56 protein-coding genes and 1 pseudogene (1 of these 57 cut by a window edge) are annotated in these 56191 nt (G+C 66.0%); 26 read left to right on the forward strand and 31 right to left on the reverse strand.

Features of this window, described 5'->3' with window-relative positions:
- Positions 1–216 precede the first annotated feature (216 nt).
- Both DW297_RS09605 and DW297_RS09610 read left to right on the forward strand, forming a co-directional pair.
- A complete protein-coding gene (locus DW297_RS09605) occupies positions 217–786 on the forward strand; it encodes a TlpA family protein disulfide reductase (protein WP_036271563.1) in 570 nt (189 codons plus the stop codon).
- A complete protein-coding gene (locus DW297_RS09610; RefSeq protein ID WP_029259124.1) occupies positions 783–1544 on the forward strand; it encodes a cytochrome c biogenesis CcdA family protein in 762 nt (253 codons plus the stop codon). The genes DW297_RS09605 and DW297_RS09610 overlap by 4 nt, the downstream gene beginning before the upstream one ends.
- Positions 1545–1641: 97 nt before the next feature.
- Here DW297_RS09610 and DW297_RS09615 read toward each other — a convergent pair whose 3' ends face one another.
- The 20 genes from DW297_RS09615 to DW297_RS09710 all read right to left on the reverse strand — a co-directional run bounded on the left by DW297_RS09615 (position 1642) and on the right by DW297_RS09710 (position 19002).
- Positions 1642–3000: a M23 family metallopeptidase gene (locus DW297_RS09615; protein WP_127481845.1), complete on the reverse strand. Its 1359-nt coding sequence runs from the start codon at positions 2998–3000 to the stop codon at positions 1642–1644.
- A gap of 193 nt (positions 3001–3193) precedes the next feature.
- Positions 3194–3811, reverse strand: coding sequence for a copper resistance CopC family protein (locus tag DW297_RS09620; RefSeq protein WP_168442833.1), 618 nt, complete (start codon positions 3809–3811; stop codon positions 3194–3196).
- A 62-nt stretch (positions 3812–3873) separates the two neighbouring features.
- A complete protein-coding gene (locus DW297_RS09625; protein WP_168442834.1) occupies positions 3874–5772 on the reverse strand; it encodes a cytochrome c oxidase assembly protein in 1899 nt (632 codons plus the stop codon).
- Positions 5769–6284: a DUF3515 family protein gene (locus DW297_RS09630; RefSeq protein WP_136031764.1), complete on the reverse strand. Its 516-nt coding sequence runs from the start codon at positions 6282–6284 to the stop codon at positions 5769–5771. The genes DW297_RS09625 and DW297_RS09630 overlap by 4 nt, the downstream gene beginning before the upstream one ends.
- Positions 6269–7873 carry an apolipoprotein N-acyltransferase gene (lnt, locus tag DW297_RS09635; protein WP_205814446.1) on the reverse strand — a complete coding sequence of 535 codons (1605 nt, stop codon included), beginning with the start codon at positions 7871–7873 and terminating at the stop codon, positions 6269–6271. The genes DW297_RS09630 and lnt overlap by 16 nt, the downstream gene beginning before the upstream one ends.
- Positions 7857–8807: a cytochrome c oxidase assembly protein gene (locus DW297_RS09640; protein WP_136031766.1), complete on the reverse strand. Its 951-nt coding sequence runs from the start codon at positions 8805–8807 to the stop codon at positions 7857–7859. Before DW297_RS09640 ends, lnt begins: the two co-directional genes overlap by 17 nt.
- Before the next feature lie 25 nt (positions 8808–8832).
- On the reverse strand, positions 8833–9168 hold the full coding sequence (locus DW297_RS09645) for a DUF6804 family protein (protein ID WP_136031769.1): 336 nt from the start codon (positions 9166–9168) through the stop codon (positions 8833–8835).
- A complete protein-coding gene (gene lspA / locus DW297_RS09650; RefSeq protein WP_240744577.1) occupies positions 9165–9674 on the reverse strand; it encodes a signal peptidase II in 510 nt (169 codons plus the stop codon). The genes DW297_RS09645 and lspA overlap by 4 nt, the downstream gene beginning before the upstream one ends.
- Before the next feature lie 22 nt (positions 9675–9696).
- Complete coding sequence (locus DW297_RS09655) at positions 9697–10365, reverse strand: copper resistance CopC family protein (protein WP_136031774.1); 669 nt, start codon at positions 10363–10365, stop codon at positions 9697–9699.
- Positions 10358–11272 (reverse strand): cation diffusion facilitator family transporter, encoded by a 915-nt coding sequence (locus tag DW297_RS09660; RefSeq protein WP_029259133.1) that lies wholly within the window; start codon positions 11270–11272, stop codon positions 10358–10360. Before DW297_RS09660 ends, DW297_RS09655 begins: the two co-directional genes overlap by 8 nt.
- 9 nt (positions 11273–11281) lie before the next feature.
- Positions 11282–12271, reverse strand: coding sequence for an NAD(P)-binding domain-containing protein (locus tag DW297_RS09665; protein WP_342589026.1), 990 nt, complete (start codon positions 12269–12271; stop codon positions 11282–11284).
- Positions 12268–12933: a DsbA family protein gene (locus DW297_RS09670; protein WP_136031776.1), complete on the reverse strand. Its 666-nt coding sequence runs from the start codon at positions 12931–12933 to the stop codon at positions 12268–12270. Before DW297_RS09670 ends, DW297_RS09665 begins: the two co-directional genes overlap by 4 nt.
- 71 nt (positions 12934–13004) lie before the next feature.
- On the reverse strand, positions 13005–13478 hold the full coding sequence (locus DW297_RS09675; protein ID WP_136031778.1) for a hypothetical protein: 474 nt from the start codon (positions 13476–13478) through the stop codon (positions 13005–13007).
- 66 nt (positions 13479–13544) lie between these two features.
- Positions 13545–13880 carry a hypothetical protein gene (locus DW297_RS18920; protein WP_168442832.1) on the reverse strand — a complete coding sequence of 112 codons (336 nt, stop codon included), beginning with the start codon at positions 13878–13880 and terminating at the stop codon, positions 13545–13547.
- 210 nt (positions 13881–14090) lie between these two features.
- On the reverse strand, positions 14091–14957 hold the full coding sequence (locus DW297_RS09685; protein WP_045278977.1) for a F510_1955 family glycosylhydrolase: 867 nt from the start codon (positions 14955–14957) through the stop codon (positions 14091–14093).
- Between the two features lie 60 nt (positions 14958–15017).
- Complete coding sequence (locus DW297_RS09690) at positions 15018–15617, reverse strand: DUF305 domain-containing protein (RefSeq protein ID WP_029259139.1); 600 nt, start codon at positions 15615–15617, stop codon at positions 15018–15020.
- An 85-nt stretch (positions 15618–15702) separates the two neighbouring features.
- Positions 15703–16164 carry a DUF6153 family protein gene (locus DW297_RS09695; RefSeq protein ID WP_136031781.1) on the reverse strand — a complete coding sequence of 154 codons (462 nt, stop codon included), beginning with the start codon at positions 16162–16164 and terminating at the stop codon, positions 15703–15705.
- 51 nt (positions 16165–16215) lie between these two features.
- The gene (locus tag DW297_RS09700; protein ID WP_205828265.1) at positions 16216–18309 is read right to left on the reverse strand and encodes a heavy metal translocating P-type ATPase; all 2094 of its coding nucleotides are present in this window, start codon (positions 18307–18309) and stop codon (positions 16216–16218) included.
- Positions 18310–18365: 56 nt separating this feature from the next.
- The gene (locus DW297_RS09705; protein ID WP_029259143.1) at positions 18366–18689 is read right to left on the reverse strand and encodes a heavy-metal-associated domain-containing protein; all 324 of its coding nucleotides are present in this window, start codon (positions 18687–18689) and stop codon (positions 18366–18368) included.
- A gap of 31 nt (positions 18690–18720) precedes the next feature.
- Complete coding sequence (locus DW297_RS09710; protein WP_029259144.1) at positions 18721–19002, reverse strand: metal-sensitive transcriptional regulator; 282 nt, start codon at positions 19000–19002, stop codon at positions 18721–18723.
- A gap of 234 nt (positions 19003–19236) precedes the next feature.
- Here DW297_RS09710 and cmtR point away from each other — a divergent pair, with 234 nt between their 5' ends.
- From cmtR to DW297_RS09735, 5 genes are read left to right on the forward strand one after another with little or no spacing between them, the layout of a single operon-like run.
- Entirely contained in the window at positions 19237–19596 is a 360-nt protein-coding gene (cmtR, locus tag DW297_RS09715) for a Cd(II)/Pb(II)-sensing metalloregulatory transcriptional regulator CmtR (RefSeq protein WP_029259145.1), read from the forward strand.
- On the forward strand, positions 19593–21509 hold the full coding sequence (locus tag DW297_RS09720) for a heavy metal translocating P-type ATPase (protein ID WP_036271584.1): 1917 nt from the start codon (positions 19593–19595) through the stop codon (positions 21507–21509). The genes cmtR and DW297_RS09720 overlap by 4 nt, the downstream gene beginning before the upstream one ends.
- Positions 21509–22117, forward strand: a complete 609-nt coding sequence (locus tag DW297_RS09725; RefSeq protein WP_029259147.1) for a cadmium resistance transporter — start codon at positions 21509–21511, stop codon at positions 22115–22117. Before DW297_RS09720 ends, DW297_RS09725 begins: the two co-directional genes overlap by 1 nt.
- Positions 22114–22647: a signal peptidase II gene (locus DW297_RS09730; RefSeq protein WP_231494440.1), complete on the forward strand. Its 534-nt coding sequence runs from the start codon at positions 22114–22116 to the stop codon at positions 22645–22647. The genes DW297_RS09725 and DW297_RS09730 overlap by 4 nt, the downstream gene beginning before the upstream one ends.
- A gap of 54 nt (positions 22648–22701) precedes the next feature.
- On the forward strand, positions 22702–22911 hold the full coding sequence (locus DW297_RS09735; RefSeq protein WP_029259149.1) for a hypothetical protein: 210 nt from the start codon (positions 22702–22704) through the stop codon (positions 22909–22911).
- Positions 22912–23086: 175 nt separating this feature from the next.
- Here the strand turns inward: DW297_RS09735 and DW297_RS09740 are convergent, their stop codons facing one another.
- Positions 23087–23398, reverse strand: coding sequence for a thioredoxin family protein (locus tag DW297_RS09740; protein ID WP_081860107.1), 312 nt, complete (start codon positions 23396–23398; stop codon positions 23087–23089).
- A gap of 386 nt (positions 23399–23784) precedes the next feature.
- Positions 23785–25083: an SAVED domain-containing protein gene (locus DW297_RS09745; protein ID WP_136031783.1), complete on the reverse strand. Its 1299-nt coding sequence runs from the start codon at positions 25081–25083 to the stop codon at positions 23785–23787.
- A 171-nt stretch (positions 25084–25254) separates the two neighbouring features.
- Between DW297_RS09745 and DW297_RS09750 the strand changes: the two genes are divergently transcribed.
- The 3 genes from DW297_RS09750 to DW297_RS19460 all read left to right on the forward strand — a co-directional run bounded on the left by DW297_RS09750 (position 25255) and on the right by DW297_RS19460 (position 28455).
- Positions 25255–26208 carry an SMODS domain-containing nucleotidyltransferase gene (locus tag DW297_RS09750; protein WP_136031785.1) on the forward strand — a complete coding sequence of 318 codons (954 nt, stop codon included), beginning with the start codon at positions 25255–25257 and terminating at the stop codon, positions 26206–26208.
- A 502-nt stretch (positions 26209–26710) separates the two neighbouring features.
- On the forward strand, positions 26711–28000 hold the full coding sequence (locus DW297_RS09755) for a HesA/MoeB/ThiF family protein (protein ID WP_136031787.1): 1290 nt from the start codon (positions 26711–26713) through the stop codon (positions 27998–28000).
- Positions 27985–28455 carry a Mov34/MPN/PAD-1 family protein gene (locus tag DW297_RS19460; RefSeq protein ID WP_081860108.1) on the forward strand — a complete coding sequence of 157 codons (471 nt, stop codon included), beginning with the start codon at positions 27985–27987 and terminating at the stop codon, positions 28453–28455. The genes DW297_RS09755 and DW297_RS19460 overlap by 16 nt, the downstream gene beginning before the upstream one ends.
- 84 nt (positions 28456–28539) lie before the next feature.
- Here DW297_RS19460 and DW297_RS19330 read toward each other — a convergent pair whose 3' ends face one another.
- Positions 28540–28824 carry a helix-turn-helix transcriptional regulator gene (locus tag DW297_RS19330; protein ID WP_081860109.1) on the reverse strand — a complete coding sequence of 95 codons (285 nt, stop codon included), beginning with the start codon at positions 28822–28824 and terminating at the stop codon, positions 28540–28542.
- Positions 28825–29424: 600 nt separating this feature from the next.
- Between DW297_RS19330 and DW297_RS09770 the strand changes: the two genes are divergently transcribed.
- Positions 29425–29790 carry a hypothetical protein gene (locus DW297_RS09770; protein WP_029259156.1) on the forward strand — a complete coding sequence of 122 codons (366 nt, stop codon included), beginning with the start codon at positions 29425–29427 and terminating at the stop codon, positions 29788–29790.
- 841 nt (positions 29791–30631) lie between these two features.
- On the opposite strand, the gene DW297_RS09775 is transcribed toward DW297_RS09770, so the two are convergent.
- From DW297_RS09775 to DW297_RS09785, 3 genes are all read right to left on the reverse strand, one after another.
- Complete coding sequence (locus tag DW297_RS09775) at positions 30632–32725, reverse strand: hypothetical protein (RefSeq protein WP_136031789.1); 2094 nt, start codon at positions 32723–32725, stop codon at positions 30632–30634.
- Positions 32725–34170: a hypothetical protein gene (locus tag DW297_RS09780; protein ID WP_136031800.1), complete on the reverse strand. Its 1446-nt coding sequence runs from the start codon at positions 34168–34170 to the stop codon at positions 32725–32727. The genes DW297_RS09775 and DW297_RS09780 overlap by 1 nt, the downstream gene beginning before the upstream one ends.
- 389 nt (positions 34171–34559) lie before the next feature.
- Positions 34560–36035 carry a tyrosine-type recombinase/integrase gene (locus DW297_RS09785; RefSeq protein ID WP_136031802.1) on the reverse strand — a complete coding sequence of 492 codons (1476 nt, stop codon included), beginning with the start codon at positions 36033–36035 and terminating at the stop codon, positions 34560–34562.
- Here DW297_RS09785 and DW297_RS19230 point away from each other — a divergent pair.
- From DW297_RS19230 to DW297_RS09800, 4 genes and pseudogenes are all read left to right on the forward strand, one after another.
- Positions 36034–36240 (forward strand): annotated as a pseudogene (locus DW297_RS19230) (ATP-binding protein); the annotation flags it as partial. The gene DW297_RS09785 and the pseudogene DW297_RS19230 overlap by 2 nt on opposite strands.
- Positions 36241–36282: 42 nt before the next feature.
- Positions 36283–36591, forward strand: coding sequence for a magnesium chelatase subunit ChlI family protein (locus DW297_RS19235; RefSeq protein ID WP_240744579.1), 309 nt, complete (start codon positions 36283–36285; stop codon positions 36589–36591).
- On the forward strand, positions 36588–37766 hold the full coding sequence (gene dprA, locus DW297_RS09795) for a DNA-processing protein DprA (protein ID WP_136031806.1): 1179 nt from the start codon (positions 36588–36590) through the stop codon (positions 37764–37766). The genes DW297_RS19235 and dprA overlap by 4 nt, the downstream gene beginning before the upstream one ends.
- 76 nt (positions 37767–37842) lie before the next feature.
- Positions 37843–38745 (forward strand): tyrosine recombinase, encoded by a 903-nt coding sequence (locus tag DW297_RS09800; RefSeq protein ID WP_136031809.1) that lies wholly within the window; start codon positions 37843–37845, stop codon positions 38743–38745.
- A 95-nt stretch (positions 38746–38840) separates the two neighbouring features.
- On the opposite strand, the gene DW297_RS09805 is transcribed toward DW297_RS09800, so the two are convergent.
- Positions 38841–39488, reverse strand: a complete 648-nt coding sequence (locus DW297_RS09805) for a murein hydrolase activator EnvC family protein (RefSeq protein WP_240744575.1) — start codon at positions 39486–39488, stop codon at positions 38841–38843.
- 304 nt (positions 39489–39792) lie between these two features.
- Here DW297_RS09805 and rpsB point away from each other — a divergent pair, with 304 nt between their 5' ends.
- The 9 genes from rpsB to DW297_RS09850 all read left to right on the forward strand — a co-directional run bounded on the left by rpsB (position 39793) and on the right by DW297_RS09850 (position 46519).
- A complete protein-coding gene (gene rpsB / locus DW297_RS09810; RefSeq protein WP_136031920.1) occupies positions 39793–40734 on the forward strand; it encodes a 30S ribosomal protein S2 in 942 nt (313 codons plus the stop codon).
- Between the two features lie 43 nt (positions 40735–40777).
- Complete coding sequence (gene tsf / locus DW297_RS09815) at positions 40778–41605, forward strand: translation elongation factor Ts (RefSeq protein ID WP_136031810.1); 828 nt, start codon at positions 40778–40780, stop codon at positions 41603–41605.
- 90 nt (positions 41606–41695) lie between these two features.
- The gene (pyrH, locus tag DW297_RS09820) at positions 41696–42412 is read left to right on the forward strand and encodes a UMP kinase (RefSeq protein WP_136031812.1); all 717 of its coding nucleotides are present in this window, start codon (positions 41696–41698) and stop codon (positions 42410–42412) included.
- A 66-nt stretch (positions 42413–42478) separates the two neighbouring features.
- Positions 42479–43033: a ribosome recycling factor gene (gene frr / locus DW297_RS09825; protein WP_136031814.1), complete on the forward strand. Its 555-nt coding sequence runs from the start codon at positions 42479–42481 to the stop codon at positions 43031–43033.
- Positions 43034–43039: 6 nt separating this feature from the next.
- Positions 43040–44182 (forward strand): phosphatidate cytidylyltransferase, encoded by a 1143-nt coding sequence (locus tag DW297_RS09830; RefSeq protein WP_205814445.1) that lies wholly within the window; start codon positions 43040–43042, stop codon positions 44180–44182.
- Positions 44182–44763, forward strand: coding sequence for a DivIVA domain-containing protein (locus tag DW297_RS09835; protein WP_136031817.1), 582 nt, complete (start codon positions 44182–44184; stop codon positions 44761–44763). The genes DW297_RS09830 and DW297_RS09835 overlap by 1 nt, the downstream gene beginning before the upstream one ends.
- A 65-nt stretch (positions 44764–44828) precedes the next feature.
- Positions 44829–45503 (forward strand): aggregation-promoting factor C-terminal-like domain-containing protein, encoded by a 675-nt coding sequence (locus tag DW297_RS09840; RefSeq protein ID WP_136031819.1) that lies wholly within the window; start codon positions 44829–44831, stop codon positions 45501–45503.
- Positions 45504–45512: 9 nt separating this feature from the next.
- Complete coding sequence (locus DW297_RS09845) at positions 45513–45800, forward strand: hypothetical protein (protein WP_136031821.1); 288 nt, start codon at positions 45513–45515, stop codon at positions 45798–45800.
- Positions 45797–46519, forward strand: a complete 723-nt coding sequence (locus DW297_RS09850; RefSeq protein WP_168442836.1) for an alpha/beta hydrolase — start codon at positions 45797–45799, stop codon at positions 46517–46519. Before DW297_RS09845 ends, DW297_RS09850 begins: the two co-directional genes overlap by 4 nt.
- 27 nt (positions 46520–46546) lie before the next feature.
- On the opposite strand, the gene DW297_RS09855 is transcribed toward DW297_RS09850, so the two are convergent.
- Positions 46547–47608, reverse strand: coding sequence for an AI-2E family transporter (locus DW297_RS09855; RefSeq protein WP_136031823.1), 1062 nt, complete (start codon positions 47606–47608; stop codon positions 46547–46549).
- A gap of 177 nt (positions 47609–47785) precedes the next feature.
- Here DW297_RS09855 and DW297_RS09860 point away from each other — a divergent pair, with 177 nt between their 5' ends.
- Positions 47786–49747 carry a glycosyl transferase gene (locus tag DW297_RS09860; protein ID WP_136031825.1) on the forward strand — a complete coding sequence of 654 codons (1962 nt, stop codon included), beginning with the start codon at positions 47786–47788 and terminating at the stop codon, positions 49745–49747.
- Entirely contained in the window at positions 49744–50679 is a 936-nt protein-coding gene (locus DW297_RS09865; protein WP_136031828.1) for a tetratricopeptide repeat protein, read from the forward strand. The genes DW297_RS09860 and DW297_RS09865 overlap by 4 nt, the downstream gene beginning before the upstream one ends.
- A 51-nt stretch (positions 50680–50730) precedes the next feature.
- On the opposite strand, the gene glgB is transcribed toward DW297_RS09865, so the two are convergent.
- From glgB to glgX, 3 genes are all read right to left on the reverse strand, one after another.
- Complete coding sequence (glgB, locus tag DW297_RS09870; RefSeq protein ID WP_136031830.1) at positions 50731–52938, reverse strand: 1,4-alpha-glucan branching protein GlgB; 2208 nt, start codon at positions 52936–52938, stop codon at positions 50731–50733.
- Positions 52935–55007, reverse strand: coding sequence for an alpha-1,4-glucan--maltose-1-phosphate maltosyltransferase (locus DW297_RS09875; protein WP_205828266.1), 2073 nt, complete (start codon positions 55005–55007; stop codon positions 52935–52937). The genes glgB and DW297_RS09875 overlap by 4 nt, the downstream gene beginning before the upstream one ends.
- Positions 55008–55071: 64 nt before the next feature.
- On the reverse strand, positions 55072–56191 hold the 3' portion of the coding sequence (glgX, locus tag DW297_RS09880; RefSeq protein WP_136031832.1) for a glycogen debranching protein GlgX. It continues 953 nt past the right edge of the window; only the last 1120 of its 2073 coding nucleotides appear in the window; its start codon lies beyond the right edge, outside the window — the gene reads right to left on this strand; it ends in the stop codon at positions 55072–55074.

A 56191-nucleotide genomic window follows, 5' to 3' on the forward strand; every position in this document is an offset into this window, starting at 1 on the left:
CTCGGCTCCCCCTGGGATGCCGTGCAGGTCGCAACACAAGCATGGGAGCGCGAAACGCGCCTAGCGGCGGCGTTCAAAGTGTCCTAGCGGCGCTTGGATTGCGGTCTCGAGATCGCGACATAGTTGGGGCTCGGCGGAGGCATAGGTGATCTGCATAGAGTGCGAAATGTGTCCCGAAACTCGCAATTCCGTACCGTTCGTGGTGCGGTCGGAGTCATGCTCGCCGCAGTGTTCGCGATCGGTCTGAGCGGTTGTGCGCCGGATCCGGTCAGCGATTCCTTCCTCAAGGGTGAGAACACCGGCTATGTGGCCGCCGACGGCGCGATCGTCGAGATCCCGATCACCGAGCGGAGCGAACCGGTCGCCTTCAGCGGTACCACTGAAACTGGTGATGATTTCGACAGCGCGGACAACGCCGGCAAGGTCACGGTGGTGAACTTCTGGTACGCCGGGTGCGCGCCATGCCGCATCGAGGCGAAGGATCTCGAAAGCGTCTGGCAGGAATACGGCGGCGAGGATGTAGCTTTCATCGGCATCAACACCCGCGATCAGGCCGACACTGCCCAGGCTTTCGCTGACGAGTTTGGCATCACCTACCCAAGCCTGATCGACGTGACCACGGCCGAGGCGAAACTCGCATTCTCCGAGGCCGTGCCGATCCAGGCGACGCCGACGACTCTCGTGCTCGACAGACAGGGCCGTGTCGCCGCCCGCATCATCGGACCCATCGACGGCACCTCGATCCTCTCGACGCTCGTCAAAGACGCTCTAGCAGAAACACCATGAACACCGACATCATCATCGGGTCCGGCGCGCTCTGGCTCGCAGTCCCCATCGCGATGCTCGCCGGCCTCGTGTCGTTCCTGTCGCCCTGCGTGCTCCCGCTGGTCCCCGGCTACCTCGGCTTCCTCGGCGGAGCGGTCGCGCCGCGCTCGAAGGGTGACGCGACGAACGCAGTCGCGCCTGAGCGCCGTCAGCTCGTGGTCGGCGTGCTTCTGTTCATCCTCGGCTTCAGTGTCGTCTTCGTTCTCATCACTGCGCTAGGCGGCACGGCCGGCGTGTTCTTCCTACGCTGGGGAGACCTGGTCACACGCATCCTCGGCGTCGTCGTCATCCTGATGGGGCTCGTCTTCCTCGGGTTGTTCAGTTTCGCCCAGCGAGAGGTCCGCTTCCACGTCGGCTCCCGGGCCGGGGTCGTCGGGGCTCCGCTCCTCGGAGTAGCACTCGGCATCGGCTGGGCGCCGTGCATGGGTCCGACGCTTGCCGCGATCATCGCGCTTTCGTTCAACGCCGGCAACCCTGTCCGGGCCGGCTTCCTTGGCCTCGCGTATTCGCTTGGCCTCGGCATCCCGTTCCTGCTGGTCGCACTCGGGTTCGGTTGGGCGGCGAAGACGGTCGAGTTTCTCCGTCGTCACATCCGGGTGGTGAACGTCTGCGGCGGCATCCTGCTTATCGTCCTCGGCCTCCTGATGGTGACGGGGCTGTGGACCGACATCATGTCGCGGCTGACGGCGGTGATGGGCAGCGTCATCCTTCCTCTCTGAGATCCCTAGCAGGGACGTCGCGAGTGCCGACTGGAGCAGTCCTCTCTACCCAACTGCTCATGTCGACGGCGCCAGTTCGTGATCCCGTGTCGGAGCCTTAGATGTAGACGCCGCGATCTTCCATGAATCGGACGGGGTTGGTGTAACCACCGTTGATATAGACCTCGAAATGCAGATGGCACCCGAAGGATCGGCCGGTGTCACCCGCGTAGGCGATGACCTGGCCGGAATTGACCCACTGCCCCCGGCCAACGGCGATGCCACCGGGTTTGATGTGGGCGTAACCGGTGCTGACGCCCCCGCCGTGTTGGATGCGGACGTAATTGCCGTAGTTGCCGTTGGCGCCGGCGTAGTCCACTGTTCCGGAGTTGGCGGCGTAGATCGCCGCTCCGCAGCCGTTGGCCATGTCCGCGCCGTAGTGGTAGCTCGAGGAGCAGCCCTGCGATCCGCAGATGGGGGTCCGCGGGCCGTAGCTTGAACTCCGGCCGCCCCCGTGGGGACGAACCCAACCGCCGCTCCCGGCGGAGCCTCCGCCGCCACCGTTGCCGCCTCCGTTGGCTGCGGCTTCGGCGGCTTCGCGTTCGCGACGGGCTCGCTCTTCGGCCTCGCGTGCGGCTACACCCGCCTGGTAGCCAGCGACAGTCTGCGTGGTGGTGTCTTTCAGCGCGGCGAGCTGCGCCTGCATCGTCTCGAGGTTCGCGGCTTGCTCGTCGAGAGCGGCTTGCGCGGCGTCGGCCGCTTCTTGTGCGGCAATCATCTTCTGCTCTGCGACCTGCTGTAGTCGGTCCCGTTCGTCGCGGGCGACCTTCGCCTGATCGGTCAGCGATTGGGCGGTGTTGCGCGCCGAGATTGCGTCATCGTAGACCGATCGGTTGTACTCGAGTAGCTTGTCCATGGTGCCCAGCCGGGACAGGAGCTCATCGGCGTTGGCCGCGGAACCGGAGAAGAACAGTTGCAGTGCTGAATCGTCTCCACCGTTGCGGTACAGCTGTGCCGCAACTTGACCGGCCCTTCGCGCAGAGGTTTCGGCAATCGCTGATTGTTCGTCGGCCTGCGCCTGCAGGCTCTCGGCTTCCGTGATCGCAGCGAAGTATTCCTGTTGTGCTGCGTAGAACTCGTCGGAGGCTGTATCGGCGGCCGCCTGAGTCTCAGCGACCTTCTGCGTCAAGGACTGGATCAGCCCTTCGATCCGGGTGATCTCGGCAGCCTTGGCAGCTTCGTTGTTCTTGGCGCGTTGGACATCGTCCCAGCTCGGGTACGACGCAGCGTACGCGGCTGAGACGCCGGAGCCGATACCGAAGGCAGCGAATGCAGCGACGCCGAGGGCGCCGAGTCCGAAAGCGCCACGTCGAGTAATACTCAGCTTCCAGAATGAGTCGCGTTCGGCGGGCGTGGGTGCACACCCGCATTCTTCAGCCGCCTCCGTAGCAGCCGCGGAGACGCTTCGTCCGTTCACTGTGCCCTCTCCTCGAGCTCGGCTTCGTGGATTCTGCTGCCAGGGGCGCATAGATTGGCGATGCTCGCGTTGCCCGCTGTCTGGTCTATCGTCCGTTCGTGGGGGCCGAAGTCGCGCCGACTCGCCCGTGATCTCTGATCTGTGCCCCATATCTGACGCACCGGGCTTGAGTTCGACTGCTCTGACACGAAGCTCACTCTTTCGGGTCCGTGTGGGCGTCGGCGCTCAACCCGTTGCGTTTCTTCTTCTTTACTTGCCGTACGACAACGGTGGCGGTGATCACCGCGGCACCTATGACAGCAACGGCGATGATGAGCGGGATCGCGATCGAAGCCACCTCGTTATCGCCTGCGGATACCACCGGGGCAGGGGTGTCCGCTGCTGGCGGTTCGGTGGTTGGCGCGGCGGAGGGCGACGCCTTTGCCGGTTGGATCCGTGATTGTTCGTTCCCGCATGCTGGTTTGTCCCATCCCAGCCCTGGCTCGATGCCGGTGGGAGCGTACGTGAACGTGAAGCTCTCGGATATGGGGTGACCGTCGCTGGAGACGGCGTTCCACAGCACGGTGTAGACGCCCGGTTCTCCGAGTGCGACCGGGGTGGTGAGGATATTGCGGTCGATGGTGGAGCAGCTGGATTCATAGAAGAGGCCGTCGGGCCCTTGCACTTGGGCGAAGCTGGCCTGGCTGAAGTCAATGAGTTCCCCGCTGAACGTGAGAGCGACGTCGTCAAGTTGGGCGACGGTTTCGTCTGCCCCGGGCACCGTGTCCAGGAGGTTGTCGTGCGCGAGAGCTGCGGGGGCAGGTGCGGCCACGATTCCCAGTGTGATGAGGGCTAGAAGTGTGCTGGCGAGCCAGCGAGTGCGGTGGGTGGAGGTCACAGGTGCGGGTCCTTTCGTACGGCGGGCGCGGGGGTGCTACCGGTAGGTCGGTTGTTGCTTTTCGTGTGGAGGACGGAGATGCCGGTGAGGATTGCGAGCGTTCCCGCGATCATCAAGGTGGCGCCTCCGGCGAGGGCCTGGTCCTGGAGGGGGGTGGGTCCCCATGTCCGCCCCATGGCGCCAAACCACTCCGCGACGATGAGGTCGGCGCGGGTGATCGTGGCGATGCCGAAGAAGGCGGCCACGCCCGTGAGCGCAATGAGTGAGGCGAAACGCCACCGCCCCTCGGGGGTCGTGGACGCATCTAGGGCGATCGATCGTGCGAAGAGGCACCCGGTGACGAGGAGCTGGCTGATCATCCATTCCGCTCCGAGCTGGTCGTAGAGCGACCATCGGAACAGGTCGGAGTAGTGGATCAACCACAGCGATGTGGCGAAAAGAGACGCCGCGACGACGGGGCGCAGAGTAAACCGTGCCAGCGGGCTGTGGGCGGCCCAGAGAAGCCATTCCCGCGGTCCTCGGCTTCCATCCTCCCGTGGATGGGTGACCAAGGTTGCGAGGGTGACGGGCGCCGCGAAGACAAGGAGCAGGGGGATTGCGAGACTGAGGAGAGCGAAGGAGAGGAATCGCAGACTGATGAGCGCGTCGTCGTAGGCGGCGAGCGGTCCACTGGTCGTCCACAGAAGCACCCCCATCCCCGCAATCCAGCTGATCGTCCGCCTGGCTGGCCACGGATACCCGCGGCGCCGTGCGCGTTGGACGCCGACGAGGTAGAAGAAGATTCCGAAACCCGCGACGAGCACCCAGAGGAGGTCGGGGCTCCACGCCGTGAACCATCTCTGCAGGGTGAGTGCGACCGGGACAGGTGCGTCGGTGAGGATCTCCGCGGCGGTGGTCTGCGGGAGTGTGACCGTATCGGCGGGGGCGGCGGTGCGGGCGAGAGCTGCGGCGGCCCCGCTCGCGATACCCATGAAACCGAGTTCGACGCTCACGATCATCCAGAAGGCGCCACGGCCCTCGTTGGCCTTTGCGATGAGTCGACGGCGGTAGGCGGCACCCAGGATGCCCATGATCAGAAGCGCGCCGATCTTTGTGCAGAGGATGAGGCCGTACGGTGAGGCCAGGTCCTCCCACCGTCCGAGGGCAGTGAGCGTCCGCGCGTATCCCGAGATGGCGACGCCGAGGAACGCGATGAGCGCCACCGTCGAGTACCGGCGGAGCAGGTTCTCGAGTTCGTGCGGAGAGCTAATCGGTCGCACGACGACGAGCAGGATGAGACCCCCGAGCCATATTGCCGCTGAAATGACATGCAGGACGAGGGACATGACCGCGGGATCGTGGTTGGCGAGCTCACCCGAATGGCCCTGGGTGGCCATGGGTATCAGGCTGATGACCGCAAGCACGGTCGTGAACAGCACCGCCCCATAGCTGCGCACAGCGAATGCGAGGACTGTCACGACTGAGGCGAGGATCGCGGTGATAAGCCATGATCGTCCCAGCTCCGTGTCGAGGAGAAAGCGGCCGAGCTGCGCACCGAACTCGGCGCCCAAGCTCACTTGCGGATTGAATGAGGACAGGAAGGTGAGAAAAGCCACCACCCCGCTGGTGATGGTGAGGGTTGCGGCGCCGGCAGAGGCAATATTTAGCGCGACGGTGAAGGGTTTCCCCCCCGAGGGGAGAGCGAACACCGCCAGCACCAGGGGCCCGAGCATCGCCGCACCGGAAAGATTGACGAACAGCTTCGCGGCTGGGAGTCCCCATCGCACGAGCGCTCCAGGGTCACTGGTGAGTCTCGGTGCAGCTCCTCCACCGATTGCGAGCCCGACCACCACAGCGATGAGTGCGGCGACAACGAGAATCGTTGGTCCAACGATCCGGAGAACGACGGGATTCATGGAGTGGTATCTCCCGTCCCACTGCCAGGAGCGTCCGGGTCTTCCGTCACAGGTGCCGTGCATTCACCGGTCTTGGGGAGCTGCTGGATCGCCCCGGCGAGAGATTCAAGAACCGCGTCCGCCGACAGGGTGGTCGTGTCTACGTACACCTGGGCAGCCGGCTCCCGGCCGTAGGTTGTGAGCCGCAGATTCGGGGTCTCCTCCTCGTCGACGATCCAGTCGACGCCCCCCAAGCTGACACATTGCAGCGTGGTGGGGGCCGGGGGTTCCAACCCGCAGGTGAGGAGCACGCTACTGGGGGTGCCCCATGCTGCGGTGGCCTGAGCGTCCGTCCACACGCGAGCCTGGTCGCCAATCGAGTCCGGTAGTCGCACGGTGACCTCTGCGCACAGCGGGTCATTCGCGTTTGCTGCGGGCTCGAGGTGGACGGTGGGTGCGCAGCTGCTGAGTAGAAGCAGTGCGCACAGTGCCGCGACAGAGGTCAGAATCTTGAGCTTCACAACTTCATCCATCCGTCTTCTTGGGCGTCAGCATCCGCCGGCCGCTGTCGGATCGACATGATGAGCAGCGCTAGTACGGTTCCGATACTGAGTGTCCAGTCGAGCCACGGCATCAGCACGACGGCGAGGGTCGTGCCGGTGCGGAGAGGGACCTCGGTGATCTTCGCCGCGGTCGTGTCCACCGCAACCTGAGCCAACACCTGCCCGTCGCGGCCGATGACTTGACTGGTCCCGGTGGTGGAGACGTTCACGGCAGTTCTCCCTGTTTCGATCGCGCGCATGCGGGCGATGGCCAGCTGTTGGAGGTTCTCGTCGGTGCCTCTGAAGTCCGCGTTGTTGGTTTGAAACACGAACATCTGCGCGCCAGAGGCCGCGCTTTGGTGGATGACGTCGTCGTAGATGACGTCGAAACAGATCGCCAGACCGATGGGCACATCGCCAACGTTCACGAGGGGTGTGTTGGAGCCGGGCGTGTACTCGCGTTGTATCAATCCGATGAGGTCGGGGGCGATCGCTTCGTAAAACCAACGGTCCGGAACGTATTCGCCGAAAGGGACGGGGTTGGCCTTGTCGTGGAGCTGCTGCGGCCCGGCGCTGGTCCACAGCATCGAGGTGTTGAACGTATCGGCTCCACGAGTGGTCGCCGCATTCACCAGTGCCGGAGCACCAGCACCCTGCACGAGTCGATCAAGGCGGCCTGCGACGGCGACATCGCGCAGGGGATCTGCGTCAACGGCCCCTTCTGGCCAGACGAGAAGGTCCATCTCACGGTCCAGAAGAGGAGCGGTCGCTTCTTCCTGCGCGCGCATGATGTCACCTGTTGTCCTGGTGTCGAAGTAGCCGCTAGGGCCGTTGCCCTGCACCCATCCGACGCGCATCATTCCCGCTTGCTCGGTGGGGAACAGAGGGACGACTGTCGCGGCAACGACGATGACCGCCGCTGCTGCTGCTGGCTCCCATCGGCGGAGGATGAGGGCCTCCACGACGCTCGCGCAGACGAGAACCGTCAGGAAGGACAGCCCGGTGGTCCCCACCCATGAAGCGGCCTCCGCGAGCGGGCTCTCGGCGAGGCTGAAACCGACGCGCGCCCACGGGAAACCGGTGTACGGCGTACTCCCCATCAGCGTTTCTCGCAGCACCCACACCCCGGCGACGAGCACGGGAGTGATCGCGCGATACCCGTGTCGCGCCCGGGTGGTGGCGACACGATAGGCGAGTGCGATCAGCGCGCCGCCGGCACCGAACAGCAGGGATTCCAAGCCAGCCAGCGCGACCCACGGGATGGGGCCCAGAAACCGTGACACCCATACCAAGTGGGTGAAGTAGAAGGCCGCGCCGTAGACGAGGGAGATCAGGAACGCCCTGGGGAGAGAACGTCCGCGGAGCGTCCACAGCCCGATGGTTACGCTCACGAACGTTGCAGGCCACCACCCGTATGCGGGGTAGGCAAGATCCAGCATTCCTCCTGCGATGGCGGACGCGACAATCGCTACGGGGAAGGGCACCGCGGCTGGCAGGCGCGCGTTGTGCTTTCTGGGGTTGCCGCGCCTTGTTCGGCCGGAGAGGGCGTTTCTCACTAACGGGTCAGCGGTCACGGTCATGAGAGCTCAGTTTTTTGAGGTAGGCGTTGTACGTGTCGAGGTCGGTGTTCCCGTGCACGTCGGCGTACCGGTCGTCCGCGGCAGCACGAGCGGTGTCGCTGCGGAACCAACGATGCATCACGTAGATCAGCATCAGCACGGTCGGGGCTTCACCGTAGGACCATGCCAGAGCGCCGGCTAGCTGCTGGTCGGCGAGGGGATCGATGCCCAGCGCCTCTGTGGGGGCGACGAATGAGCCGACCAGGATCGTACTGGCCATCATGAGGAACACCCCGAAGAACGCGTGCAGCGCGGCTTCAGCAAACACGTCCAGTGCACGCGCACCATGACCCAACCTGACCGGCAGAGGATCGGAGGACAAGATGGGGATGGTGAACAGCATGCCGGCGAGGAGGAATCCGACCTCGAGCGCGACGTGACCTCCGGGCGCGGTGAGGATGACATCGGCAGCACCCGCAAGGTAGATGCCGTAGAACGCGAACAGGTAGAGCGGGACAGCGGCCCACGGGCTGAGTACCCATCTCGCGGCCGGGCTTCGAAGAGCACTGTGGGCTGCTGTGAGGACTACCCGTCCCGCTCCGTGATGCGGTGTTGCTCGCAGAAGAAGGGTTCCGGGTGAGCCGAGGACCAGTAGCGGCGGCACCATCATCATCAGAGTGAGCTGCTGGAACATGAAAACGGACACCAGCGCCTGGCCGTAGGTTTCAACGCCCAGACCGGTGACCGCCGCGAGGAGAATGCACCCGAGCAGGAAGCTGACCGTCCGCCACACGGGCCAACGACGCCCGTGCGTCCACAATCGGATCGCTCCGACGAGATACAGCGCAGCGAGGATCCCCGCGACGATGGGTAGCACCGGAAGCGGAATGTCGGCCGGTGCGAGGAATGTCTGCAGAGACGGGGGACTGCTGGGGATCTCGTTGCTCACGCGCATGGTCGTGACACGAAGCTCTCGCCGCTCACTTCCGGATCACCTTGATCGTCGCCCCCGCTGCCAGGAACACCACGGCCGCGATGGGCTGTGCTGTGGTCCACACAACTCCGGAGAAGGGGAATGGCATCACCGGATTCCAGAGCACGGCGATCGCGAGGAAGACCGGGATCCACCACCAGTGGCGTGCCTGCAGCGCAAACCACGCGACGATCAGCCCGAAAATTGAGGCGATGGAGAGGACGAGGGGTGCCCAATTCGCCTGGAAGAGCGCCGGGGCAAGGAACAGGATCGCGGCGGCGACGAGGCTGGGGGCGAGGGCGTTCCGCTGGTAAGTGGAGGGGACGCGTTCTTTGGGACTCATGGGTGAACCGTTTCTTCGGCGGGTACAGGGTCGACGGGATCGGGATCGGGATCGGGGTCTGGCCGGCGACGGCTTGTGCGCAGACCCGCGACGATGAGGAATACGGCACCGATGCCGAGAGCGACATCGGCGAGGTTGCCGATGAACAGGTTTCCGTAGGCGAGGAAGTCGGTGACGTGCCCGATCCCGAACGCGGGCGGCGAGAATAAGCGGTCGATGAGGTTTCCGATCGCACCGCCCACGATGAAACCGAAACCAACCGCCGACCACACGTTCCGGGCTCGGGTGGCGGCACCGATGAGGACTGCGGTGACAGCGACCCCGATGACGGTGATGACCCATGTGGAGCCTTCCCCGAGCGAGAAGATCGCCCCGGGGTTGAAGGCCAGTTGAAGACCGAGCCAGTCACCGATCAGCGGTATACGCGCATCTTGCCGCAACGTGTTCAGAGCAAGAGTCTTGGTGCCTTGATCGATCAGGATGACGATGGCGGCGACGATGAGCATCACGGCCGACCGGCGGACTCGATCACGCATCGGCGTCTTTCTCCGTAGCTGCGGCATCCTTGGCGGCCTGTGCGCGGTCGCGCTGGTGACGCCGGCGCCCGGCCATAACTACTCCCACGACGCCGATCCCCAGAATCAGTGCCAGACCCGAGAGGAAGAACAGGGGTAGCAGTTCGAAAGCACCGCCGCCGGATGCCGTGCCACCGTATGTTTGCGCGGGTCGGGCCGGTTCCGGCTCCTCGGTTGGGGAGGTTTCAGGGGTGGGGCTTGTGGTCGCAGTGCTGGGTTCCGTGTCCGTCGCGGGCGTGACGGTGTACACATACTCTCCGCTGATCGGGTGTCCGTCGGCGGAGACGGTCTTCCAGCGGACGGTGAAGATGCCGGTTGCGGCGTCGGGGGAGAGATGTTGGGTGATCGAGTCACCGCTCACCGTTGGCGGGTCGACGGCGACGTTTGCTCCGCTGTCATCGATAACCTCGACGACCGTTGCGTCGTCACCACCGGTGAGGGTCCCGGTGAACATCAGAGAGATCTCGTCGGGGGAGCCGTTGATGGTCGAGTCGGCGGTGGGGTACGACGAAACGAAGTCGTCATGAGCGGCGGCCGGAGATGCAGTCCCAAGTACGACGGATGCCGACAACAACAGGGTGGTGAGGACGGCAGTGGTGCGTGCCGAGAGGCGTTTATGCATGGGTGTCGTGCTCTCCGGGGTGGGATTCGGGTTCGATCTGGAAGGTGGAGTGTTCGATGCTCACGGCGAAATGTTCGCTGACGCATTGCTGAAGTGATGTCAGCAGTGCGGCGGAAGCTTCCATCGTGACGGTGTCATCGACCACGACGTGGGCGGTGAGCGTGGGGAGGTCGGTCGAGACCTGGGTCGCGTGGAGGTCGTGCACAGCGACCACGTGCGGAAGGGCAAGGATGTGGCGGCGGACGTCCTCGAGGTCGAGGCCGGCGGGTGTGGACTCCATCAACACCCGGCCGGATGCTCGCAACAGGATGAGGGTGCGGGGAATGATGAGCAGCGCGATCAAGACGCCCGCGACGGCGTCCGCCTGATACCAACCGAAAACGGCGATGAGGATGGCGCTGGCGATGACGCCGACGGAACCGAGGGCATCATTGACGACCTCGAGGAACGCGGCGCGCATGTTGAGATTGCGTCCGCGGCCGCTGAACAATACGAGCATGGAGGCGATGTTGGCGACGAGACCGACGATGCCGAAGAACAGCAGACTTCCCGAAGCGATCTCAGGGGGCTCGAACAGCCGCCGTACGCCTTCCACGAGCGCGAAGATGCCCACTCCGAGCAGCAGAGCTGCTTGAGCGAGCGCACCGAGCACCTCCGTGCGTTGAAGACCGAAGGTGTATTTGGGAGTCGGGGGACGGTTCATCAGATGCGCAGCGGTGACGGCCATCGCCAACCCGATGACATCGGTGAGCATGTGTGCAGCATCAACGAGCAGTGCGAGGCTACCTGTGATGATCGCGCCGATCACTTCGACGATGAAGACCGAGGAGGTGATCGCGAACGCGATGACCAGGCGATTGCGGGGAGTGGCGTCACCAATACCGTGACTGTGCCCTGTTTCTGTCATGGTGCTCCTTTACGGCCGTCCAACGATGAGCCGGGCGACGGTCGCCGCATCGCGACTCGCCCCAGCGAGGGTGTCAGCGTCCGCGCGGGAGTATCGCGGCATGCCAACAGTGAACAGTCCGGGGATGCGTGCACTGACGTGCAATGGCTGCCCGGGCGGCTCCGAATCTGGCAGCCATGTGTCTGCCGGCCTGTATCCGGTCGCAAGGACCACGGAATACGGCTTCATGGACGCCCCATCGGCGAACATCACGGTGTCTCCGCGAATCTCCGTTACGGCGGCGGCATGAGTGACGTCTGTCGAATCTACGCGGGGGCGTGCCTCGGACATCGGACCCTTACGCCGCAGCCTTGACCAGATGGGCCGCTCTGATACTCGTGAGGGTGCCGCTCGAGTGGAGAGGGTGACGTCGTGGGAGGACGCGAGTTCCTCAGCAATCTCCACTCCGCTGTATCCGCCGCCAACAACCAACACGGGGCCGGGGGGTACCTGCGCGGGGTAGAGGTACTGGCTGGAATGCAACACAACACCGGGTACTGCCAGTTCCTGGCGCCACCCCGGTATGCGCGGCACGGCGGCAGCTCCCGTTGCACAGACCACATTTCGGGTTTGCACCTCCCCGGCAGAGGTCGACAGATGCAGCGTGGATCCGTCGCCCAACCGGTTGACTCCAAGAGCTCGGGTGCTCCACACGGTTTTCACACCGGGGGCTTTCTCCACCGAAGACAGGTAGTCGGACATCTCATCCGCACTCGGATGACGATCTTCATCGCCCGGGAAAGGGAACCCGCGGACGACACTGTGGCGTGCCGCACTGCGTAGTTTCATCGACTGCCGCCGCGTGACCCAGCTTCGTCGACCGGGGGGTGCAGAATCGATGATCACGAAGTCTTTCTGTGGCTCAAACCCGGAGGACCTGAGCGCGGCGGCTGTCGCCAATCCGGAGTGCCCGGCGCCAACGATGATGACGCGACGGTGCGATAGCGAATGCGCCATCATTCAGCACCGTTCACCGCGGCTTCAATGCTGTCCTCCAGATCGGTCCACGTCTCCAGTACGACAGGCTCCCCATCGATGAAGAACGAGGGGGTACTGCTGACACCGAGCTGCTCACCCTCGTCGAGATCAAATTGAACCCGTTCTGCTGTCGCAGGATCAGCGACAGCCTCATCGAACGCGGCCATGTCCAATCCGAGTTCCTCCGCAAACCCCCGGAACAGGTCCGCACGAGACTCTTGAGCCTCACCCCATTGAGGCTGCGTCTCGAACAGGCGGTGATACATGTCTTCCAGGCGGCCCTGCTGCGCCGCGGCTTCGGCAGCGATCGCGGCGTTCTTCGAGTTGAGGTGACCCGGCAGCGGGAAGTAGCGGATCACGTAAGTGATCTCGCCATCGAACTTGCCGCGGAGATCCTCGACGAGGGGATAGAAAGCACCGCACGCCTCGCACTCGAAATCGAGGAACTCGACAACCGTCACCGCCCCTTCCCCTCCGTCATCGAGGACATGCGAGTTCTCACGGACGACCTGTGGACCATCAGCGGTCCCCGTCTCGGGTGCGGCAGCTTGATTCTGATTGATCAGGACGAAGACCAGCGCGACGACCAGCAACACCACGGCAAAAGCCACGGTGACAAGTACCGCTTTCACGGAAGATTTCATAGACACTCCAAACACACACAACGAACGAGGACGACCAGTGGAGCGCCATCGAAAAGATGGCGCCGCCAGGGTCAGGTCCGCGACAGAGAAAGCTGTGTGAGAGAAGGAGGCAACGCGAACAGGCACCCCGTCATGGCCGCCAGTGATGGTGCGCGCGGCAAACGTTCGCGAATACGAGAAGAGGGGACGTGACGGCGGAAGGTCCGCGTGACGATGAGCACCAAGAAGCAGCAGATGATACCCAAGAGGCACCCGGCAACACCGATCATGATGTCGTTTGCTGTGTCCCCGGTCACGACCTGTTCGGCGGTCGCGCCGACATCGCTTTCACCCGTAACCGCCGAGACATGGCCGACAGAAGGCGTCCCTAGCGACGACGAAGATGTCGTGCTCAGATACGGAGTCGCATCCGTCGCGTCACGGTGGCCGCCCTGCCATGCTCCGACAACGAGAAGAAGCGCCAGTCCGAGGGCTGTAATGATCTTCGTTATCAGGAAATCGTCGGCGCGGCTGGTGCAGTTGCGAGTGCGACCGTAGACGACCATGACCTCAGGATGCTACCAGCCCCACCAATCAAGATTCCTTGCGAACTCGTGAGCCACGCGCTGGTTCTACCGGCGAAACGAGGAAGTCTTGGGACGTCCGCTGAGCCAGCCCATCGCCCATTCAACTGGGCCAGTTCCGGCGAAGCGCCACCACAGCCAACCCACCACGATCATGCCCGGAACGATCACCAGCCAGCCCAAGTAGAAGTTCTCTGCAGAGCGGCCATACGCGTTACTCCAGAGCGCGATGAGGCCGCCATGCAGCAAGTACAGGGACAACGCCACCCGACCGCACGCGCACAGGGGAACAAAAGGGGTCTGCTGCTCGGCGCGCAGCTCGTCGGCACCCGCGGTGCGGAGATCTCCAAGCGCGTCGACACCTACGCCACGGCTCTGCACCACGGCAAGACCGTCGCAACGATGAGTGACCTCGACCTCTCCTGCACGCCCCCGCTCGGCTCCCCATGGGACGCCGTGCAGCTCGCAACGCAGGCATGGGAGCGCCAAACTCGGACGAGCACTTTGGTGTAAGTAACCCCTGGGATCGGCTACCTCAGCCCAAGTCGTTGCTGCGATCCGAACCCGGGAAAGATTGTGACCGTTCGGGGCGGCCTAGCGGGGCAGCGCAGTGAGTCCGCTCTGATCGAAGACCAAGATGTCGCCGCCGTTCGTGATGGTGATCGCTTGTGCGGAGCCGTGGGTTGTGCCGGCGGGAACCCACTCCGCGCCTGATGCGGGTCTGACCCAGATCTGTCCGCCGTTGCCGACACCGACGAGGCGCTTGCTATCGGGTGAAGCGGCGAGGAGGTAGAGCAGCGGTGCATCGTTCACGGTGGTGAACGTGGCGCCCTCATCCGCGCTGACTTGCAGCCCGTCGGGTGTGGCGGCGAACAGTTGCCCTGCGGCGTCGATGGCGAGGTTGACCGCGACGACTTCCCCGGCGGGCGACCATGTCTGTCCGGTGTCGTCGCTGCGGAGCAGTTCGATGGAGTCTGACGCAAGCCCGTACAGGCTCTCGTCCGGGCCGGCGGCGAGAGCGTGGAAGTCCTTCTCTCCGGTGAGCGAGACCGGTGACCAGGATCGGGCGCTGTCGTCGCTTCGGATGATTCCGAGGTTGGGGGAACCGAGTTCGGGGGCAGTCGTTCGCCCGGGGTGTCCAGACGCGATGAGGGTATCCCCGATGGCGGTGAGGCCCATCGCGTCAAAGTCGGTGTTCTGGACGCGGTCGCCAATTTCGCCGTCAAGCGTGGCCGTGTAGATCCCGTCGTGGGCGCCCAGTAGGTAGCCGTCTCCTGAGGGGTCAGGCACGATCGCGTGGACGTGTTCGATGGTGGTGGCGTGGTCGTGTCCGGTGGTCGGCTCGGCAGGTGCTGTGCACCCGGCGAGCACGATGCTGGCCGCGATTGTCGTAGCGATCGTGAGTGCTCCGCGACGTCGCAGGCGGGAAGTAGGCAGGGTGAAGTTCTTGAGGGTTCGCATGATGGTGTCCGCAAACAGATCTATGGGTGGGGTGCGGGAGTCCCGCACCCCACCCGTGGATCACGGAGTTGCGAGGATCTCCTTCATGGTGGCGATCTCTTCCGTTTGCGTGTCGATGATGGTCTCGGCCAGTGCGACGGCGTCGCTGTTCTGACCGTTGTCGACTTCGTCTTGCGCCATGTCGACGGCACCCTCGTGGTGCTGGATCATCTGCTCGAGGAACAGACGCCCCGCATCGGGACCGGCGGCATCTTCGAGGGCCTGCATGTCCTCTTCGGACATCATGCCGCTGCCGTGATCCATGCCCTCCATGCTGTCCATCTCCGCGCCCCAGTCTTCGAGCCACTGGTCCATCTGCTGGATCTCGGGCTCCTGAGCGGCTTTGATTTCTTCGGCGAGAGAGACGACGCGCTCGTCAACGCCGTCCTTGCTGAGGAGGACGTCGGACATCTCGATGGCCTGTGCGTGGTGTTCCTTCATCATGCTGGCGAACATGATGTCGGCGTCATTCGCATCTGCTGTCTCTGCGGGCGCGGACGAGCTGCCGCCGTGGTCCATGCCTTCCATGCCGTTGTCGGATCCGGTGGTTCCCGCGCAGCCGGCGAGGGCGAGCAGTGCGGTGAGGGTGAGTGCGGCGATCGCCGCGGGTCGAATCTTCATGAGGGTTCTCCAAGGGTCAGTGATGGGGCCCGGCGGCTGCCGGTGCCCGAGGGTGCGTTGCCCGCCAGAGCGGGCTAGCGCGTGATCACGTGCGACTGATGCAGAGAACCGTGAGAGATGGAGGCGGGGGAAGGGCGTGAGCGCGGGCGGGCCCGCGTGTTGTCGCGGGCGCGCGGGTCGCAACCAAGAGGGTGTGCCGCCAGCCGAGCCCGATCCGCCTGAGAAGGATGGTGGCCACCAGGAGCGCGAGGACGCACGCCATCCACGTCATCGAATCTCCGGCCCCACACGTCGCGCATCCCGCCTCCTGTGTCGGCGCGGCTGGCACGAGGGCGGTCGCGGAGGCGTCGGGGTGATGGGCGGATACTTCGGCCTGAGTGCTGACGGTGACGGTGTCATGGTGACCGGCGGCCGTCGCATGCGAGTTGAAGGAGTGCATCGCCAGTAGGCCGGCGATAATGCCCACGGCGATCGCGAGGACGGCCAGGACGGTGTGGGTGAGCGTGCGCGGTCCGCGCACCTGTTGTGCGACCTTGATCAGCGACATACTCACCTCCCGTTCGCCCCAGCCTACGTCCGTCGACCTAACTGTTTCTCGCTACTTACCGGCCACGGCGTCCGGGCGCAGATCCAGTCGGCGCAGCAGCTGCGCGTTGAGCGCGACGACGATGGTTGACAGGGACATCAGCAGCGCGCCCACGGACATCGGGAGCACGAACCCGATCGGGGCGAGCACTCCGGCGGCGAGGGGGACGGAGAGCAGGTTGTAGCCGGCGGCCCACCAGAGGTTCTGCTTCATCTTCCGGTAGCTGGCCCGCGACAGTTCGATCACCGAGAGCACCGACCGGGGGTCGTCGCTGGCGAGGATGACGCCCGCGGACGCGATCGCAACATCCGTCCCGGCGCCGATGGCGATGCCGACGTCGGCCTGCGCGAGCGCGGGGGCGTCGTTGACACCGTCTCCGACCATCGCGACCTTGCGCCCTTCGCCTTGCAGCTCTTTCACCTTCGAGGCCTTGTCTTCGGGTCGGACCCCGGCGAAGTACCGGTCGATGCCGAGCTCGCCCGCGACGGAGGCTGCGACCGCGTCGGCGTCACCGGTGATCATGACCACCTGCACGCCACGCTCGTGGAGGGCCTCGACGGCGTGACGCGACTCCGAGCGGATCTCATCCGCCAAGCGCAGGGCACCCGCGACCTGTCCGTCGACGAGCACGTGGAGGATGATCGCACCCTCACGGCGCCACTCGTCGGCGACCGGTAGCTCGGAGGCGTGTTCCTGCTCGAGCATGTACGGGCCACCGACCTGCACCACGCGCCCATCGACACGTGCACGGACCCCGACCGCCGGGGACGATTCGAAATCGGCTGACGAGGGGACCGTGAGGGTCTTCTCTTTCGCCGCGTTGACGATCGCGCGGGCGAGGGGGTGTTCGGAGTCTGCTTCCGCGGCCGCGGCCCAGGCCAGCAGCTGGTCAGGGTCGGTCCCGGAGACGGGGTCGATCGCGGTCACGGCGGGGGTGCCCTTGGTGAGCGTGCCGGTCTTGTCGAACAGGACGGTGTCGACGGTGCGCATGCTCTCCAGCGCGAGACGGTCCTTGATCAGCACGCCTCCGCGAGCGGCACGCTCGGTGGCGATCGACACGACGAGCGGGATCGCCAGACCGAGCGCGTGCGGGCAGGCGATCACCAGCACGGTGATCGTGCGGATCACGGCGGCGTCGGGCATGCCGACGATCGTCCAGACGATGGCGGTGATCGCGGCGGCGCCGAGCGCGAACCAGAACAGCCACCCGGCGGCCTTGTCTGCGAGCCGCTGCGCGCGCGAGGATGAATTCTGCGCTTCGGTCACCAGCTTTTGGATCCCCGCGAGAGCGGTGTCGTCGCCGATCGCGGTGATCTCGACCCGCACCCCGGAATCGGTGGCGACGGTGCCGGCGATGACCTGGTCGCCGTCGCTGCGGCGCACGGGCCGGGACTCGCCGGTGATCATCGACTCGTCCATGCTGGCCGAGCCCTGCACGATCCGCCCGTCAGCGGGCACCCGCCCGCCTGGGCGCACCACCACCACGTCACCCACCAGCAGATCGGACGGGGCGACCGTCACGGTCGTGTCGCCTTCGATCTTTTCCGCCTCGTCGGGCAGCAGTGCAGCGAGGGAATCCAGTGCTGAGGTGGTCTGTGCGAGGGAGCGCATCTCGATCCAGTGGCCGAGCAGCATGATCACGATCAGCAGCGCCAGCTCCCACCAGAAGTCCAGCTCATGATGGAGGAGGCCGAGGCTCGCGCCCCAGGATGCGAGGAACGCGACCGTGATCGCGAGGGCGATCAGGAGCATCATTCCGGGCTTGCGGGCACGAAGTTCACTCACCGCGCCGGTGAGGAACGGGGCCCCACCCCAGATGTACATGACCGTCCCGAGAACCGGGGACACCCACCCAACCCAGGCGGCTTCCGGCAACGGGTACCCGAGCAGCATCGAGAACATCCCCGAGAACCCGACAACCGGGACCGCAAGGACCAGCATGATCCAGAACAACCGCCGGAACTGGCCCACGTGATCGCCGTGGCCCGCGTGACCTTGAGGAGCGCCGTGGTCGTGGCTCATCGCCGCGTGGTCATGCTGCGCCGTCGGCGCGGTGCCGGGATTCTCGTGTGCGATGTGATGGGTGTGCTCGTCGTGCTGGCTCATCAGAACTCCTTGTTCGATGCGCCCGGGGTCGAGCCGGGTGCGGACGGATAAGTGAATCAGGCCTGGCTGGTCGCGAGGCTGTAACCGGCCTCTTCGACCGCAGCCCTCACGGCAGCGGGATCGACAGGGGCTGCGCTGTGGATCGTCACGCGGGACGAGCCGCCGGCGTTCAGGTCGACAGCGACGAACGCGACACCGTCAAGCGCGCTCAGTTCCTCACTGACGCTCGACACACAGTGCGAGCACGTCATTCCCGTGACCAGTACCTCTTCCGAGACCGGGGCCGCCACAGGAGCGGATGCCTCGATGTTCGATGGGGCTGCGCAGCATGCGCAACCAGCGTTTGCGTCCTTCAGTCCGAGTTCGATGCGGTCAGTCATAGTGAATTTCTCCAGATCGTTAGACGTGTGGTTATGAACGGACCAGGCGAGCGATGGCGTCGTTAGCTTCGCGGACCTTCTCCGCCGCAACCTCGCCACCCTCAGCGCTTGCCTGAGCGACGCAATGGCTCAGATGGTCACCCAGGAGCGACAAGGCCACCGTTTCGAGCGCCTTCGTGGCCGCAGCGACCTGCGTCAGGATGTCGATGCAGTACTTGTCCTCATCGACCATCCGCGAGATACCTCGCACCTGACCCTCAACCCGACTCAATCGCTTGCGCAGATCCGCCTTGTTGTCGGTGTAACCGTTCATACCCACAACATACCCCCTGGGGGTATGTAACTCAACAGGCACCGGCCTATTCCCGAACGACAGCCTCCGGCTGCAGTTTCGCGGGACGATCGCTATCGAGCGCCCGGCGGCATGCGGCGTCGTCCACCACAGCAGGATCGCGCACCTCACGACTGGTTGACGCGGCGACGAACAGAACGCCATAACATTCGATCGAATTGATAACCAGTCAGCGGTCACTGTATAGTTCAGTGCATGCTGACCATTGCTTCCCGTCTTGATGTGATGAACCGACTCGGCCGGGCCATGGCTGATCCGACCCGTTCCCGGATCTTAATGACGTTGCTCGACGGACCGAGCTATCCCGCTGTGCTCTCGCGCGAACTGGAGCTGACGCGCTCGAACGTGTCGAACCACCTCACCTGCCTGCGCGATTGCGGCATCGTCGTTGCCGAGCCGGAGGGCCGTCAGACCCGATACGAAATCGCCGACCCGCACCTAGCTGCTGCCCTCGTCGCACTGGTGGACGTGACGCTGGCTGTCGACGTGCACGCCCCGTGCGTGGACTCGGCGTGCACGGTGGCGGGCTGCTGCGGAGCGGGGGCTGGCGCGTGAGCGAGGCGTGTGGTTGCGAGCATGAGCCTGCCGCCACGGCGGGAGAGGAACACGAAGAGGCTGAGCGGCCCTGGTGGAAAGACCGCGGGATCATGGTGCCGATCTTCTCGGGTGTCGCGTTCCTGGGGGGTCTGATCCTCGAGTGGTCCGGCTTAGAGATCCCGGCGTTGGTGCTGTTCTGGGTCGGACTACTGCTGGGCGCGTCGACGTTCACGCCGGGCGCGATCCGGAAACTATTCAAGGGCAAGCTCGGCATCGGGTTGCTGATGACGATCAGCGCGATCGGCGCAGTCATCCTCGGGTACGTGGAGGAGGCTGCAGCTCTGGCGTTCTTGTACTCGATCGCTGAGGCGCTCGAGGACAAGGCGATGGACCGCGCCCGCGGCGGGCTAAGGGCACTGCTGAAGCTCGTGCCGGAGACAGCGACGGTGCTGCAGGGCGGTGTCTCCGCGCAGGTACCGGCGAGAGAGTTGACGGTTGGCCAGGTCATGGTGGTCCGCCCGGGTGAGCGGATCGCGACCGATGGGATCGTCCGATCCGGGCGCTCCAGCCTGGACACATCGGCGATCACCGGGGAGTCGATCCCGGTCGAGGTCGAGCCTGGCGATGTTGTGTCGGCCGGTGCGATCAACAGTGCCGGCGCGCTGGAGGTTGAGGCGACGGCTGCGGGCACCGATAACTCGCTCACGACGATCGTGGAGCTGGTCGAGAAAGCGCAGACCGACAAGGGCGAGCGTGCCCGTCTGGCGGACAGGATCGCCCGCCCACTGGTGCCCGGCGTTCTGATCCTCGCGGCGCTCGTCGCGATCATCGGTTCGCTGCTGGGTGACCCGGAGGTGTGGATCACCCGCGCGCTCGTCGTGCTGGTCGCGGCGTCTCCGTGTGCGCTGGCGATCTCGGTCCCGCTGACGGTCGTCGCTGCGATCGGCGCCGCGAGCAAGTTCGGTGTGATCATCAAGTCCGGCGCCGTTTTCGAGCGCTTCGGTACGGTCCGGCACGTCGCCGTCGACAAGACCGGAACCCTTACCCGCAACGAACCCGTGGTCACCGCCGTACTCACCGCGAACGGTGTAACCGAGGTCCAGGCGTTGGCGTGGGCGGCTGCGCTGGAGCAGCACAGCACACATCCTCTTGCCTCAGCGATCACCGCCGCAGCTCCGGGGACACCGGCAGCTGCAGATGTGACCGAGCAGGCCGGCCACGGTATTGACGGCACCGTCGACGGATCGAGAATCACCGTCGGCAGTCCCCGCTGGCTGGACGCCGGCGACCTCGTTGAGCGGGTCGCAACGCTGGAAGAGCAGGGCATGACCGTCGTCATCGTGCACCGAGACGGGTCACCGGTCGCCGCGATCGGCGTCCGCGACGAGCTGCGCCCTGAAGTCCCCCAGGTAGTCCGGACACTCACCGGCCAGGGCGTCGGGGTGACGATGCTCACCGGCGACAACGCCCGGACCGCTCGTGCCCTGGCTGCGCAGGCCGGGATCAGCGATGTGCGCGCGGAGCTGCGCCCGGAGGACAAGGCGACCGCGATCGGGGAACTGTCGAAGGCGGGACCGGTCGCGATGATCGGCGATGGCATCAACGATGCCCCCGCCCTCGCGGGCGCAGACGTCGGCATCGCGATGGGCGCGACCGGCTCCGACGCAGCGATCGAATCCGCGGACGTGGCCTTCACCGGCCATGATCTACGCCTCATCCCGCGGGCGTTCGATCACGCCCGGCGCGGTCGACGGATCATCAACCAGAACATCATCCTGTCGCTGCTGATCATCACCGCCCTGCTCCCGCTCGCGCTCTTCGGCGTCCTGGGGCTCGCGGCTGTCGTCCTGGTCCACGAGGTCGCCGAGGTCATCGTGATCCTCAACGGCCTGCGGGCCGCCCGCACCCGCACGCCACGACTGGGACGCTGATGCTCGCCACCATTGGATCAGCGATCGGCCTGTTCGCGGCAACCAACATCGACGACATCGTCGTGCTCACCGTGCTTTTCCTCGCCTCCAGCCGAGGGAAACCCCGGCCGTGGCAGATCGTCGCAGGCCAGTACCTCGGGTTCATCACCCTCGTCGTCATCAGCGTGATCGCCGCGCTCGGCCTCACCATCGTCCCGGACGAATGGGTCGGCTTCCTTGGCCTGATCCCGCTCGGCATCGGCATCTGGACGCTCATTCGCGGCCTGCGCCGCAACGGCGATGACGATGACGACGACTCCAAGATCACCGCGGTCGGACTGTGGGGCGTCGCTGGTATCACGATCGCCAACGGGGCGGACAACATCTCCCTCTACACGCCGATCTTCCGCACCAGCACGCCCGGCGACGTCGCGATCATGATCGTCGTGTTCCTCATCCTCGTTGCCGTCTGGTGCGCGGCGGGCCGGCTCATCGGCACTAACAAGGCAGTCACCGAGGGGTTGGAGCGCGTCGAGCACTGGCTTGTACCGGCAGTTTTCATCGGTCTGGGCCTGTTCATCCTGATCGAATCCGGGGTCATCGTCCGTCTGATCGAGGTCCTCGCATGATCCCTTCCGAAACAGAAGCTCACCCGCCCGCTGTGCGCGAGCGGTCGTCGGCGCGGCGGTGGCAGCTCACTGGTGGAGCGCTCCTGATCGCCGTGATTGTCGTGTTGATTGATCAGGGAACGAAGGTGTGGGCTGAAGCGGCCCTCACTGAGCGTGAGCGCGTCCCCCTAATCGGTGACCTGTTGGGTTTGCAGCTCGCCTACAACCCCGGAGCGGCATTCTCCTTCGGGGAAGGCTTCACCTGGGTGTTCGCGCTGCTAGCCGTCGCCGCCACCGTCACAGCAATCGTGTTCGCGTTCCGAGTACAACGCCTGGGATGGGCAATCGTCATCGGCGCGCTCGGAGGAGCTGCCGCCTCACACGCAGGCGACCGCCTTTTCCGCGATCCGGGATTCGCCCGCGGACACGTCGTGGACTTTCTCGCCTACGGAAATTGGTTCATCGGGAACATCGCCGACATCGTGATCTTCGCCGCAGCGGTCACCGGAGCGCTCCTCATGATCCGCGCCGGCGATGAGGCCACAAAGTGAAACCGCTTTGAGAAGCGGGGACAACCCATCAACTCGCCCTCTACATCGGCGCTATTGCTCGGCGCGCAGCTCGTCGGCACCCGCGGTGCGGAAATTTCCAAGCGCATCGACACCTACGCGGCAGCGCTGCACCACAGCATGACGATCGCCGCAATGAGCGACCTCGACCTCTCCTACACGCCCCCGCTCGGCTCCCCCTGGGATGCCGTGCAGGTCGCAACACAGGCATGGGAGCGCGAAGTCCGGACAATCGCCGTGGTGTAGCTCGCCCGTGCGTGCGGCTTCTGAGTGTGGGGACTACGTAGGCGGGCGGTCACGTCGTAAGCGAAGCGCGACCCACAAACCGCATCGTCGACAGATGAACGCACCGTCGTCTCCGAGGGCGTGCAGCTTCCTTCGTGGTAGATGCCGGCCGCAGCACGTGCAGGCGACATCGAGCTCAGTCTCCATAGGCCCTCATTGCCTCTCGGATCTGTTCAACCGTTGGCATCCCGGCCAACCCAGCAGGTGTGCTGTAGATGCGGCAAGCCAACTCACTACTACGATCCGACCCCGGGAAGAGATCGTTTCCGTCCACCGTGATCGTCGGGGAGCCCGCAAATTGAACCCCGGCGGCGTCTTCCTCTGTTCGGATGAGTCGATAACGCAGGCTCAATCCGTCGTGGCCTGTTTCGCTAAGCGCCTCGGCAACACGACGACTGGCCTCAACCCAGCTAGGGCAATCAGCGATATGCAGCAGCTCAATCTCCACGACTCAATCATCCTCGATTCTCTGCTGATGTCGTGACCCATTTGTGGTGGAGGGCTATCACCGAAAACGATCGTTTCTGGCGGGTGCACCGAGGTCGACTGCCGACGGCACGACACGCCGGTCTCGCGCCTGCCGAAACCCCCTGCCGGAACCTGTTGCGCCGAAACGGTCCGCCCGACGTTTTAGGCAGGGTGAGACTGAAATTCGGTTACCGACGTTTCGTGAGACAGCCAGCTGCTCCATGCACGCTGAGCTGAGCCGCGGTGTCTCTGTGTAGCTGGCAGTAGTGCCATCGGGCCGCTTCGCCAAAAGTCTCGGTTCCAGACCCGGTCACGGCCCGTGGGATGACTGCCCGGCAGTGAAAGAGAGTCAGGCCGAGGGCGAGATCACGCCGTGCATGCTTCGAGCAGCACAGCAGTGATGGGGCCAGATGAGGAATTTGCGCGCACCGCGACGCACGGAACGTATCGCGGCCGAGCGTCGCTGCTCGCCTCGTCGTCACTGTTGTCCCATTCGAACACGCGGAGCCGCAGGGTGTTGCAGAGTCGACCGATGAGTACGGCGAGCCCAAAAGGCAGAGCGAGGAGCAGGTCTACTTGAGCGTTGCCGTATGTCGCCGAAAGCTGGCGGATCAGACCAGCGACTTCGGAAGCTATTGCTCCTGCGCGAGCCGGGTCGATGAGGCCACGCTCGTGGAGTCGGATGACCGCGTAGGCATCAAGTTCTTCTCCGTGCTCGGCGAGGTAGCGGTCGAACGCCGCGTCACTTTGCGTGGGGAGAAGATCGACATACACCGCGACAGTTGGACGTGTGCCCTGTGGGGCTGGCTCCTCTGATTTCGTGGCAGTGAACTGGAGCGTTGGCGCTGACGGGACAGCCGCTTCTTCTCCGCTGGCCCAGATTGCATCGCGTTGATCGACGACCTCGAGATGGCCAATCCTTGCCGAAGGCAGGGCGATTCCTAGCGCGAAAGCGATCGACAGGTGTGCGCCACCCGTTATGCGTACTGCCCGAGCGCCTGTCCTGGTGATCGCATCTGGCAACAGTGTGAGGCTGCGACGGAGGTCCTCCAGTCCGGCCGAGTCCGGAAGCGTTTCGTGACTCGACCGGCGTACACGTATGTCGAGCTGGGCGCCAGTACGGTCGTAGACCTGGCCGATGTTTCGAGTCTGAATCGAGAGGTCGAATCGCCCATTGTTTTCCACCAAAGGGCGATGTTGCGCCATGCGATGTGCAACTGCCTTTCCGACGAGTGAAAGCAGTCCCTCCGGGCTTGTACCACTTTGATCTACACCCTTCAGGTCATCCTTCACCCGGCCCAAGAGCCGATCGGGAGCGCTGTAGTCAAGCGACGCAGATGATTCCTTTGCGACGTCGTTGGCGATCAGGAGTTGGAATCGGGCGTCAGACCGATGGAGGTCGATCAGCTTCGGCGCTTCGATGCCTCGAACGATCGGACTGTTCGCGATGTCCTCGGTGATGACAAACACCGCGCCCGACAGGCCATCGCCGATTGCTTCGGCCAGCCTCTCCGCAGTGTCCCCAGGGGGGAGGTCATCCTTGTCCCGCCAGACTGGAATGCCAGCGGCGCGTAGCAGCCAGGCGAGATTCGCCACGATCTCAGCCCCGTCGTTGTGTCGATAGGAAAGAAACAACGGACCGAGTACGTCGACACTCGTGCTCATTTTGATACTCCTGATCGCCTCTGCTCCGGGTATGTGACGAGTATGCAACGGAAGTCCGACGCCCGCGCCGCAATCCGCCCGGACGGCCGCGTGTCGGAGGCCCGGACTATCCTGATGACTACGCAGACCGGACGGAGTCGTCGCATCTGCCCAAGGTCACTGGGAGGCTTCATGGCAGTGCTGGATTCGTTCGACTCGTTGCAGGCTGAGATCGACGCGGACGTGGAGATTGTGCAGCTCGCAAGAGAGCGTCGAGACGTTTTCAAGACCGCTCTCAGCACAGCGCCTGATGTGAAGCTGGTCTGGGGGTCTGGATCTCTGGCCCGGAGCACGCAGCTGCAACCAGTGCACGATGTCGACCTGGTCGTCGAGTTCGACCCCGATCAGCATCCAGAGTGGGGCCAGCCTGGGAAGTCGGCCGAAGATGCAATCGAACGATGCCGCGATCTCGTCCACGAGCTGCTGTCTAGCGAGAGCGGATCACACGCGCAGCTCGTACGGCAGGTCAGCACCGCAAACCGCAATCGAGCAGCAAAATGCTTCATCGACCCGCCCGGATCAGACGATGCGTTCACCGTCGATGTAATGCCGGCCCTACGTCGTTCGGATGGGATACTTATCCCTTTCAAGAGCGAAGAGCGATGGTCTCTGGCTGACCCCGAGTACCTCATCAACGAAGTCGCGGCGCGCCAACGTGAGTGGCCTCAGTTCCGGCCACTGGTGCGGGTACTGAAGTACTGGGCAAGGCAGCACAAACAGGACACCGGTCGGGTGAAATCGCTCGTGATGGAGGTTCTCGCTCTCGAATGTCTTTCTCAAGCGAACCGCCCAGAAGCCCTCAAGAATTTCTTCATCGAGGCCTCGAATCATGATCTCGTGATCGAAGACCCGGCGGAGCTATCTGGCTTGATTCAACCGGATCTCGATACTGCTGGCCTGCGCCGCGCCCTCGAAGACTCGGCTGCGTCAGCGTCTGCAGCGGTGAAAGCGGTCGCGAACAACGATCAACCCACCGCCACGCGACTTTGGCAGAGTATTTTCGGCGAGGCTTTCCCGCTCGTGCTGCCCCCGACCGGTGAACCCGACCCAGGCCCGCGTCCGATCAAGGACTCTCCCCAGGGATGATGCTCGCTACACGCACCTGGTGGGAAGATGACCCGCTCCGACTCGAGCAGGAGAAGATGGATGTGCGAGGCGTCGCACCTCTGCTCCAATGGACACCGGAAGGACCCGGATACTTCGAAGGCCCGTTGCCTCTCTGGCCCTTCGCGAGGCCTGCGCCCGCCGAGATAAGTGATCTGGTCGATCCATTCGTTGTGCGGGTCGAGTACACTCACGCGTTCCCGGCGGCGCCGCCCCAGGTTGTTCCGCTCATTCCGCAGCCAGCTCAGAACCTCCGAGGCTTCACGCAATTTCATGTGCTCCCGAGCGGGCGACTATGCCTGATTCGCGACGCTGATCAGTGGTACCCCTGGTCTCAGACCAGCGAACTGCTGCGGAAGGCTTCCGGGTGGGCAATCGAATTCGCACTCTTGGAGAAGCGAACGATCGCAGAGATGACGACCAGCGGGATCGCGCATGACGATTGCCTAGACTCGATCATCGAGAAGGCCGTCGAGGAGTCTCGTTGACGATCGGAGAAGACTGGCTGGTTCTCCTGCCCTCGGAAGCGCAAGAAGTCATCGAGAACGGGCATGGGTGGGGCAATCTGACGTGTCGGCTTTCTGGTCCCGATCGAGCGGCGCTGGTCGTCGCGCTCTCAAACGAAGGATCAGATCGCGTCCCGGTCATCACCGACCCCGGGCATTTCCTGATGAGTGCCGACTTCCACCCAGCCGGCCACTGGTACTCGGTCACGCAAGAAATCGTGGTCGTGGAGTATTTCCTGACGAGGCAATCCGGCAGCCTGACGTTCGAAGAGTTCAAGCGCATTGTGCCCAGGGCCCTCGAGCCTTCCCCCGGAAAGTGGTCGATCGCCGTAACTTATTGCCCCGAACCCCCGGAGATCGTGGACGGGCAACCGCTACCGGCTTGGTCAGCCTGGATGGTTTCCGAATCCGTCGTGCGTCCGATTGCGCTAGACATCCACAACGGGCAAGAACTCCTCAGTGCGCTTGACGGGTACTGGCCGATCCGGCAGCTCTCGCAGACGCGGGTCTTGCTACTGGGCGCAGGAAGTATCGGTGGCGCCGTTGCGGAGGCACTTGCCAGCTACGGCGTTGGTCAGATCGACGCTGTCGATCCAGATCGGTTCCTGTTCCACAACGTGCCGCGACACGTCCTCACGACCGCTCGCGTGGGCATGAACAAGGTGGATGCACTCGCGCAGACGATTGGAGCCAACTGGCCGGAATGCGGATTCGTTGCGTGGCCAATCGACCTCGTCGTCAACGCCGACGTCGTCCGACCATTGCTCGATGCCGCGGACATAGTCATCTGCACCGTTGACGGCGTGGAGCCGAGACGCGTTGCGAACTACCTTGCCCGCAGAGCTGGGAAGCCGATCGTTCTCGCTTGCGTACTGGGCGACGGGCGATACGGCGAGATCCTCCGGATCCGTCCCCTACCAGAGGTTGGGTGCCTTGAATGCCAGAGACGACGCCTCCAAGAGGCGGGACGCATAGATCTTGAGACCACGCTCGACCGTGGGTACGGCACCGGCACTCGCCACAACCCCATGACCGCCGTCGGCGGTGATCTCCACCTCATCGGTCAACTTGCGGCGAAGATCGCGGTCGCCACCCTACTGCGGCGGCAAGGTGAACTCGATCAGACGCTCGTCGACGACAACCTTGTGATCGCACTACGACCGGCCCCCGAGTATCCCAGCCCGTTCAACGCGACGCGAATGCTCGATCAGACCTGGTATCCCGCTGGGCGACCCTACGATGATTGCCCAGCATGCAGTCCGACGTGACAATCGAGATCGAGGCAGCAGCGATCGAGTTCATCGGACGGACGATCCGAGCAGGCGATCCTCGGTATGAAACGGGCGGAGCGCTATTCGGTCCATCTGACGGCAGTCGCGTCCTGCACGCCGCCGGTCCAGGTCCAAAGGCTCTCCACGGCGCTCGGCTTTTCCGTCGCGATCTCGCGCACACGCAGGAGATTGCGGAGCAGCTATATCGATCTGATGGGTCACATTGGATTGGTGAATGGCACACCCACGTAGACGTTCCACCAGTACCCAGCGAGGTCGACCTCGAAACCTACGTGAGGCACGTCACCGATCCTGACCTGCAATTCGGCCGTTTCGTAGCACTCATCGTTTCACTCAGCGGCACAGTTCCGACGCTTGCCACGTGGTCAGTGGAGCACCGAGGAGCTCACATTTTCTTGGTGGCAGGCGGGGCACGGCCGATCGTTCTCTGACGGCGACGCAGCCGCAAAACTGTGCTTCGGGGCGGGACATCAAGCTTCGAGTTCGGTGCCGCTGGTTATGACCGCGGATCGGTCTCATCGGCTCCGAAGATCGGGGACTGAGTCGGGGAGGAGACGATCAAGAGGTACCTCGAGTACTTGAGATAATGCGAGCAGGGTCCGAAGCGTGGGGTTGATCGGAGCGCCGGGGCGAGACTCGCCCTTCTCATACTTCTGATACGTGTACCGGGTCAGGCCAGCGCGATAGGCCACGTCTTCTTGACTGAGGTTCGCGCGGTCCCGAGCGGAGCGAAGCGATGTGGCCAGACGCTGGGCGTAGATTCGCCAGGCAGCTTCGACCTGCTCATTTCGCCTTGACACTTACTCAGACTGCTGAGTGGCGCACTCCCGTACGGCCTATTCTGTATGGCATAATTTCGGAGGCCATACGAAACAATCATGTCTCCGTCGGATTGCTCCGCTGTTCCTTGCACGTGTGCTGCCCATCCCGATGACAGGCGGTCGTGCCGCGGGAGAGGCCCGTGCATACGACCGCAGAGGTGGTGGCCTGAGCATGCATACGTCGTACCCGGTCTGGTGGAAAGACATTGAGGCCCCTCCGCCCGTCGAGTGGGTGTACATCTTTGAGGAATTCACTGGGGCTGAGAGCGCCGAGGAGTGGGCACTCGCTGCTGCGATCTTCGTGGCGCAAACCCGCCGACGCACTGCTGCCGGACCTACGTTTGCTGAGTTGTTCGTGCATCTGCTGCCCGATACGGACGGGCTACCGGGCCCTCTGCCCGCTGGGCTGGAGTTCATGCAGAGGCGACGCGTTGTCGCAGGATTCCGTGGGCTCGCTGCGATCGAATGGCGACGGCGAGGGATGATTAGCTTTGACAAAGGGGTGATGCGGAGCCTACGTGTCGGACGCGAGTTTCGGGTCCACTCGCGACGCCGACAACTCGCACGTCTGGAGCAACAATGACCGCGAACTTCCCGCCGAGCCTTGAGAGCGTCGTCGACCGCTTCGCAGCGGACTGGCCCGCGATCATCGATGTGAACCCTGGGTGGTATCCGCTGATTGCCGCGCTCGACTCCCGCCTCGCGGCTATTGCCCCCGCGTACTCCGTCTTCCAGGTGAAGTCGAAATTCGGCTCCCTCAGCTTTTTCGCGGCCGCCTCTGAGGACCCAGAAGAGTACGACGAGGAGTTCAACGAGACGATTCGAGCCGCGGAGTGGGAGAGCATCGTGACTTGTGAGGAGTGCGGGGCACCCGCTCGCCAGTACGCGATTCACCTATGGACGTGGACGTTGTGCGCTGAGCACGCGGCCGAAAAGGCCCGTTGAATGTGTCCCGCAACGGTTGCTGCAGCATGAGTCAAGAACATCTCCGACTTCGTCACCGCGACTCAGGCTGTTCATCGACCTCAGCCGCCACGATTGATCGCAGCCGAGCGCCGGGCGATCGCCGAGGTTCGAAGTCAGCGGGGGCAGTGGCAATACTCGGATGGTCGATCGGCGAACTTTGGCCCGGGAAGTGAGTCCGAGTTCCGCGATGCGTGCTCGCCTCGGACGGTCTCGAGGTTGGACGGCTGCCGCATGAGATCAGGTCGACACAGATTCTGGTCAGACATAGCCAGATCTAGGGGTTTATAGGGATGTATACGGAAACGCTATACATCCCTATAAGTCTCAGGATTCCAGCGAGTGTGGGACGACGTTGCCGCGACGATGGTCCTCTCAAGGCGATTTGCCATGACTGCGACGCGGAGGCGACCAACATTGCGCTCGCGTGGGCGGACGTTCGCCGTTATCTCATCTCTCCCTTATGTGAACGATTGAGCTCTCGGTTTGGAGACGCTCGCGAAGTACGCGATTCTCAAGCGTGAGCCGCTGCACTTGCGCGGCTGACGCGTCGACCAGGGAGGCCAGCTCTGAGACGCGTTCACGAAGGCGGGCCTCAGTTTCATTGCGTCTTTCTTGATCGGCGGGGCGGGGCGCAGTTCCTGTTCGCGTGCGCTGACGGCGCTTGTCTGCGACGGACTGAGCTATCTCAGGGAAGTGGCGCCAAAAGGTGCTGTTGGCCAGGCCGACATGTTGCGCGAGTCGGCGAACCGTGAGGGGCGAATCGGACTCGTGTCCTGAGAGTTCCTGAATGGCCGTTTGGACCTGTTCAATCGTTGGAAGGTTAACTCGTCGAGTCATCGGGATCTCCGTTCAGGCGGCTGAGGATACGTGCTCGTCGTTGCCGTAGGCGGTCGATGAGTAGTGGAGGCAAAGCAGGACGCTGCATGAGGTCGGCGTCGATTTGGAGGATCTCCAATCGCCAGGCGGAGAGGTTGTCTTCGGTCAACGCCACGTTTTGACAGGTGAGTGGCTGGCACGTCTCCAGGTCCGGGCCGTCCGGTGTCATCTGACATTGTGCTTTCGATGCATCGAAGATGCATGTCACGTAATGGCCCGGGTAGACCTGTGGTCCTCTCGACTTTAGAAGTCGGAGAAAACGGCGGGGATCCGTTTGCACAGTGCCTGCGTATACACCGTTCGAGCTGAACTCTGACAGCCTTGCGTGAGCTTCGTCGGCTGCCGGTCCGGCGAGTTGGAGATGATCAGTTCGCTCGATCATCGCCAAGAGGTGCTCGCCGCGTGCGAGTGCCTGTTCGGCTTCGACTTCCGCCCGAAAGCCAGAGTCGCTCGTGCCCGCGTACCCCTCGAACATTTGGATGCTGTGGTGCCGGTAGGCGATTGCGCCGGCGATTGCGCCTCCAGGACGGCGCGCGATGTACCAGGCGAGGGTCCGCCGAAACTGACGTGTCGTGAGACGCCACGGTTCGTCGTTGTGGTTGGGAATGCCGTCCTCGCGGTTGTGCACTCGGCAGTAACCGTTCACCCAGTCTCGAAAGCGATTCAGGGCGAGGTTCGTCCCGGCGACTGTTAGAACTTCGTTGGAGTTGCGTGCGCCGGATCCTCGACCCGGCCCTGTCCCAAGTGGGATGAACAGCCATGGGCCCGGCGACCCAGATGCTTCAGTTAAACGCCCGAGAACCCTAATCGCACGAGCGGCGGGTTCTCCGATAGTCCACATCGCGGGCACTCCCGCGACCTCTTCCTCGCCCTTGAATGCGAGGCTGTGGGCGAACCAGCGCATCGGAGTGCCCTGCGAGTCGGTGACGCACTCAGCGGCATCGGTTTGCAAGTGCTTGATCTCGCTGTCACGCATCCCGGACAGGAAAGCAATCACGATGTAGCAAGCCGTCTGCAGCAGGCTGGACATCCTTGATAGCGAGTCGACCTCGTGCGGGTTGGTTCGAAACCCCAGGATCCATGGCCGGCCGTCTAGTCGACCATTGATCCGTTGGTCCAAGTCCGCATATTCGGAAACACCTAGGGTTGCGGCGAGTTCAGCGATTTTGGTTGCGAAGGGGCTCAACGCGAGGGGGTTGCAACCGGCGGCGCGCGCGATCGCGGACATGTTGGGTCGGCCTGCGCTTCCGGGAAGTGGACGTCGAGCGGCTTCTGCTGCTGCAAGGTAGGCGCGAACGAGGCTCGGAGCCTGTCCCCAAGCAACTTTCTGACGTCGATGCGGGTCCTCGCCCACTCTCGACCTCGCTTTCCGGGCGTGCCAGAGAGCGGTGGCGTCGATGATGTCCTGCGAGAAGTCGTCGACGAAGCGAGTTGCCCAAACCAACAACGGCGCGTGGACGGCTTCGGGGATCCGCGAAGTGGCGTTCTCGGCGCGCTTTCCGGGATAGGGCTCGATCGACCAGAACGCGGTGAGGCGCGGATCGAATCCCAGCGCCCTGGCTCCGAGCGTGGATCGGTAACGCCAGAGATAGGCCACGGCAGTGCGCAACGCGTGCCGCTGCCACGGTGACCGAACGTTTGCGATGAGGTAAGTCTGATAGTCGTCGAGGTCGTGGGGCCGCAGGTCGGAAATCATCATCCCGGGGCGGAACGTGCTGAGCCAGTCGCTGAGGTGACGGATGCGATTCTGCATTGACAGAATCGTCTGGATGCCCGGCCGATCCTCGTGGGTCGGGATCTCACCAGAGAGGGCTGCATAGCAGACCAGCTTGATCTCAAGTCGGTGCTCCGCAGGGATAGTTCCGAAGTGCAGGCTTTGAGAGCGTCCGCTTCGTTGCAATACGGCGACACCTACGGGCCAGACGTCGTCACTGAACCTTGCAGTCTGCGCGAGTGCCGCACCCTGAATCAGTGGGCGCCCGTGGAGAACGTACGGGTCGTCGGCCACCTCTGAAGGTAGTGCGTGGGCGTTGGACATCACGAATGCTCCCATCGTGGATCAACGAGATCTAGGAGGCGATCGCCTTGCTTGTGGTCTGTCGCTTCTTGAACCTCGCCCTCGGTGAATCGGGGAAGGACATCGTGACGGATCGCCGTCCAGCTTGGACCGTAGCGTCGCCACCAAGCATCGCTCGTCATGTGTGCGCGACGAGATTCGAGTCCTTCAAGGAGTGAGAGCAAGTTCGGGAGGTGGTCGCCCGTAATCACGCTGTTCGCGCAGCTGAAGCAGTCAAGGAAGGATTGAGAGCAGCGGCGTCCGGTCAAGGGATGGTGGGCATGATCTCGACACGCCGACCACGGCCCCTCGTCTAGTACGGAAGAGCCGGCGCTCGACGAAACCGCGGCGACAGGCATCGAAGTTGGGCGCACGTCGAGGCGTTGACGTCCGCTCGCCTGAAGAGCCTTCAGGTGGGCAGACCAGGCTGACCGTTCTGCGTCTGCGACGGCATCGGCCATGACACCGCGGGCCCAGTCAATGGTCGACGGGTCGCCTGATAGATAGTTGCGAAACAGCACAGGAACTGTGTTCGAGCGCGTAGCAGACGGCAGATGCCCACCTACTGCACGCGTGCGACGAACGTCGACGCTCTTCTTGAGCCTCGGAAAGCTCAGGGGCAGGTCATGCCCTGGAAAATGAGGAGAGTCTCCGGTGCCACGCGGCTCGTCGTTGCGGATTTGGTCCGAACTCTTGTCTGCGTGTAGGCCGTGTTTCCTGACCCAGTCCCGATTGCTCACCTCCGTGTTCAGGGCGGCCCCGAAAGGGTTGCCGACACGATCAGGTCCAGAGCGACCGGCCCCAAGCCATACGGCCCAGTAGGGGCTGTCAGCCACGAGCGATCTAGCTGGCTCCATAAGGCGGAGCATAAGGAGGTACAGCCCGCCAGGTGTGCGGAGTTCCTGGCCTGGCTTTCCGATTTCCCAGGTGGCCGAGTTGTGCCATCTGCCGGGGCCTCGTCGGCGCTTGAGCAAGCTGACCTCTACTGCGACGTCTTCGATGACGCGGTGACTGGTGGTCAGTTCTTTGATCGTCTCGACGTTCCATCCTGTCGTACTCACGAACAACGTCAGCAGAGGGATCAAGTCTCGCCTGGTGACGAAGACCTGTTCGCCCAACCGTCGACGGTGAGCCATCCGATCGAGGAAGGGAACCCCGTCGGCCGATATGCTGCCTGTCGCCAAGGCTTGCGCAATGGCTGGAGCGTCGTCGTCGGAGACACGTCGATCCAACCGATCGCGCAAAGATGCGACGTCCTGACGAGCGGCGGCGATAATCGACCGTAGTTCGCGGTCCGAGTATCCCGGAGCGAACGAGCGCGTGTTGCGCGTTCGCGGCCGGAATTTCTCGCGAAGGTCTTCTCCTATATCCACGGCGAAAGGGGGCAGATCGAGCAGCGTTCCGACGGCATGAAGGTGCTTCGTCACGGTCTGACGATTTGATGTCGCCTCAAGGCTTTCACGGAACCCGTCGAAGTGCCTCGGACGTAGCCGCTTGGGAGTCAAGGGCGGGTCGACGGAGCAGCTCAGGAAATGCACGAATCGCGACAGTATCGTCCAACCTCCCATGGCTGAAGAAAGAGTACGGAGACCTCCCGCTGGCCCCACTCGTTGGGCCCAACTCTCCGCCAAAGCAGGATGCCATCCCGGCAATGGCAGGGCGCCGATGTCGAACTCCCACCGTCGTCCGTCCTCGCCAACGAAGCGGACGATCGGTGACTCCGTGGCGGAGCGGGGATCCTCGCGGCTGTAGTGGCTAGACGGCAGTGAGGCTGGACGACCCACGCCAGTCGATCCGCGGCGACTCGTCGGGCCGTTCATGCGTTTTCCTGAGCAATAAGAACTGGATTGCTCGAGTCTTCCCATTCATCTGGGATGAGCTTCATCCGCGTCGTCATCTCGAGGTCTGCGAGAGTGTGCAAGTAGATCTGAGTGGTCTCGATGCTCCGGTGGCCAAGTCTGCGGCGCACCCAATCTAAGGGGTCTCCGAATACGCGCACGTACTCTCCACGTTGGTCCAAGTTCAAGGACCGAAGCGCCGCTATGTGCCCCCGCTGGAGGTGTTCCAGAGTGATGACCGCGAAGGAGTGGCGGAGCGTATGCGCGCTCGCATGCAGAGCGACCCGGTTCCTCGCGCAACGGGCGTTGGCCTGGCTGAAGATGTGTTTCCAACTCGAAACCGACATCGGGTCTCCGGATTCCGAAAGCCACAGCAAGGCTGGTTCTAGCGCGTCGCCGCGATCGACAAATGTGCGTCGGCGTTCCTCTGGGGTCAGCAGGTTTGTACCAATGCGATGCCCTGATCCGACCGCTCGCGCGTGCCGTCTGTCGGCGTCCAGGATGAAACTGTCCGGCGGTATGCGATGTCCACCAGAGTCTCGAAAGCGCTCGAGAGCCTCGCTTCGATCCGTCTCGACGTACTCGTGGAGCGAACGCAAAACACTCGATGGAATGTAGATCCACCGCGAGGATCCGCCTTTGGCCACAGACGCCGGTAAAAAATACCGGTGGTAACCGCTCGCCCGCGCTACGGCGGGCAACTCAAACGTAAACAGGCTCGCTTGTTCCGCCAGCCGCAACCCAGTGCGGACCAACATGTCAGCGAAGGTGGCGTTACGCGTGGCCCAGCGGCCTCGGAACTCCTGATCTCGTTGACCATCAGGTCTGTAACCGCGGAGGCCAATGTCCCGCCAGCGGCGATACGACGAAGACGGGAGCCAATCCAGCCTGTCGCGGCGCGCGCCATGAGACCGCGTCGCAGGGGCTGTTCCCCCATCTAGGAGGTGCCCGGCGCGTTGGCGGAACGCTCGACGCTGACGTTGCGGAATCGGGTTTTCCAGTATCGAGCCTCGGGCAACCTGCCAGGCGTAGTAGCGATTGACCGCGGCGACCTCTCGGTCCCACGTAGATGCTCCAACACGTGGTCCGTCCGGATCCTCCCGTCGCCACCCGAAATAGGCTTCGTGATCCTCCGGCGTCGCATCACGCCAGTTCTTTCCGCCGCGGTTCACATGAAGGAAGTTCAAGAATGCCGCCAGGTTGCTTGCGTAGCCAACCCGTGTCGACATCCTCGAGCCAAGCATATTTGCGGAGTGGAAGAAGTCGTTCAGTTCCGCGTCGTACTCGAAATCCGGGCTCACCAGGTAAGGCGTACCCACTGGGATGTGAGGTAGGGCACGTTGCAATAGACGCGCAATCATGTCCTCAGCATCTGAGTCTGTGCCGCCCTCGGTGCGGACCTGCTTGAACTGTCGCCAGCGTCTAGTGCTCGCGGTGAGCGGGGGATCGTCCATGCCCCCAGCCAAACCTTCGGGGCAACGCCAGGACACTAGACACGCGGCAAAGTACGTTCAAAAGCTCGCCACGAACCCGTGTCCCTGCGGCAACTTCGGTGTGCGGAACGCGGAATGCACCTGTCCGCCGAGCGCCGTCCGACGGTATGCCGCTCGGATATCCGGCCCTTTGCGTGACCGAGTCGACATCGATCTCGGGCTCACCCGTGTTGCCGCGTCGAAAGCCATCTCCCACGAGCGTGCCCGGGTGACGACGGCGTTCGCGCGTGAGCGCGTGCAGGCAGCACGGGAGCGCGCGGCGCATCGCTGGCGTGGGACACCCTGGCAGAAGAACGCCGAGGTGCCGGGTCCCGTCCTCCGACGGGCCCCGTTCCATGTGGAGAAGACCGAGCGGATGATCCTCGATCGTGCCCTCGAGCGCGGTGCGCTCACGCTCCGCGGTTACGACCGTGTGCTCAGGGTTGCGTGGACGATGGCGGACCTCGCCGGCCGGGAGCGGCCCGGCGAAGAGGAGATCGGTCGCGCCTTGCACCTACGTCGAGGGGTGGCGGCATGATCGACGCTCTGCTCGCCGACGAGAGCACGTGCGCGGTCGCCCGTCGGATTCGAGGAGGCCAATCCGAAGGACTTGCGGACGTCGTCGCCCGCGCGGCCTGGAGCGTCATCGCCGAACCCGGAGATGCCGTCGCCGGAGTCTTGACGCAGGAGTTCGGAGCGGTTGGTGGGCTCCGCTACGCCTTCGACGCGAGTGCGCGCACGAAACCCGAAGTGCGCCGTGCCGGAGCTGTACGCGCGCTCGCTGAGGCACGGAGGCGCTGGGCACCCCGCGCGTCACCAGCAGCGGTGTGTCGTGCGTTCCGCGCGGCGGAATCGGTCGGGGCTCACCTCGTCGTGCCCGGTGACGCCTGCTGGCCGGTCCGTCTGTCCGATCTCGGCACACAGGCACCCGCGGCTCTCTGGGTGCGCGGGCGCTGCGAGCTCCTCGTTGCGCAGCCCCAGGTCGCCGTCGTCGGCGCGCGGGCTGCGACCGGGTACGGCGACCGCGTGGCGTCGGAGCTGGCGGGAGACCTGGCGACGACCGGCGCGGTGATCGTGTCGGGTGGTGCGTATGGCATCGACGGAGCGGCACACCGCGCGGCCCTCGGGGTGGGAGGGGAGACGGTCGCGGTGCTCGCCGGCGGCGTGGACCGTCTTTACCCCGCCGGTCATCACGACCTGTTGACGCGCATCGCGGAGCGCGGTGCCGTGGTGAGCGAGCCCCCGTGCGGGGCCGCTCCCACCAAGTGGCGGTTCCTCGCTCGAAACAGACTCATCGCGGCGCTGGGGCATGCGACGGTCGTCGTCGAGGCGGGGTGGCGAAGCGGCTCCCTGAACACCGCGGGCCATGCCGCGACTCTCGGACGGCCCCTCGGCGCGGTGCCGGGACCCGTGACGTCCGCATCATCGGCCGGGTGCCATCGGCTCCTGCGGGAGTACGACGCGACCTGCGTGACGTCGGCCGCGGAGGTCAGAGAGCTCATGGGGGAGTCGGTGGGGGCGCCTCCTGGCGTCTCCTCCCTCGGCCCCGATCGGAGTCGTGTCGAGGCAGCGATGAGCACGGCGGTCTCCCTGACGATCGCCGACATCGCGGAACGAGCGGGGGTCGAGGCAGGGCGGGCGCGCGCGATCCTCGGGCTTCTCGATCTGGAGGGCACCGTGCGCCGAGACGAGCGGGGGTGGCGCCGCCGCTGAGTTGCCCGTGTACCGCCGAACGTCGCGGTGCGGCGGGGCGCGACGAACTCGCCGACGATCCGGGCAAGCTGGAGATGTGGATTACGCAGTCGCGGTGGAGGCGTTCACCGACCACCTGGAGAAGGTGCGCCGGCTCTCGCCCGCGACCGTGCGCGCCTACCGTGCAGACCTGCGAGACCTCGGGTCCACGGTGGGCATCGGGCCGGTGGCGAGCGTGGACCTGGAAGATCTTCGGGAGTGGCTCTGGCACGCGACCCAGCGTGGCGACGCCCGCTCCACCCTGGCACGTCGCGCGGCCGCCGCACGATCCTTCTTCGCCTGGGCGCGCGAACGCGAGCTGATCGCGACCGACCCGAGCATCCGCCTCGTGGCCCCCAAACGAGCGAAGACGCTGCCGACCGTGGCGTCGAAGGATGCGATGACCCAGTTGCTCGACGCGCACCGCGCGGCCGCGAGCGACGGAGACCCGGTAGCACTGCGAGATCACGCGATCCTGGAGCTCCTATACGGGGCAGGCATCCGCGTCTCCGAGTTGTGCGGCCTCGACGTCGACGATGTCGACCTCGAGCGCGGGACCGTCCGCGTCCTCGGCAAGGGCGCGAAGGAGCGGGTCGTGCCCTTCGGGGCTCCGGCCGTCGTGGCCACAGGTGCGTACCTCACCCGTGCCAGGCCCACGCTGCTCGCCCGCGCCATGTCCCCCGGAACGGCAGTCTTCCTCGGAGCGCGAGGGGGACGCATGGGACCGCGAGCCGTGTACGCCCTGGTGGCCCGAGCGCTGGCGCCGGTCGTGGGGGCGGAGACGATCGGCCCGCATGCGCTGCGACACAGCGCGGCGACCCACCTCCTCGACGGAGGCGCGGATCTGCGTGCCGTGCAGGAGATCCTCGGCCACGCCAGCCTGGGCACGACCCAGATCTACACGCATGTCTCCGCGGAGCGCCTCACGGCGACCTATCGTCTCGCTCATCCCCGCGCCTGACGGCGCCCGAGCCGCTCACGTCCCGCACCCCTGTTGCAGCACCCCGGGGGCGCGACGGGCACGCGAGGAGGCTGCCGGTCGTCGGACTCGCCGGATCACTCGCGACAGCAGGGGAGGAGCACCGCGCGTCGCACCTCTCCGAACAGCGTCAGTGGATCGACGTACAGGCCTTGCAGCCGCACGCCGAGATGGACGGTGCCATCGGCCGCGTGTCCGCCCCGCGCGACCGTGCCGACCTGCTGTCCACGTGTCACACGTTCGCCCGGCGAGAGCGAAGAGTCCACCGGCTCGAACGTCGTGACCAGACCGCCGGCGTGAGTGATGGTCAGAAGAGGCCGATCGACGACGACACCCCGGAAGGCCACGACACCGTCCGCCGGAGCCATCACCGCGGCGCCGACGGGCGCAGCGATGTCCACACCGCGATGACCCGGGCCGTACGGCTGCGCCGGAGCACGGAAGCGGACCACGACGGAGCGCGCGCCCTCCACGGGCCAGTGCCAGTCGCCGGCGGGTTCGCGCGTGCGGTCGCGCGGCCTCCCGGTGCTCGAACCCTCCATCCGTACGCGCGACACCCCGAGGGAGAGACCGGTCGGCGCGCGATCAACCGCCGCGACGTTCGTCAGCTCCGGGCCCGAGCCCGCGACGGGAGCGGTCGTGGCCGCCGCGCCGCTCAGGGTGCCCGAGAGCACGGCTGCGACCAGCCCGAGAGCGAGGACGACCGATCGGTGTTCTGAGGTCATGCGGCGAGTCTGAGGGGGGCGGCGGACGCATGGCGGGCGGGCGAGTCGCTGGTTCGGCGGCCGGGAACAAGTCGCGCGAGCTCCAGGCTGTGCAGTGCGAGCGCCGCACCGTGATCCTGTATGCTGGACGAGCACCTCGATCTCGGGGTGACTACGCGTGCCCACAGCGATTCTCTCGTGGCATCCACTCCCGCAGGTCCTGCTTCCCGCAGGTGGGCGTGAGCCGGGCACCAGGGCGTCCGATCATCCGGTCGGCGTGAACAACCTCAACGGCGCTTTCGAGCGCCAGAACCAGGAGACGACCATGGCTGTGGTCACCATCCGCCAGCTGCTCGACAGCGGCGTGCACTTCGGACACCAGACCCGTCGGTGGAACCCGAAGGTGAAGCGCTTCATCCTCACGGAGCGCAGCGGCATCCACATCATCGACCTTCAGCAGTCGCTCGGCTACATCGACAAGGCGTACGACTTCGTCAAGGAGACCGTCGCGCACGGCGGCACCATCCTCTTCGTCGGCACCAAGAAGCAGGCGCAGGAGATCCTCGCGGAGCAGGCCACGCGCGTCGGCCAGCCGTTCGTGAACCAGCGCTGGCTGGGTGGACTCCTCACCAACTTCTCCACGATCGCGAAGCGTCTCGCCCGCATGAAGGAGCTCGAGGAGCTCGACTACGAGAACCCGGCCGCTTCGGGCTTCACCAAGAAGGAGCTGCTGCTCAAGAAGCGCGAGCTCGACAAGCTGCACAAGTCGCTCGGCGGCATCCGCAACCTCACCAAGACGCCGTCGGCCCTGTGGGTCGTCGACGCCAAGCGCGAGCACCTCGCGATCGACGAGGCCAAGAAGCTCGGCATCCCGGTGATCGGCATCCTCGACACCAACGCGGACCCGGACGACTTCCAGTACCCGATCCCCGGCAACGACGACGCGATCCGCTCCGTCTCGCTGCTGACCCGCATCATCGCTGACGCCGCGGCCGAGGGCCTGCAGCAGAAGCACAACCCCGAGTCGGGTGACGCCGAGCCGCTCGCCGAGTGGGAGAAGGAGCTGCTCGAGGCTCCGGTCGAGGAGTCGGCCGACGCCGCTGAGGTGGTCACCGCCGCCGATGAGGCCGCTGTCGTCGAGACGCCCGCTGCCGACGAGACCGCCGCCGACAAGGCCGGTGCCGAGGCGCACGACGAGGCGATCGCCGCCGCTTCCGGTGAGGAGACCGCTGAGGTCGCCGCCGCCGAGGCCGCAGACAACAAGTAATCCCTCGTTCACACCCACATCACGAAGCAAGGAGCCACCACACATGGCCAACTTCACCATCGCGGACCTCAAGGCGCTGCGCGAGCAGCTCGGCACCGGAATGGTCGACACCAAGAAGGCGCTCGAGGAGGCCGACGGGGACGTCGAGAAGGCCACCGAGATCCTGCGTCTCAAGGGTGCGAAGGGCAACGCCAAGCGCGCTGACCGTTCCACGAGCGAGGGCCTCGTCGTCGCTCGCGAGCAGGACGGCGCCGTGACCCTGATCGAGCTCGCCTGCGAGACCGACTTCGTCGCGAAGAACGACCGATTCATCGCGCTGGCCGACAAGGTCGCCGACGCCGCGGCCGCGGTCAAGGCGGACTCGGTCGAGGCCGCGCTGGCCGCCCAGGCCGGCGACAAGAGCGTCGAGCAGGTCATCTCGGAGGAGGCGGCGATCATCGGCGAGAAGGTCGAGCTGCGTCGCGTGCGCACGATCTCTGGCGACAAGGTCGAGGTCTACCTGCACCGCACCAGCAAGGACCTGCCGCCGCAGATCGGCGTCGTCGTCGCCTACTCGGGTGACGACGCCGAGACCGCGCGCAGCATCGCTCAGCACATCTCGTTCGCGAACCCGTCGTATCTGTCCCGCGAGGACGTGCCGGCGGACGCGGTCGAGAAGGAGCGTGAGATCGTCACCGAGATCTCCCGCAACGAGGGCAAGCCCGAGGCCGCCCTGCCGAAGATCGTCGAGGGCCGTGTCGCCGCGTTCATCAAGCAGGTCGCCCTGCTCGAGCAGGACTACGCGAAGGACAACAAGCTCTCCGTCGCCCAGGTGGCGAAGGACGCCGGTATCACCGTGACGGACTTCGCGCGCTTCAAGGTCGGCGCGTAACACCGTCGAAGGGGTTCGGATCGCACGATCCGAACCCCTTCTTCATGCCCACGAGGCACTATCTTGAATCGGGACGAGAGGACACCACCCATGACTGAACGCACCGGACGCCGCCGCGTCCTGCTCAAGCTCTCCGGAGAGGCCTTCGGAGCGGGGCAGTTGGGGGTGAACCCGGACGTCGTCAGCCAGATGGCGCGGGAGATCGCGGCGGCGGTGGATCGGGTCGAGGTCGCCGTGGTCGTCGGCGGTGGCAACTTCTTCCGCGGCGCCGAACTGAGTCAGCGCGGCATGGACCGCGGCCGCGCGGACTACATGGGCATGCTCGGCACCGTGATGAACGCTCTCGCGCTGCAGGACTTCCTCGAGCAGGCGGGGGCGGCGACGCGCGTCCAGTCGGCGATCGCGATGACGCAGGTCGCCGAGCCGTACATCCCGCGGCGGGCGGAGCGACACATGGAGAAGGGGCGCGTCGTGATCTTCGGCGCGGGTGCCGGACTGCCGTACTTCTCGACCGACACCGTCGCGGCGCAGCGCGCCCTGGAGATCGGTGCGCAGGAGGTGCTCGTCGCCAAGAACGGCGTCGATGCCATCTACACCGCCGACCCGAACAAGCACGCCGACGCCGAGCGCATCGAACGCGTGACGTACCGCGACGCGCTGCAGCAGGGCCTCAAGGTCGTCGACTCCACCGCCTTCAGCCTGTGCATGGACAACAACATGGACATGCGCGTCTTCGGGATGGAGCCGGCCGGGAACGTCACCCGCGCGCTTCTGGGCGAGACGATCGGCACGCTCGTCACCGCCTGACGGCCTGCGCGGTTCGAGCACGCCCGACCGATAGAATTTCTGAACACCCCGACGATAGGAGTCACCGTGATCGCGGATGTCCTCGCTGAAACCACTACCCGCATGTCTCGCGCCGTCGAGGCTGCCAAGGAGGACTTCTCCACGGTGCGCACGGGCCGCGCCAACCCCCAGCTCTTCCAGAAGGTGCTCGTGGACTACTACGGCACCCCGACGCCGCTCGCGCAGCTGGCCTCCCTGGCGAACCAGGAGGCGCGCACGCTCATCATCACCCCGTACGACAAGTCGGCGCTGAAGGCGATCGAGCAGGCCATCCGCGAGATGCCGAACCTCGGTGCGAACCCCACCAACGACGGCAACCTCGTGCGCGTCACGATGCCGGAGCTCACGGCTGAGCGTCGCAAGGAGTACGTCAAGCTCGTGAAGTCCAAGGCCGAGGACGCGAAGGTGCACGTGCGCGGCATCCGTCGCAAGGCGAAGGACGAGCTCGATGCGCTGAAGAGCGAGCTCGGTGAAGACGAGATCGCCCGTGGCGAGAAGGAGCTGGACGCGCTGACGCGTCAGCACGTCGATCTGATCGACGACGCGCTCAAGCGCAAAGAGGCCGAACTCCTCGAGGTGTAAGCCCGCATGACCGACGAAACGCGAGACGCCGAGGAGGGCAAGCCGCTCACGCGCCGCGATGCGCGTGACGATGGCGTGTCCGAGGCCGGCGCCCCGCTCGCCGATGCAGCGTTCCCGGGGTTCGACGTCGCCGCGGTGCCGCCCCGCCCGCCGCTTCCCGAGCCCGAGACGCCGGCCGGTCCGGCGCGACGCCTCGACACGGCCGACCACAACGCGATCCGCGAGCAGTGGCGCGCCGCCCGCGACGAGTTCGGGACGCACGTGTCGCACGCGCGGGATCAGTTCGATCAGGCCAACGAGCGGATCAAGCAGCGGACGGGGCGCGACCTCATGCTGGCGATCCTGATCGGGCTCGCGTTCGGCGGTGCCCTGCTCGCCTCGCTTCTCTTCATCAAGGCGCTGTTCGTGCCGTTCGCCCTCGCCGCCGCGCTGCTCGGTGTGTACGAGCTGTCCCGCGCGCTGCGGGCGGCAGGACGCCGTGTGGACGTCGTGCCGCAGCTGATCGCTGCGACGTTCCTCGTCCTCGGCGCCTACTTCGCGGCGCCGTGGCTGTCGTGGGTCATGCTGTTCGTGTCGGTGGCGTTCGTCATCGTCTGGCGCCTGGTGGCCCAGATGATCGCCAAGGACGGGCGCACCTACGGCGACGTGCTCACCGATGCGGTCATCGGCGGTTTCGTGCAGGTGTACGTCCCGTTCCTGGCGGGAGTGGCGCTGATCCTGCTCGAGCAGGAGGGCGGGCAGTGGTGGGTCCTGAGCTTCATCGCCATCGCCGTCGCCGCTGATACCGGTGCCTATGCGGCCGGTCTCGCGTTCGGACGCCATCCGATGGCACCGCGGATCAGTCCCAAGAAGACCTGGGAGGGCTTCGGCGGTGCTGTCGTGGCGTCGCTCGTCGCCGGTGTGCTCCTCGCGATCCTTCTGCTGGATCTGCCCTGGTGGGGCGGGCTGATCTTCGGAGCAGCGATCCTGCTGTCCGCGACGCTGGGTGACCTCGGCGAGTCCATGCTCAAACGCGATCTCGGCATCAAGGACATGAGCTCCTGGCTGCCCGGTCACGGCGGTCTGCTGGATCGACTCGACAGCATCCTGCCCTCGACGATCCCCGCGTTGTGCCTCTACTTCCTCCTCTCTCCCTGGGTGGTGCTGTGATGACCGACAACCGGACCGACGAGAAGACCCGGCCTTCGGCGCCCCCTGCGTTCGCGGTGACGTCGGGGCGCACGCGCGGATATCACCGTGCAGCCGTCGACACATTCCTCGCGTCGGCGCGCCGCGCGTTCGAGACCGGGAGCGACGAGCTCACGGCGGACGCCGTCCGCACGGCCTCGTTCCCCCTCGTCAAGGAGGGTTACGTCGTCGCTGACGTGGACGCCGCACTCGGACGGGTGGAGGACGCCTTCGCTGCACGCGAGCGGGAGCGCGCCGTGCGATCGCTGGGTGCGGGTGCCTGGGTCGAGCAGGCGAGGGCGGACGCGCAGGTCATCCTCGATCACCTCGCGCGGCCGGCGCGCCACCGTTTCAGCCGGACCGGCATCCTCACCTTCGGCTACCGCGTCGACGAGGTCGATCATGTGATGTCGCGCATCGTCCGCTACCTGCGCGACGGCGACCCCCTGACCGCGGAGCAGCTCCGATCCGCGGCGTTCCGCATGCAGCGCGGGGGGTACCGGGAGGAGCAGGTGGACGCGCTCCTGGACGCGACGATCGACGTGATCCTGGCGGTCCGCTGAGTCGTGGATGGCCTGTCCAGGCTCCTGTGCGTAAACTGTCTCCCATCGTGTACTCCCGAAACGACATGAACCTCGATCGAACCGCTGCGTCGCCGGTGCCTGCCGCGACCGCGACGTCGGTGTCCCGAGGAGCCCGCCGGTGGACGCGACGTCGTGGCGTCGCCGGTGCCTTCAGCGGGCTGGCTGTCGTCGGATTGGCCGCCGCGATGGTCGCACCGACCGGCGTCGCTCTCGCAGAGCCCGCCCCGCAGGAGTCGCCGGAGTCGGTCTACGCCGCTGCCCTCGCCGACACGCAGGACCTGACGGTGACGGTGAAGGGCGCCGAGATCACTCCGCTCGCCCGTGGCACGTTCGAGATCTACGTCAAGCCGAAGCCGCCGCCCCCGCCGCCCGCCCCGACCGCGACGAGCGGATCGAAGGGCAAGCCCTCCGGCGGTGGATCGCTCCCGCCGTACAGCGGTGGCGGTGCGCCGGCCGAGTGGATGGCTGCGGCGGGCATCGCTCAGAGCGACTGGCAGTACGTCGACTACATCGTGTCGCGCGAGAGCGGCTGGAACCCCAACGCGACGAACAAGTCGTCCGGTGCCTGCGGTCTCGTGCAGGCGCTGCCGTGCAGCAAGGTGCCCGGAAACGGCTACAACCCGGTCGACAACCTGCGCTGGGCCACCGGCTACGCCACGGGTCGCTACGGCAGCTGGGCGGGCGCGTACAACTTCTGGACCACCAACCACTGGTGGTGAGCAGGCACCATGCCCCGCTCACGTCGACGCCCTCCGGCGCGCCCTGACCCCGACGCGTCGCTCGATCGCCTGCTGGCGGGGTGGAAGCGCACGGAGATCCGTCGCGGTGTCGAGTGGACCGTTCAGCCCGTCTCCGCGGTGCAGGCGCTGAAGGAGTACGTCTGCCCGGGGTGCGGACGGGTGATCGAGCCCGGTACCGCGCACGTCGTCGCCTGGCGGGCGGACGGGGTTCTGGGGGAGGCTGCCGCCCTCGCCGACCGCCGGCACTGGCACAACCACTGTTGGAGGATCGCATGACCATCGAGATCCGGGGACCGCTGCAGTTGCCGGCGCGCCGCGAGGACATCGAGCTGACGACGGCGGACGGCCTGACCCTGGTCGGGGAGCTCGCCCTGCCCGCGGAGAGCGAGCCGGTCGCGACGCTCGTCACGCTGCATCCGCTTCCCACGGCCGGCGGATTCATGGATTCGCACATCCTGCGGAAGGCGGCGGCTCGTCTGCCCGCCCTCGCCGATCTCGCGGTCCTGCGCTTCAACACCCGTGGCACCACGTCTCCGCGCGGCACGAGCGATGGTGCGTTCGACGGCGGGGCTCTGGAGCAGTTCGACGTCGCCGCGGCTATGGAGTTCGTGCACGCTCGCGCGCTGCCGCGCCCCTGGCTGCTGGGCTGGTCGTTCGGCACGGAGCTGGCGCTGAAGTACGGCCGCGACCACGCGATCGAGGGCATCATCCTGCTGTCGCCGCCGCTGCACCGCGCGACGGACGAAGAGGTCGCCGCCTGGGCGGAAGCCGATCGTGAGGTCGTGGTCCTGGTTCCGGAGTTCGACGACTATCTGCGGCCGGCCGAAGCCGAGAAGCGCTTCGCCTCGATCCCGCACGCGCGTCTGATCCCCGTGGAGGGCGGTAAGCACCTCTGGGTGGGGGAGACGCAGACGCGACGCGTGCTCACCGAGGTGGTCGCTGCTGTGAACCCGTCGGCGCTCCCACTGCCGACGCACTGGTCTGACGACTCCTGACCGTCGCGCGGCGCGTCGGACGACGCGTCAGAGGTCGTTCATGCGCGGGATCAGCACCTGGCGGTAGATGATCAGGATGCTCGCCGCGACGGGGATGGCGATGAGCGCCCCGAGCAGACCCAACAGGCTGCCGCCGGCGAGCGCGGCGACGACGACGACCGCGCCGGGGACGGAGACCGCGCGGCTCATGATGCGCGGGGAGATGACGTACGCCTCGATCTGCATGTAGATCAGGTAGTAAATCCCCGCGGCCAGCGCGGTGGCGGGGGAGCCGAGCCCGGGGATCAGGCAGACCAGCACGATGATCGTGGAACCGGTGAGTGTGCCCACCAGCGGGATCAGGGAGAAGAAGAACGCGATGACTGCGAGGACGGCGGGGAACGGCGCCTCGATGATCGTCAGGTAGATCGCGCTGAGCACGCCGTTGATGACGCCCTGGGACACCTGGCCCATGACGTAGTAGCCGACCGAATCGGTGATCTGCTCGGACAGGTCGATGAACCGGTCGCGCTTCGACGACGGCACCAACTGGTACACGGCTCGCTTGAGCGACGGGGTCGACGCCGTGAGGTAGATCGTGAGGATCAGCACGATGAAGGCCCCGAACACGCCGCTCAGCACGGCGCCGCTGGCGATCAGCACTCCCTGTCCGATCGACCCCCCGATCTCCGCCAGGTTCGTGGTCAGCCAGTCCTCGATGTAGTTGAAGACGTCGTCGACGAGAAGGTTCGGGAACGTCTCCTGGATCCAGTCCTTCAGGTCGTCGATCGCGGTGCCGCGCTGGACGATCGTGGTGATCTGCGCGATCAATTGCGAGATCTGGTCGACGAGCACCGGCAGCACGATCAGGATGATCCCGACGAAGACCGCAAGGACCGCGAGGATCGTGACGAGCACGGCGAGCCACCGGGGGAGGCGCCGTCGCTCGAGGAACGAGACGAGGGGATCGAGGCCCAGGCTCAGGAAGAGCGCCGTCCCGATGTAGAGCAGCACGGTCGAGAGGGTCTGCACGCTGCTGATCAGCAGGATCCCGAGTCCCACGCCGAGCGTCGCCACGAGGGCGGTGCGGAACGGATTGTGGATCTTCATCGGTGCTCCTCGAGACGGCTGCAGCAAGGCTATCGAGCCCGGAGCACGGTGCCGCGACGACGTGCCGTCCGTTGCCCACGGGAACTGCTCGTGGGCAACACACAGGTGACTTCGCTAGTCTGAAATGTCGAGTGTGGCGTCGCGGGCGGGTATTCGCGATGCGTGAGGAGACTATTCGTGCGTTTCGTATGGGCCGTGGTGGCCTTCGTGCTGGCTGCCGTGCTGATCGGCGCGGGTATCGCTCAGCGGACCGTCTTCATGGGCCCATCGAACCAGCAGGAGCGCGTCTCGATCGAGGAGCCCGCGCCGTTCGTGCTGATGGACGGCGACGTGCTGCGGACCAACCCGGGCTCGCAGAAGCTCGTGGTGAGTGGCGAGGGCGAGATCTTCGCCAGCTACGGCCGGACCGCCGACATGCAGGCCTGGCTGGCCGACTCCGACTACAACCACGTCTCGGTCGGTGACGACGGTGAGTTCGTGGTGGAGCACGTCTCGGCTCCTGCTGAGGAGGAGACGACGGAGCCCGGCGACGAGGCGGGAGCGACGCCGGCACCCGAAGAGACGCCGGCCACCGACGCCGAGACCGAGGAGCCCGCAGGTCGCGACCCGGTCGGCTCCGACCTGTGGCTGGACTCCTTCAGCGAGGAGAACCTGCTCACGGCCGACAACATGCAGCTCCCGGAGGGCACGAGCGTGCTCATCGCCTATGACGGTACGAAAGACGCTCCGGACGACATCGTGGTCTCCTGGCCCCTCGACAACAGCACCCCGCTCGCCGGACCGTTGATGGTCGCGGGTGGGATCGTGCTCGTGATCGGCCTCGTGCTCTACATCCTCGCGATCCGCCACCAGCGCCGCGGACGTGGGCCGCGCCGGAAAGGCCCCGGGCCGCTCCCGATGACGGAGCCGATCGAGGTCGCCGCACTGCCCGCGGGCGAGCGCGCGGCTCTCGATGCGGCCGACGCGAAGCCGACGTCCGACCCCGGTGTCGAGGACGCCGAGGTGGTGGAGGACGAGCCGACGCCTCGCACAGAACCGGAGGGGAAGTCCTCCCTGCGCGCCGCCGGAGCGACGCGCCGCCGTCGGATGCTGGTCCTGCCCGCCCTGGGGCTCACCGCGCTCCTGGCCGCCGGGTGCTCGGCCGACTCCTGGCCGCAGCTGGGCGACGCCTCGGCCACGCCCTCGCCGTCGCCGACCGTGATCGCCCCCGAGAACCAGAAGCCGCCGGCGGTCACCGAGGCCCAGGCGAAGCGCATCCTGAAGAGCCTGGCCGACACGGTCGCCGAGGCCGACAGCACCCTCGACGCCGACCTCGCGGCCACCCGCCTCGTCGGCCCCGCGCTCGAGGAGCGCGTCGCCGACTACGCCATCCGCGCGAAGGTCACCAACGACGCGCCTCCCGTGGCCATCCCCACAGACGACGTGCGGGTCGTGCTGCCCGAGGCCACGGACCGCTGGCCGCGCACCGTTCTCATGCTCTCGCAGAGCGCCGACGACGACACCGTCCCGCCCGTGCTGCTCACGATGACGCAGGACGACCCGTGGTCGAACTACAAGGTGACCAACCTGGCCCAGATGGCCGCCGACGCACAGTTCCCGGAGGTCGCGGCGAGCTGGCTCGGCACTTCCATGGTGCCGGCCGACTCCGCGTTCCTGACGCTGCCGCCCGACCAGGTGGCCACGGCGTTCTCCGACGTGGTCGACAACGTGGAGAAGAGTCAGTACTACGGCCAGTTCGACGATCTCTCGCTGGCGGTCGCCCAGTCGATCCGTGATGGGCGGCAGACCGTGGTGCAGGGGCTCGTGGATGCCAATGCCGCCGAGACATCGAAGACGGCGTTCAAGGCGGCGCCCACGACCGCCGAGCCGGTCTCCATGACCACCCTCGACAGCGGCGCGATCGTCGCCGTCTCGGTGCTCGACGTCGAGACCATCACCCCGGTCAACTCCGACGTCGTCATCCGCTTCGGCAACAACGAGCAGGCCAAGGCGCTCACGGGTGTGACCGAGTCGTCGACGGGTGTCGAGACGACGTACCTGAGTCAGTTGTTCTTCGCCGTCCCCTCGCAGGGTTCGAGCGAGCCGATCAAGCTCCTGGCCTCCACCCAGGACCTGCTCTCCGTGAAGGTGATCAAGTGACCGACATCTCTCCCGCGGCGCTGCGTGGCGCCGTCGACCTCTCGAGTCTCCGCAACCGCCCCACCCCGTCCTCCGGGGGCGGCCCCGCGACGGAGGGCCAGGGCATCACCGATGTGGTCGTCGATGCGACGGACGAGACCTTCGGCGAGGTCCTGGAGATCTCCCGCACCGTCCCGGTCGTGGTCGACCTGTGGGCCGAGTGGTGCGGGCCGTGCAAGCAGCTGAGCCCGATCATCGAGAAGGTCACCCGCGAGCTCGGCGGTCGCGTGCTGCTGGCGAAGGTGGACGTGGACGCGAACCCGCAGCTCGCCCAGAGCTTCCGCGCGCAGTCGATCCCGATGGTGGTCGCGCTGATCGCCGGGCAGCCGGTGCCGATGTTCACGGGTGCCGTGCCGGAGCAGCAGGTGCGCGAGGTGTTCGCCCAGCTGCTCCAGGTAGCGGCGCAGAACGGCGTGTCCGGGACGCTGTCGATCTCGGGCGATGCTGCAGCGGATGCGCCCGAGCCGGTCGAGCCCGAGCTGCCCCCGCTCCACGCCGAGGCGTACGCCGCGATCGAGGCGGGCGACTACGCCGCCGCCATCCGCGCATATGAGAAGGCGCTGGCCGAGAACCCGCGCGATGAAGACGCCATCGCCGGGCTCGGGCAGGTGCGCCTGCTCCACCGCGTGCAGGGCCTCGATCTGCAGGAGGCGCGGGCCGCGGCCGCCGCCGGACCGCTCGACGTGCAGGCGCAGTTCGACGTGGCGGATCTCGACCTCGCCGGAGGGCACGTGGACGACGCGTTCGCGCGGCTCCTCGATCTGTTCGCTCAGCTCCCGTCGGACCAGCGGGCGCCGGTGCGCGAGCGGCTCGTGGAGCTGTTCGGCCTCATCGGCCCCGCCGACCCGCGCGTCGTGTCGGCGCGCAACCGGCTGTCCTCGCTGCTGTTCTGAGGCGTCCGCGCCCCGGGCGAGGTCGTCCTCGCGGGGCGCGGCCGGCGCAGCTCAGCCGTTGTTGACGGTGGGGACGTGCGGCTCGGGCTGGTAACGCAGCCAGAGGGTCGACAGCGCGGGGAGCGTGATCGCCGCCGTCGCGGTGCCGCTGTCGTCGCGCACGGCGACCACCATGCCGAGGTTGCCCGATCCGTGTCCTCCGTATTCCGCGGCGTCCGAGTTGAGCACCTCCTGCCACACGCCCTCGCGGGGGAGTGCGAGTCGGTAGCCGGTGCGCTCGACCCCGGCGAAGTTGCTCACGACCACCAGCCGCCCGCCGTGGGCGTCGCGCCGCTCGAAGGCGATCACGGAGGGGTCCCAGCTGGGGGCGCCGAGCCGCGTGAACGACGATCCGTCGCTGTCCCGCTCCCACAGCGGCGCCTGGCCGCGGTACACGCCGTTGAGCGCGCCGACGAAGTCCTGCAGCTGGGCGTGCGAGGGCTGCTCCCGCAGCCACCAGTCGAGTTCGCGCCCCTCCGACCACTCGGCGAGCTGCCCGAACTCCTGGCCCATGAACAGCAGCTTCTTGCCCGGGTGTCCCCACATGTAGGCCAGGTAGGCGCGGACGTTGGCGAGCTTGTGCGTGTGGTCGCCGGGCATCTTCGCGAGCAGGCTGCCCTTCCCGTGCACCACTTCGTCGTGACTGATGGGCAGCACGTAGTTCTCTCCGAAGGCGTAGACGAACGAGAACGTCATCTCGCCCTCATGGTGCGCGCGATACATCGGGTCGCGGGCGATGTACTGCAGCGAGTCGTTCATCCAGCCCATGTTCCACTTGAACCCGAACCCGAGTCCCGCGTGATCCGTGGGCGCGGTGACGCCGGGGAAGCTCGTCGACTCCTCCGCGATCATGAGGATCCCGGGGTGCAGGCGGTAGGCGGTGGCGTTCACCTCCTGGAGGAACCGGATCGCCTCGAGGTTCTCGCGACCGCCGTGGACGTTGGGCTCCCACTCGCCGTCGCGGCGCGAGTAGTCGAGGTACAGCATCGAGGCGACCGCGTCGACGCGCAGCCCGTCCACGTGGAACTCCTCCAGCCAGTAGAGGGCGTTCGCGACGAGGAAGCCGCGGACCTCGGGGCGACCGTAGTCGAAGATGAGCGTGCCCCAGTCCTGATGCTCGCCGCGCCGGGGATCGGGGTGCTCGTAGAGGGGCTGGCCGTCGAAGCGGGCGAGCGCGAACTCGTCCTTCGGGAAGTGGCCGGGGACCCAGTCGAGGATCACGCCGATGCCCGCCTGGTGCAAGCGGTCGATGAGGTAGCGCAGATCGTCCGGCGTGCCGTAGCGGCTCGTCGGCGCGTAGTACCCGCTGACCTGGTAGCCCCAGGAGCCGCCGAACGGGTGCTCGGCGAGCGGGAGGAACTCCACGTGGGTGAACCCCGTCTGCTGCACGTGCTCGATGAGGGGATCGGCGACCTCACGGTAGCCGAGGCCGCCCCGCCAGGAGCCCAGGTGCACCTCGTAGACCGAGAGCGGCTGCGCGACCGCGTGGGTCGCGGCGCGCCGGGTCATCCACGCGCCGTCCTGCCACGCATAGGTCGAGGCGGTGACGACCGACGCGGTCTCCGGCGGCAGCTGCGCGGCGAGCGCCATCGGGTCGGCCTTGAGGATCCACGCACCGGCGCGGGTGCGGATCTGGTACTTGTACCGGGTGCCGAGCGGCAGGTCGGGGATGAACAGCTCCCAGACGCCGCTCACGCCCATCGACCGCATGGCGTGCGTCTCGCCGTTCCACCCGTTGTGGTCTCCGACCACGCGTACGGCGCTGGCGTTCGGCGCCCAGACCGCGAACGCGACACCCGCCTCGCCGTCGTGCGTGGTGGGATGCGCTCCCAGCACCTCCCAGAGCCGCTCGTGCCGTCCCTCCGCGATGAGGTGCAGGTCGAGCTCGCCGAGCGCGGGGGAGTGACGGTACGGGTCGCCGGTGATCGCTTCGTCGTCCACGTCGCGGTAGCGCGTCGCCAGTCGATAGGGGACGGGCGGCCCGGGGTGACGGCCCTCCCACAGCCCGTGGGTCACGTGCGAGAGCTCGAGCCGGGTGCCGTCGGCGAACACGGCGGCGACGGAGGAGGCCAGCGGGCGGCGGGCGCGGATGATCGTGACCGTCCGCCCCGCGGCGTCCTCGGCGGGATGGGTTCCCAGCACGGCGTGCGGATCGTGGTGCTGTCCCTCGGCGACGGCGACCCACTCGGCGGATGCGATCGCTTCTTCGGCAAAGCTCATGCTCTCTCCCTCACCTTCAGGATGTGCACCGGCTCGGCGAAGGCGTCGAGCCGCACGTAGTTGTGGTCGCTCCAGGTCCAGACACTGCCGGTCAGCAGATCCTCGACCTCGAACGGTTCGCCCGGGGGGACACCCCAGCGGGTCGTGTCGAGGTGGACCGTGGTCTCCCTGACCGAGTGCGGGTCGACGTTCGCGACCACGATGATCGTGTCTGCCTGTCCGGTGCCGGTGAACGCCGCATCGAGGTGCTTGCTGTAGACCAGGACGGCGTCGTCGTCGCTCCAGTGGGTCTCCAGGTTCCGCAGCTGCCTCAGCGCCGGATGCTCGGCGCGGATCGCATTGAGCCGACGCAGCAGCGGGGCGAGGGACTCACCGCGCTCCTCGGCACCGCGCCAGTCGCGGAACTTGTACTCGTACTTCTCGTTGTCGATGTTCTCCTCCGAGCCGGGACGCGCCACGTTCTCGAAGAGCTCGTATCCCGCATACACCCCGTACACCGGCCCCGCGGTGGCCGCGATGCAGGCGCGGATGCGGTAGGCCGCCCGGCCACCGAACTGGAGGTACTCGGTGAGGATGTCGTGCGTGTTCACGAACAGATTCGGTCGCATGTAGTCCGCGGTGTCGTGGGAGATGCTGGTGAGGAACTCCTCCAGCTCCGCCTTGGTGTTGCGCCAGGTGAAGTAGCTGTAGCTCTGCTGGAAACCCACCGCAGCGAGCGCCCGCATGACGGCGGGACGGGTGAAGGCCTCCGCGAGGAACACGACCCCCGGATCGCTCTCGTTCACGGTGCGGATGAGCCACTCCCAGAACCGGAGCGGCTTCGTGTGCGGGTTGTCCACCCGGAAGATGCGCACGCCCTGTGCCACCCAGTGCTGCACGACCCGCAGCATCTCCGCGGCGATGCCCTCGGGGTCGTTGTCGAAGTTGAGCGGATAGATGTCCTGGTACTTCTTGGGCGGGTTCTCCGCGTAGGCGATCGTGCCGTCCGGCAGGGTCGTGAACCACTCCGGATGCTCGCGGACCCACGGGTGGTCGGGGGACGCCTGCAACGCGAGGTCGAGCGCGACCTCGAGCCCTTCCTTCTCGGCAGCCCGGACGAAGGCCCGGAAGTCCTGGGCGCTACCGAGGTCGGGATGGATGGCGTCGTGCCCGCCCTCGGCCGCACCGATCGCGTACGGGGAGCCGGGGTCGCCCGGCTCGGCCACCAGCGTGTTGTTGCGTCCCTTGCGGTTGGTCGAGCCGATGGGGTGGATGGGCACGAGGTAGATCACGTCGAACCCCATGGCTGCCACGTCGGGGAGCCGCTTCGCAGCCGTCCGGAAGGTGCCGCTCCGCACCGAGCCGTCCTTCAGCCGCCGCGCCCCCTCCGAGCGGGGGAAGAACTCGTACCAGGCACCCACCCCTGCTCGCGTGCGATCGACGTGGAGGTGCTGGTCCGCGGAGGCGGAGCGCAGCGACATCAGGGGACGCTCGGCGAAGACGACCGCGAGCTCCGGGTCTGCCGCGAGGGAGGCGGCGATCGCGGCGTCTCCCTCGCGCAGCGCCTCGGCGCCCTCGCGCAGGCGGCGACGCTGGGCCGCTGGCCGGTCCTTCTCGGCGGCGGCCCTGGCCAGCAGCTCGGCGCCGAGTGCGGCCACGACCGGGACATCGACGCCGGCGGCGAGCTTGAGCCGTGCGGCATGCGCCCAGGTGGCGTAGTCGTCGGAGAAGGCCTCGAAGCGATACCGCCACGGACCCTCCAGGTCCAGCGCGATCGAGACCGTCCACGTGTCGGTGCCGTCCGCGAGCGCGGTCAGGCGGTGCAGGCTCCGCTCTCCGGTGGGGGCGGTGAGGCGCACGTGCACGCCGATGAGGTCGTGCCCTTCCCGGAACGACACCACCCGGAACGGCACGACCTCGCCGGCGAACGCCTTCGCGGGAAAGCCGCCCGGGACCGAGGGCGAGCCGTCGAGGAGCGGGATCCGCGTCGTGCGCAGCTCGCCGGGGAGGTCGGCGCCGTCGAACTCGCGCGGCGGGATCTGAGCGGGGCTCCGGAGAGCCGGGGGCCGGGTACCAGCACGTGCAGTCACAGTGCGAATCTACCGCTCCGGTGTGCCGGAGCCTACCGCTCGACCCGGGCGCAGAACCGTGCTATCACTCGACGCGGAACAGGCGCATCGAGGTGCCGGGAACGGACAGGACGTCGCCGGGCTCGAAGACCTCCGCGTGCGCGGAGGGGTGCTCGTCGGCACTCGACCAGAGCGAGACGAACCGGTTCGCGCCGTCGATCTCCAGCGGCAGTCGCACGTCGATCGGCGCCTCCGTGCCGTGCACGATCAGGAGGATGCGGTTCGCCGCCTCGGTGTCGGGCGTGGAGGCGGCGACGTACTGCAGCGTGCGGTTGCCGGGATCGTTCCACTGCCCCGGTTCCATCGTCTCGCCGTTCTGGTCGTACCAGTCCATGACCGACGCGTTCGGGATGTGCTCGCCGAGCCGGGCGTAGCGGCTGGGGCGCAGAGCGGGATTCTCCTGGCGCAGCCGGATGAGCCGCGTGACGTGCGCGCGCAGATCCTGCTGCCACGGCTCCAGCTCCCATCCGAGCCACGTGAGCGGAGAGTCCTGGGCGTAGGCGTTGTTGTTCCCGCGCTGAGTGCGCCCGACCTCGTCGCCGGCGGTGAGCATGGGGATGCCCGCGGACAGCAGGACCGTGCCCAGGAGGTTGCGCATGGCCTTCCGGCGGGCAGCGAGGATCGCAGGATCGTCGGTGGGGCCCTCGACGCCGTGGTTGAAGGCGCGGTTGGTGTCGGCGCCGTCGCGGTTGTTCTCGCCGTTCGCCTCGTTGTGCTTGACGTCGTAGGAGACGAGGTCGTGGAGCGTGAAGCCGTCGTGTGCCGTGACGAAGTTGATGCTGGCGAGCGGACCGCGCTCCTCGCTGAAGGTGTTGGAGGAGCCCGCGAGGCGCGTGGCGAAGCCGCCGATGCCCACCGGGGCGGAGGCGCGACGGGCGTAGTCGATGTCGCTCAGCCAGAAGTTGCGCACCCGGTCGCGGTAGCGGTCGTTCCACTCGTGCCACCCCGTGGGGAAGTTGCCCGTCTGCCAGCCGCCCAGCCCCACGTCCCACGGCTCGGCGATGAGCTTGGTGTCGGCGAGCACGGGGTCGGCGGCGATCGCCCGCAGCAGCGGATGCTCCGGGTTGTATGTGTGGGCGGCGTCTCGGGCGATCGCGGTCGCGAGGTCGAAGCGGAAACCGTCGATCTGCATCTCCTCCGCCCAG

It is taken from the genome of Microbacterium sp. PF5 (assembly GCF_004794315.1).
GTDB classification, from domain to species: Bacteria; Actinomycetota; Actinomycetes; order Actinomycetales; family Microbacteriaceae; genus Microbacterium; species Microbacterium sufflavum.

Excerpts from the sequence above, each read along its gene's own strand:
- DW297_RS09840 (WP_136031819.1), top strand. The coding sequence starts at position 44,829 with ATGAACCTCGATCGAACCGCTGCGTCGCCGGTGCCTGCCGCGACCGCG.
- DW297_RS09685 (WP_045278977.1), bottom strand. The coding sequence starts at position 14,957 with ATGCGAACCCTCAAGAACTTCACCCTGCCTACTTCCCGCCTGCGACGT.
- rpsB (WP_136031920.1), top strand. The coding sequence starts at position 39,793 with ATGGCTGTGGTCACCATCCGCCAGCTGCTCGACAGCGGCGTGCACTTC.
- DW297_RS09775 (WP_136031789.1), bottom strand. The coding sequence starts at position 32,725 with ATGTCCAACGCCCACGCACTACCTTCAGAGGTGGCCGACGACCCGTAC.
- DW297_RS09805 (WP_240744575.1), bottom strand. The coding sequence starts at position 39,488 with ATGACCTCAGAACACCGATCGGTCGTCCTCGCTCTCGGGCTGGTCGCA.
- lnt (WP_205814446.1), bottom strand. The coding sequence starts at position 7,873 with ATGACCGTGACCGCTGACCCGTTAGTGAGAAACGCCCTCTCCGGCCGA.
- DW297_RS09770 (WP_029259156.1), top strand. The coding sequence starts at position 29,425 with ATGACCGCGAACTTCCCGCCGAGCCTTGAGAGCGTCGTCGACCGCTTC.
- DW297_RS09845 (WP_136031821.1), top strand. The coding sequence starts at position 45,513 with ATGCCCCGCTCACGTCGACGCCCTCCGGCGCGCCCTGACCCCGACGCG.
- DW297_RS09625 (WP_168442834.1), bottom strand. The coding sequence starts at position 5,772 with ATGAATCCCGTCGTTCTCCGGATCGTTGGACCAACGATTCTCGTTGTC.
- DW297_RS09670 (WP_136031776.1), bottom strand. The coding sequence starts at position 12,933 with ATGAAATCTTCCGTGAAAGCGGTACTTGTCACCGTGGCTTTTGCCGTG.
- DW297_RS09850 (WP_168442836.1), top strand. The coding sequence starts at position 45,797 with ATGACCATCGAGATCCGGGGACCGCTGCAGTTGCCGGCGCGCCGCGAG.
- DW297_RS09750 (WP_136031785.1), top strand. The coding sequence starts at position 25,255 with ATGGCAGTGCTGGATTCGTTCGACTCGTTGCAGGCTGAGATCGACGCG.
- DW297_RS09690 (WP_029259139.1), bottom strand. The coding sequence starts at position 15,617 with ATGAAGATTCGACCCGCGGCGATCGCCGCACTCACCCTCACCGCACTG.
- DW297_RS09830 (WP_205814445.1), top strand. The coding sequence starts at position 43,040 with ATGACCGACGAAACGCGAGACGCCGAGGAGGGCAAGCCGCTCACGCGC.
- DW297_RS09855 (WP_136031823.1), bottom strand. The coding sequence starts at position 47,608 with ATGAAGATCCACAATCCGTTCCGCACCGCCCTCGTGGCGACGCTCGGC.
- DW297_RS09700 (WP_205828265.1), bottom strand. The coding sequence starts at position 18,309 with ATGAGCCAGCACGACGAGCACACCCATCACATCGCACACGAGAATCCC.
- DW297_RS09655 (WP_136031774.1), bottom strand. The coding sequence starts at position 10,365 with ATGCATAAACGCCTCTCGGCACGCACCACTGCCGTCCTCACCACCCTG.
- DW297_RS09785 (WP_136031802.1), bottom strand. The coding sequence starts at position 36,035 with ATGGACGATCCCCCGCTCACCGCGAGCACTAGACGCTGGCGACAGTTC.
- DW297_RS09660 (WP_029259133.1), bottom strand. The coding sequence starts at position 11,272 with ATGACAGAAACAGGGCACAGTCACGGTATTGGTGACGCCACTCCCCGC.
- cmtR (WP_029259145.1), top strand. The coding sequence starts at position 19,237 with ATGCTGACCATTGCTTCCCGTCTTGATGTGATGAACCGACTCGGCCGG.
- DW297_RS09630 (WP_136031764.1), bottom strand. The coding sequence starts at position 6,284 with ATGGATGAAGTTGTGAAGCTCAAGATTCTGACCTCTGTCGCGGCACTG.
- DW297_RS09745 (WP_136031783.1), bottom strand. The coding sequence starts at position 25,083 with ATGAGCACGAGTGTCGACGTACTCGGTCCGTTGTTTCTTTCCTATCGA.
- DW297_RS09645 (WP_136031769.1), bottom strand. The coding sequence starts at position 9,168 with ATGAGTCCCAAAGAACGCGTCCCCTCCACTTACCAGCGGAACGCCCTC.
- DW297_RS09725 (WP_029259147.1), top strand. The coding sequence starts at position 21,509 with ATGCTCGCCACCATTGGATCAGCGATCGGCCTGTTCGCGGCAACCAAC.
- DW297_RS09675 (WP_136031778.1), bottom strand. The coding sequence starts at position 13,478 with ATGGTCGTCTACGGTCGCACTCGCAACTGCACCAGCCGCGCCGACGAT.
- tsf (WP_136031810.1), top strand. The coding sequence starts at position 40,778 with ATGGCCAACTTCACCATCGCGGACCTCAAGGCGCTGCGCGAGCAGCTC.
- glgB (WP_136031830.1), bottom strand. The coding sequence starts at position 52,938 with ATGAGCTTTGCCGAAGAAGCGATCGCATCCGCCGAGTGGGTCGCCGTC.
- DW297_RS19460 (WP_081860108.1), top strand. The coding sequence starts at position 27,985 with ATGCAGTCCGACGTGACAATCGAGATCGAGGCAGCAGCGATCGAGTTC.
- dprA (WP_136031806.1), top strand. The coding sequence starts at position 36,588 with ATGATCGACGCTCTGCTCGCCGACGAGAGCACGTGCGCGGTCGCCCGT.
- DW297_RS09605 (WP_036271563.1), top strand. The coding sequence starts at position 217 with ATGCTCGCCGCAGTGTTCGCGATCGGTCTGAGCGGTTGTGCGCCGGAT.
- DW297_RS09640 (WP_136031766.1), bottom strand. The coding sequence starts at position 8,807 with ATGCGCGTGAGCAACGAGATCCCCAGCAGTCCCCCGTCTCTGCAGACA.
- DW297_RS09610 (WP_029259124.1), top strand. The coding sequence starts at position 783 with ATGAACACCGACATCATCATCGGGTCCGGCGCGCTCTGGCTCGCAGTC.
- lspA (WP_240744577.1), bottom strand. The coding sequence starts at position 9,674 with ATGCTCATCGTCGCCGCCATCGTCATCCTGATCGATCAAGGCACCAAG.
- DW297_RS09695 (WP_136031781.1), bottom strand. The coding sequence starts at position 16,164 with ATGTCGCTGATCAAGGTCGCACAACAGGTGCGCGGACCGCGCACGCTC.
- DW297_RS09705 (WP_029259143.1), bottom strand. The coding sequence starts at position 18,689 with ATGACTGACCGCATCGAACTCGGACTGAAGGACGCAAACGCTGGTTGC.
- DW297_RS09710 (WP_029259144.1), bottom strand. The coding sequence starts at position 19,002 with ATGAACGGTTACACCGACAACAAGGCGGATCTGCGCAAGCGATTGAGT.
- DW297_RS09665 (WP_342589026.1), bottom strand. The coding sequence starts at position 12,271 with ATGATGGCGCATTCGCTATCGCACCGTCGCGTCATCATCGTTGGCGCC.
- pyrH (WP_136031812.1), top strand. The coding sequence starts at position 41,696 with ATGACTGAACGCACCGGACGCCGCCGCGTCCTGCTCAAGCTCTCCGGA.
- DW297_RS09730 (WP_231494440.1), top strand. The coding sequence starts at position 22,114 with ATGATCCCTTCCGAAACAGAAGCTCACCCGCCCGCTGTGCGCGAGCGG.
- DW297_RS09835 (WP_136031817.1), top strand. The coding sequence starts at position 44,182 with ATGACCGACAACCGGACCGACGAGAAGACCCGGCCTTCGGCGCCCCCT.